The organism is Gilvimarinus sp. 2_MG-2023 (assembly GCF_030547685.1).
Taxonomy (GTDB): Bacteria; Pseudomonadota; Gammaproteobacteria; order Pseudomonadales; family Cellvibrionaceae; genus Gilvimarinus.
Genome location: NZ_JAUOQM010000049.1, coordinates 1 through 57,671, shown reverse-complemented (window position 1 = coordinate 57,671; position 57,671 = coordinate 1). Strand labels below are relative to the sequence as shown.

General features: G+C 48.5%; 37 protein-coding genes and 1 other RNA gene. 25 read left to right on the top strand and 13 right to left on the bottom strand.

Annotated elements, in window-relative coordinates:
* Positions 1-123 precede the first annotated feature (123 nt).
* Positions 124-3,342 carry a CBM35 domain-containing protein gene (locus tag Q4526_RS14550; protein WP_215977826.1) on the top strand — a complete coding sequence of 1,073 codons (3,219 nt, stop codon included), beginning with the start codon at positions 124-126 and terminating at the stop codon, positions 3,340-3,342.
* On the opposite strand, the gene Q4526_RS14545 is transcribed toward Q4526_RS14550, so the two are convergent.
* Positions 3,319-3,588 (bottom strand): hypothetical protein, encoded by a 270-nt coding sequence (locus Q4526_RS14545; RefSeq protein WP_215977825.1) that lies wholly within the window; start codon positions 3,586-3,588, stop codon positions 3,319-3,321. The genes Q4526_RS14550 and Q4526_RS14545 overlap by 24 nt on opposite strands.
* A 391-nt stretch (positions 3,589-3,979) precedes the next feature.
* Between Q4526_RS14545 and Q4526_RS14540 the strand changes: the two genes are divergently transcribed.
* The 3 genes from Q4526_RS14540 to Q4526_RS14530 all read left to right on the top strand — a co-directional run bounded on the left by Q4526_RS14540 (position 3,980) and on the right by Q4526_RS14530 (position 8,444).
* Positions 3,980-5,461, top strand: a complete 1,482-nt coding sequence (locus Q4526_RS14540; RefSeq protein ID WP_215977824.1) for a xylulokinase — start codon at positions 3,980-3,982, stop codon at positions 5,459-5,461.
* A 128-nt stretch (positions 5,462-5,589) separates the two neighbouring features.
* The gene (gene xylA, locus Q4526_RS14535; RefSeq protein WP_215977823.1) at positions 5,590-6,921 is read left to right on the top strand and encodes a xylose isomerase; all 1,332 of its coding nucleotides are present in this window, start codon (positions 5,590-5,592) and stop codon (positions 6,919-6,921) included.
* Positions 6,922-7,295: 374 nt separating this feature from the next.
* Positions 7,296-8,444, top strand: coding sequence for a polysaccharide lyase family 7 protein (locus tag Q4526_RS14530; protein ID WP_303609677.1), 1,149 nt, complete (start codon positions 7,296-7,298; stop codon positions 8,442-8,444).
* A 135-nt stretch (positions 8,445-8,579) separates the two neighbouring features.
* Here Q4526_RS14530 and Q4526_RS14525 read toward each other — a convergent pair whose 3' ends face one another.
* The 4 genes from Q4526_RS14525 to Q4526_RS14510 all read right to left on the bottom strand — a co-directional run bounded on the left by Q4526_RS14525 (position 8,580) and on the right by Q4526_RS14510 (position 16,338).
* Complete coding sequence (locus Q4526_RS14525; protein WP_215977822.1) at positions 8,580-10,112, bottom strand: tryptophan halogenase family protein; 1,533 nt, start codon at positions 10,110-10,112, stop codon at positions 8,580-8,582.
* Positions 10,109-11,575 carry a tryptophan 7-halogenase gene (locus Q4526_RS14520; protein ID WP_215977821.1) on the bottom strand — a complete coding sequence of 489 codons (1,467 nt, stop codon included), beginning with the start codon at positions 11,573-11,575 and terminating at the stop codon, positions 10,109-10,111. The genes Q4526_RS14525 and Q4526_RS14520 overlap by 4 nt, the downstream gene beginning before the upstream one ends.
* Positions 11,576-11,613: 38 nt before the next feature.
* Positions 11,614-13,170: a tryptophan halogenase family protein gene (locus tag Q4526_RS14515; RefSeq protein WP_215977820.1), complete on the bottom strand. Its 1,557-nt coding sequence runs from the start codon at positions 13,168-13,170 to the stop codon at positions 11,614-11,616.
* A 108-nt stretch (positions 13,171-13,278) separates the two neighbouring features.
* A complete protein-coding gene (locus tag Q4526_RS14510; protein WP_215977819.1) occupies positions 13,279-16,338 on the bottom strand; it encodes a TonB-dependent receptor in 3,060 nt (1,019 codons plus the stop codon).
* A 687-nt stretch (positions 16,339-17,025) separates the two neighbouring features.
* On the opposite strand from Q4526_RS14510, the gene Q4526_RS14505 reads away from it, so the two are divergent.
* Complete coding sequence (locus Q4526_RS14505) at positions 17,026-17,694, top strand: peroxiredoxin-like family protein (protein ID WP_215977960.1); 669 nt, start codon at positions 17,026-17,028, stop codon at positions 17,692-17,694.
* A gap of 263 nt (positions 17,695-17,957) precedes the next feature.
* Here Q4526_RS14505 and Q4526_RS14500 read toward each other — a convergent pair whose 3' ends face one another.
* Positions 17,958-19,568 (bottom strand): RNA polymerase sigma factor, encoded by a 1,611-nt coding sequence (locus tag Q4526_RS14500; protein WP_215977818.1) that lies wholly within the window; start codon positions 19,566-19,568, stop codon positions 17,958-17,960.
* 184 nt (positions 19,569-19,752) lie between these two features.
* Between Q4526_RS14500 and Q4526_RS14495 the strand changes: the two genes are divergently transcribed.
* The 4 genes from Q4526_RS14495 (at position 19,753) to Q4526_RS16505 (ending at position 23,197) form a co-directional block, all read left to right on the top strand.
* Positions 19,753-20,352, top strand: coding sequence for a CIA30 family protein (locus Q4526_RS14495; protein WP_215977817.1), 600 nt, complete (start codon positions 19,753-19,755; stop codon positions 20,350-20,352).
* A 22-nt stretch (positions 20,353-20,374) separates the two neighbouring features.
* Positions 20,375-21,583 (top strand): acyltransferase family protein, encoded by a 1,209-nt coding sequence (locus tag Q4526_RS14490; protein WP_215977816.1) that lies wholly within the window; start codon positions 20,375-20,377, stop codon positions 21,581-21,583.
* Between the two features lie 329 nt (positions 21,584-21,912).
* Positions 21,913-22,599, top strand: a complete 687-nt coding sequence (locus Q4526_RS14485) for a DUF3581 family protein (protein ID WP_215977815.1) — start codon at positions 21,913-21,915, stop codon at positions 22,597-22,599.
* Positions 22,600-22,975: 376 nt separating this feature from the next.
* A complete protein-coding gene (locus tag Q4526_RS16505) occupies positions 22,976-23,197 on the top strand; it encodes a DUF4172 domain-containing protein (protein WP_215977959.1) in 222 nt (73 codons plus the stop codon).
* 77 nt (positions 23,198-23,274) lie between these two features.
* Here the strand turns inward: Q4526_RS16505 and Q4526_RS14480 are convergent, their stop codons facing one another.
* Positions 23,275-25,077 carry an ABC transporter ATP-binding protein/permease gene (locus Q4526_RS14480; protein ID WP_215977814.1) on the bottom strand — a complete coding sequence of 601 codons (1,803 nt, stop codon included), beginning with the start codon at positions 25,075-25,077 and terminating at the stop codon, positions 23,275-23,277.
* 295 nt (positions 25,078-25,372) lie between these two features.
* On the opposite strand from Q4526_RS14480, the gene Q4526_RS14475 reads away from it, so the two are divergent.
* The 6 genes from Q4526_RS14475 (at position 25,373) to Q4526_RS14450 (ending at position 34,103) form a co-directional block, all read left to right on the top strand.
* Positions 25,373-25,936 carry a hypothetical protein gene (locus Q4526_RS14475; protein ID WP_215977813.1) on the top strand — a complete coding sequence of 188 codons (564 nt, stop codon included), beginning with the start codon at positions 25,373-25,375 and terminating at the stop codon, positions 25,934-25,936.
* A 224-nt stretch (positions 25,937-26,160) separates the two neighbouring features.
* Positions 26,161-29,655 (top strand): DNA methyltransferase, encoded by a 3,495-nt coding sequence (locus Q4526_RS14470; protein WP_215977812.1) that lies wholly within the window; start codon positions 26,161-26,163, stop codon positions 29,653-29,655.
* A gap of 77 nt (positions 29,656-29,732) precedes the next feature.
* On the top strand, positions 29,733-30,935 hold the full coding sequence (locus Q4526_RS14465; RefSeq protein ID WP_215977811.1) for a hypothetical protein: 1,203 nt from the start codon (positions 29,733-29,735) through the stop codon (positions 30,933-30,935).
* Positions 30,936-31,457: 522 nt separating this feature from the next.
* The gene (locus tag Q4526_RS14460) at positions 31,458-32,492 is read left to right on the top strand and encodes a virulence RhuM family protein (RefSeq protein ID WP_215977810.1); all 1,035 of its coding nucleotides are present in this window, start codon (positions 31,458-31,460) and stop codon (positions 32,490-32,492) included.
* 767 nt (positions 32,493-33,259) lie between these two features.
* Positions 33,260-33,649 carry a hypothetical protein gene (locus tag Q4526_RS14455; RefSeq protein ID WP_303609676.1) on the top strand — a complete coding sequence of 130 codons (390 nt, stop codon included), beginning with the start codon at positions 33,260-33,262 and terminating at the stop codon, positions 33,647-33,649.
* A 115-nt stretch (positions 33,650-33,764) separates the two neighbouring features.
* Positions 33,765-34,103, top strand: coding sequence for a tRNA-binding protein (locus Q4526_RS14450; protein ID WP_215977809.1), 339 nt, complete (start codon positions 33,765-33,767; stop codon positions 34,101-34,103).
* 847 nt (positions 34,104-34,950) lie between these two features.
* Here the strand turns inward: Q4526_RS14450 and Q4526_RS14445 are convergent.
* Positions 34,951-36,273, bottom strand: a complete 1,323-nt coding sequence (locus tag Q4526_RS14445; protein ID WP_215977808.1) for a hypothetical protein — start codon at positions 36,271-36,273, stop codon at positions 34,951-34,953.
* A gap of 138 nt (positions 36,274-36,411) precedes the next feature.
* On the opposite strand from Q4526_RS14445, the gene Q4526_RS14440 reads away from it, so the two are divergent.
* The 10 genes from Q4526_RS14440 (at position 36,412) to Q4526_RS14395 (ending at position 53,477) form a co-directional block, all read left to right on the top strand.
* Positions 36,412-37,227 (top strand): Sir2 family NAD-dependent protein deacetylase, encoded by an 816-nt coding sequence (locus Q4526_RS14440; RefSeq protein WP_215977807.1) that lies wholly within the window; start codon positions 36,412-36,414, stop codon positions 37,225-37,227.
* The gene (locus tag Q4526_RS14435; protein WP_215977806.1) at positions 37,214-37,600 is read left to right on the top strand and encodes a hypothetical protein; all 387 of its coding nucleotides are present in this window, start codon (positions 37,214-37,216) and stop codon (positions 37,598-37,600) included. Before Q4526_RS14440 ends, Q4526_RS14435 begins: the two co-directional genes overlap by 14 nt.
* A gap of 570 nt (positions 37,601-38,170) precedes the next feature.
* Positions 38,171-40,570 carry a class I SAM-dependent DNA methyltransferase gene (locus Q4526_RS14430; RefSeq protein WP_215977805.1) on the top strand — a complete coding sequence of 800 codons (2,400 nt, stop codon included), beginning with the start codon at positions 38,171-38,173 and terminating at the stop codon, positions 40,568-40,570.
* Between the two features lie 131 nt (positions 40,571-40,701).
* On the top strand, positions 40,702-41,913 hold the full coding sequence (locus Q4526_RS14425; protein ID WP_303609675.1) for a restriction endonuclease subunit S: 1,212 nt from the start codon (positions 40,702-40,704) through the stop codon (positions 41,911-41,913).
* Positions 41,910-42,821, top strand: coding sequence for a hypothetical protein (locus tag Q4526_RS14420; RefSeq protein ID WP_215977803.1), 912 nt, complete (start codon positions 41,910-41,912; stop codon positions 42,819-42,821). The genes Q4526_RS14425 and Q4526_RS14420 overlap by 4 nt, the downstream gene beginning before the upstream one ends.
* Positions 42,822-44,058: 1,237 nt before the next feature.
* Entirely contained in the window at positions 44,059-44,778 is a 720-nt protein-coding gene (locus Q4526_RS14415; protein WP_303609674.1) for a zeta toxin family protein, read from the top strand.
* Between the two features lie 751 nt (positions 44,779-45,529).
* Positions 45,530-48,787 (top strand): type I restriction endonuclease subunit R, encoded by a 3,258-nt coding sequence (locus Q4526_RS14410; protein WP_215977802.1) that lies wholly within the window; start codon positions 45,530-45,532, stop codon positions 48,785-48,787.
* Positions 48,788-49,053: 266 nt separating this feature from the next.
* A complete protein-coding gene (locus tag Q4526_RS14405; RefSeq protein ID WP_215977801.1) occupies positions 49,054-50,211 on the top strand; it encodes a hypothetical protein in 1,158 nt (385 codons plus the stop codon).
* Positions 50,211-52,421, top strand: a complete 2,211-nt coding sequence (locus tag Q4526_RS14400; RefSeq protein ID WP_303609673.1) for a hypothetical protein — start codon at positions 50,211-50,213, stop codon at positions 52,419-52,421. Before Q4526_RS14405 ends, Q4526_RS14400 begins: the two co-directional genes overlap by 1 nt.
* 54 nt (positions 52,422-52,475) lie before the next feature.
* Entirely contained in the window at positions 52,476-53,477 is a 1,002-nt protein-coding gene (locus Q4526_RS14395) for a restriction endonuclease (RefSeq protein WP_303609672.1), read from the top strand.
* A gap of 738 nt (positions 53,478-54,215) precedes the next feature.
* On the opposite strand, the gene Q4526_RS14390 is transcribed toward Q4526_RS14395, so the two are convergent.
* From Q4526_RS14390 to ssrA, 5 genes are all read right to left on the bottom strand, one after another.
* Positions 54,216-54,410 carry a hypothetical protein gene (locus Q4526_RS14390; protein ID WP_215977798.1) on the bottom strand — a complete coding sequence of 65 codons (195 nt, stop codon included), beginning with the start codon at positions 54,408-54,410 and terminating at the stop codon, positions 54,216-54,218.
* Positions 54,411-54,461: 51 nt separating this feature from the next.
* Entirely contained in the window at positions 54,462-54,692 is a 231-nt protein-coding gene (locus Q4526_RS14385; RefSeq protein ID WP_215977797.1) for a helix-turn-helix domain-containing protein, read from the bottom strand.
* A 97-nt stretch (positions 54,693-54,789) separates the two neighbouring features.
* A complete protein-coding gene (locus Q4526_RS14380) occupies positions 54,790-55,575 on the bottom strand; it encodes a hypothetical protein (RefSeq protein ID WP_215977796.1) in 786 nt (261 codons plus the stop codon).
* Between the two features lie 94 nt (positions 55,576-55,669).
* Positions 55,670-56,905, bottom strand: coding sequence for an integrase arm-type DNA-binding domain-containing protein (locus Q4526_RS14375; protein ID WP_215977795.1), 1,236 nt, complete (start codon positions 56,903-56,905; stop codon positions 55,670-55,672).
* Positions 56,906-57,091: 186 nt separating this feature from the next.
* Positions 57,092-57,482, bottom strand: a transfer-messenger RNA (tmRNA) gene (gene ssrA / locus Q4526_RS14370).
* Positions 57,483-57,671: the final 189 nt, after the last annotated feature.

Here is a 57,671-nt window from a genome sequence, read left to right as displayed (position 1 = left end):
CCCTTGACTCATAGATTTTATAAGATATTATCGGTTGCATATTGAAATATCAGTTTCGGTATATAAAATCTTACTCGCGGTAAGGGTGAGAAAAACTATAAATATAATGATTCGGAGTGCCATATGATAAAAATTTTTGATTGCCATTTGTTTCATGTCAGGTTTACAGGGTTGGCTGCAAGCTTTTTTGCGGCAGCCTTAATGACTGCGTGTGGCTCGGATTCTGACTCTAGTCAAAGTTCAGTCCCTGATCCTGATCCAGCAACCCCCGTGGTGATGAATGAGTTCTATGTGTCTCCCACGGGTGACGATACAAATGCCGGTACATTAGAGCAACCGTTACAAACCTTACAAGCCGCCCGCGATGCGGTACGTGCGGTTAACGCCGACATGGAAGAAGATATCTATGTTTATCTACGCGGTGGTCACTATCCGCTAACACAGCCACTCGAACTGCAGTCAGTTGATTCTGGGCGCAATGGTTACCGAGTAATTTATCAAGCCTACGAAGGTGAAAAGCCCGTACTCAATGGAGCCACCCAAGTCACTGGGTGGAGTCAGCACGATGGAAATATTTATAAAGCCACATTAGAGCACTCTTCTAAGTTGCGTACATTGATCGTAAATGGTGAGCGGGCGTATATGGCGAGCCAAAGTGCAACCAGCACGGGGAGTTGGGGTACTTATACCATTACTGAGGGGCAAGCTGACTGGGCGCGTATTAGTGGTTCTCACCCAGATGGTGTGACGTATAGCGTGTCTGATGTTCCAGAGATTAGCCGTCCTGCTGATCTTGAAATTATGAATCAAACCAAGTGGAACACTAATTTTGTCACAGTGCGTGAAACGCTGGTTGAAGATTCTAATCGCGTAATGAAATTATCACAGCCTTACGCATCAATCGCTATGAATCAAAACTGGGGGGCTTTTAATACAAATGGTAGGCATGTATTACTGAATGCCTATGAATTTTTAGATGAACCCAATGAATTTTATTTTGATCAGTCTGATAATACGCTTTACTACTATAGCGAAAATATTGATATGGCCAGCGCCGAGGTGTGGGCACCGCTGGCGAGTGAGCTGCTTAATATAAAGGGGGAGTCGAAAGAAAGCCGAGCTGAAAATATAATCTTTAGTGGAATCACTTTTGCTTATACTGAAGCGGTTTTACCTGAAGTGGCTGGGTCGTCCGGAAAATCGACAGTGCAGGCCGCCACCTGGAAAACGGCATACAGTGATGGTAACTGGCACAATGATAAATACACCGCTTACGATGTTATGCGCGGCGCTATTAACGTTAATCACGCGGGTTCTATCAGTATCGAAAATGGCACTATTAAGCATATTGGTAACGAGGGTATTAACTTTACCAATGATGTAATTGACAGCCAGATAATAGGTAATGCCATTATCGACGTGGGTGGATCGGGTATTAATATCGCCCACCCTCAGCATGTTTACATTGGTGACGGTGGTGAACACGAAAAGTATTCCAGTGATAACGAAGGTGTTGTTCAGAATATATTGGTGCGCAATAATTTACTATACGATACCACTAGAATCTACTGGGGGCACGCCGCAATTACTGCCTTTTTTACCGATGGTTTGCATATCGAGCACAATCAAATTCAAAATACCAAATATTCGGGTGTTAGCTTAGGGTGGGGTTGGAATAATTTCGCACCAGAAACGACTCCTGATAACCCAACTACAGTTGCGCAAAATAACAAGTTTAACAACAATCGTGTTTACAATGTTATGACTGTATTGGAGGACGGTGGCGCCTTTTACACGTTGGGTAATCAGCCTAACTCAGAGGCGAGTGGTAACTATGTTAAAGCCCCTACGACACACTTCCAGGGTGTTTATCACCCAGATGAAGGCACCGCGTGGTACACCGGCACTGATTTGGTATTTGAAATTGTACCAGGGCAAGATAACTTCGAGCTAAATGCTTGGCGCGACAAGCACTCCAATCACTACAGTAATATTTACACCACATCTGGCTCCAACCGAACCGGTGCTCCTGATTCATCAATTACTGATATGTATGTTTATCCCAGTGCAGATTGGCCAGAAGAGGCGTTAAATATTATCGCCAATGCAGGGCTTGAATCAGATTATCTATATTTGTTGGACGGTATCCCCGAACCACCTGAAGTGCCGGGTTTGACAGCGTCGGCCTCAGGCAATGTTTTGGAGGCTGAGTCAGCTACACTGTTAGGCGGAGCGTCTATTTTTAATGATGAAGAGGCCTCTGGGGGACAAGCCATCGAAAACATTCATGCCGATGGTTCTGGAATTGAGTTTTCCGACGTACCTCACGCTACGGCATTACAGTTAAAGTATGCCGCAACTGAATCGGGAACCTACAGTGTTTATGTCAATGATGAGCGCAAAGGTGAGATTACGTTCGAAGCCACGGGCTCCCTTTCTGGCTCCTATGAAGATTCGGATTCAATCTATATCGATCTGCCTAAAGGCGCCACGTTAACACTGAAAAAAGACGCGGGTGATGGCGCTCTCAACATAGATTATCTGTTACTTGTCAATCAGAGTTTTCATCAAGAAGCAGAAGACGCTCTGTTGTTGGGCGGGGCAAAAGTTGACACTGGACATGAGGGTTACTCGGGTTCCGGCTTTGTCGGTGATATTTTAAATATTGGCGACGCCGTTCAGTTTACGGTTAATGTGGCATCCACTGGACAGTACATCCTTGATACGCGTTATGCGATGGGACTATATGGCCCAGAAGGAGATCGCTCAATGAGTATCTATGTTGGTGATACAGAGCAAGCGCATACCTACTTTGTAAGTACGGGGGAGTGGAATATCTGGAGCAATCAACAAGCGGATGCAGCAATTCCCTTAATAGCTGGGGCTAATACCTTAAAGCTTCAATATGATGAAGACGACGCTGGCCATATTAATATCGATTACATTCAGTTAGCGCCAAAAATCGAAGTAGAAGATGGTACCTTAAATCAGGCTGTAGCCAATAATAATCACGAAGGTTTTAGTGGCTTTGGTTTTGTCGGTGATATGGTTAATGTTGGCGATTCAGTTGAGATCGTACTTAATGTTCCCACGGCCGGTGAGTACCTTTTGGATATTCAGTACGCGATGGGCCCCGATGGTCCCTCTGGTGATCGCACGCTTAGCCTTTATGTTAATGAGGTCGACCAAGCTCAAGCGACGTTCCAGGGAACGGAGCAGTGGAGCAGTTGGGCTGCGGTTCAGCAGGCGCTCATATTAAATGCCGGTCGCAACGTACTTCGCTTCCAGGTGGATGCAGAAGATACGGGGTGGGTGAACTTAGACTATATCGTTGTAAAATAAGACTTCCTTTTTCGTAACATGGGCTTTGGGCTTCACGTTTGTGAGGCCCTTTTTTATGTCAGCTCCGGTCGCTAACAGCGCAATTCGCTCTTGTTCTCCCGAGTTCAGTTTTAGTGCCAGGCAAGCCATGCCGATTTTTACCTCTTTGCAACTATCACCCGTCTCAAGTTTGTTGCCAGTGCTGTAAGTTCGTTCGTGGCTCGTGCGCAGCATATGATGATAGGCGAGGTGGATTTGAATAAACATTCCTATGCTTGACTTTTCTATCTATAAAATATTAATATTGCTATATTGAAATATCAGATTAGTATGTAGAGATTTTATAAGGTTGGTGTGTATCGCCAGCTTGTTCTGAATTGTCGTTCGCTAGCAACCTCTGTGTACGCTAGACTTTGGGCTTGTGACTCTCCTGTCGAAGCCTCTTTTTATTCAGTACTTGGCGGGCCCCGCAGGGGCTTCGTTAGGCAATAGTAGTGTTGTCATCTGCGGTGTGTCGTTGGCAGGTATCAGTGCCTCCAACAGCCGAGCATTGGGCTTATTTGTCTGGCGGCTATAGGGCAGATGAGGGCGTTCGCGCGGTAGATTTACCACCTGATCACCGCTAGATGTACAGCACGATAATAACGGGTAGGCCACTATGTTTCTCGGACTCGATATAGGCAGTTCATCCACCAAACTTGCGGTACTTGATGGCGAGTCGGGGCGAACCCTCGCCGCTGTTGCATATCCCGATACCGAACTTGAGATCAGCAGCCCCCAAGCGGGCTTTGCCGAGCAGGACCCCGACACCTGGTGGCACTGTGTGGAACAGGGTTTGGCAAAAATAGCCGCCACTACCGACATTGATTTAAAACACATTGAGGCGATTGGTATTTCCTACCAAATGCACGGTCTGGTGCTGGTGGATGATCAGCAACAGGTATTGCGCCCCTCAATTATTTGGTGTGACAGCCGAGCCGTGCCATACGGCGATGCCGCATTAACGGAACTTGGTGACGATTATTGTTTTGGCCACTTGCTCAATTCACCGGGCAATTTTACGGCGGCCAAATTGCGCTGGGTACAAGAAAATCAGCCCAAATTGTTTACCCGAATAGATAAGGTGATGCTGCCCGGCGATTATATCGCCATGCGTTTATCGGGTCAGGTGACGACTACCGCCTCCGGTTTATCGGAAGGCACCTTTTGGGATTACCGCGAGCGAGCGCCCGCACAAACCTTACTGGATCACTGGCAAATACCCGCCGCGTTACTGCCCGCACGGGTCCCCAATATTGGCGAGCAAGGAGTGGTTAGCGATGCGGTGGCAGCGCAGCTGGGGCTTAAATCTGGGGTAAAAATCAGTTACCGCGCCGGCGACCAACCCAATAATGCATTTAGCTTGAATGTGCGCGAGCCTGGTGAAGTGGCGGCTACCGCCGGCACCTCCGGTGTTATTTATGGGGTGACGGAGCACAACGTTGCCGATCGGCAATCGCGGGTGAATACGTTTGTCCATGTCACCGATAGCGAAGCGCAGCGGCGTAACGGCGTGCTGGTGTGTGTCAATGGCACCGGCCGGTTGTACAGCTGGTTACGGAAAATGCTCGCTACCGGCGGCGAGGTTAGCTACCCACTGCTTAATGAGCTGGCCGCTAAGGTGCCTATTGGCAGTGAAGGTTTGGTGTTTCATCCCTTTGGCAATGGCGCCGAGCGTATTTTTCAAAATCAGAATTTGGGCGCCCATATTCGCCATATCGATTTTAACCGTCACGGCTTAGGCCATATGGTGCGCGCGGCGCAAGAGGGCATTGTGTTTGCCCTAAACCAAGGCTTCGATGTGTTGAAGAGCATTGGTGGCAGCTGCGAGGTGATTAAAGTTGCCAAGGGCAATATGTTTTTAAGCGGTGTGTTTGCTCACACCTTTGCCAGCACCACCCAAGCGGCGATAGAGATTTACGATACCGATGGCGCGGCCGGTGCGGCGCGCGGCGCGGCCTTGGGTAGCGCTTACTACGCCAGTGCCAATGAGGCGTTTGCAGGCCTTAAGTGTATTGATGTAATCGAGCCCGATGCCGCACAGGCCGAGCAATACCAAGCGGCATACCAGCACTGGCAGGAACAACTACCCGTGGCGTAATGGCAAAAAAAGCAAATGAGGTGCTGCGCGTTTAGTGCGTAGCGCTTAAACCTAATGTAATGATTTTGACTATACACAGACCGAGCGGCTGCGCGAGTTGGCTGCGGATTTTACCAAGGTGATTTGATATGAGTGTACTCATCGGCGACAAAGAATATTTTAAAGGTGTAGGTAAAATTACCTACGAAGGCCCCGAGTCGGATAACCCACTAGCGTTTAAGTGGTACGACGAAAATCGTGTGGTGGCCGGTAAAACCTTAAAAGAGCATTTGCGTTTTGCTACCTGTTACTGGCATACCTTTTGTGGCGCGGGTCACGATCCGTTTGGTCCGGGGCCGCTGCAGTTTCCTTGGAACGAGGGCAAAGATGCCGATGCTCGCGCACGCATGAAGCTGGATGCCGCGTTTGAATTTTTCACCAAAATTGGCACCCCGTTTTACTGCTTTCACGATGTGGATGTGATTGAAGAGGGCGACAGCCGCGCGCAAACTCAGCAGCGTTTACAACAGTGGACCGAGTGGGCCAAAGAAAAACAAGCAGCCTCGGGCATGAAGTTGCTGTGGGGTACGGCCAACTTGTTTAGCAACCCGCGCTTTATGAACGGCGCCTCCACCAATCCTGATTTTAATGTTGTCGCTTTTGCCGGTGCGCAATTAAAAGATGCCATCGATGCCACCATTGCGCTCGGCGGTGAAAACTATGTGTTCTGGGGGGGGCGTGAAGGTTATATGAGTCTGCTTAACTCCGACATCGGTCGCGAGCAAGAACACATGGCCCGTTTTTTAACCATGGCCCGCGATTACGGCCGAGCCAATGGTTTTACCGGCAACTTTTTAATTGAACCCAAACCGATGGAGCCCTCCAAGCATCAATACGATTTCGACAGCGAAACCGTTATTGGTTTTTTGCGTCACCACGATTTAGACAAAGACTTTAAATTAAACATCGAAACCAACCACGCCACGTTGGCCAGTCACACCATGGACCACGAAATGCAAGTGGCGGCTAACGCCGGCATGCTGGGCTCCATTGATGCTAACCGCGGCGACTACCAAAACCAGTGGGATACCGACCAGTTCCCCTACAACATTACTGAAACCGTAGAAATGATGCTGGTGGTATTACGTGCCGGTGGCTGGGCCGGTGGCGGTGTTAACTTCGATGCCAAGCGCCGTCGTAACTCGACCGATTTGACCGATACTTTTCACGGCCATATTGGCGGTATGGATGTGTTTGCCCGCGCGTTGATTATTGCCGATGATTTATTGCAAAAATCTAACTTAGAGACCATGCGCAAAGCCCGTTACGCTAGCTTCGATGCCGGTGAAGGCGCCAAATTCGAAGCTGGTGATCTGAGCCTCGAAGCGTTGGCAGCGCTTGGTAACAGCAATGGCGAGCCTGCGCAAATCAGCGGTCAGCAAGAGTTGTACGAAAACATTATCAATCGTTATATTCGTTAAGCACTAAGCACTAAGCACTAAGCCCTAGCTCGCGCGCATTGCCGCGAGGGTTGGGGTGGCTTTCCCGAATTGAATTTCCCCTCGTGTCAATCCCCCTGGTTTCCCTTAGCCTCACATTACTGACTATCCCACGCTTTGCGAGCTCATCGGCGTTTATTGCTCTGTTTACGGGCGCAGCATCTATGGTTTGTATTGAAGGTGGCTTTGCCATCTCGTATCGGCTAATGTCGGGGCTAGCCTGATGGCGTGTATAGGGTTTTGGGATCGCTTAGCGTTACTCTGTTGAAGGGAAGGGCTCAGAGCTTTATATTACCGGGGCTACATTTGCTGCTGAAAACGCGCAGTGACATATTAATAATCGAAATGGTGTGTTTATGACCTGTCTAGCCAAAAAATCATTGCTTGTCGTTGCGATCGCGGCAGCTGCTGGTTGTCAGCCCGACAACGAGCCCAATACAAGTGCGCCCGAGGCTGCGACCGACACCGCAGCGGTGATGGCCTCACCCAGCTCAGTAGCTGCGAGTTCCAGTGTTACCAGCCCAGAGGCCGCTAAAGAGGCGCCTTCGTCAGTGATCGACCTATCCCACTGGAAAATCACCCTACCTCTGGATGAAGACGGCGATGGCAAGGTCGATGGCTTTAGCCCCGCCCAGTTGCAGGGTTTTGTGCACCCTGAGTTCTTTTACGCCCAAGACGGCCTGGTGACGTTCGCGGCGCCAAATCGCGCCACCACAACGCCTAACTCGTCTAACACTCGCAGTGAGTTGCATCAAGTGGTAAACCCCTCGTTGTCAAAAAGCAAGGCGCCCGGCAATAACTTTGCGCTAGCCAGTAACCCTAAGGCAAGCGAGTTTGGCTCGATTGGTGGAACGTTATCGGCACACTTGAAAGTCAACCATGTAGCAGTAGAAGCAAAACTGCCGCAAAAGCCGCCAGCTTACTCGGTGGTGGTAGGGCAAATTCATGCCGGTAAAGACAGCGCGCTAATGGAACAAGGTGAAGGCTACGGTGGTGGCAATGAGCCGCTCAAAATTTACTATAAAAAGTGGCCTAAACACGACACAGGTTCCGTTTTTTGGACCTACGAGCGAAATCTTGCCAAAGAAGATCCAAACCGCACCGATATTGCCTATCCGGTATGGGGCAACACTTGGGAGAACGACGCCAACCCAATGGAGGAAGGTATCGCACTCGGTGAAGACTTTAGCTATAAAGTCGATGTGCAAGAAAATATCATGCACCTGACCTTTAGCGCCGAAGGCCGCGATACGGTTGAGTATAAAATTGATTTGTCCAATAACGTCGATGCCAATGGCAAGGTCGATGAAAAAGACCACCCCAACGGTTACACCGGCGACTGGTTCTTTTTTAAGGCTGGCGCTTACAATCAATGCAGCGTTAAAGAGGCCAAAGGCATGTGGTACGCCGGTTGTGCCGGTAGTGGTGACTGGGAGCAAGACAAAAAAGATGGTCACTACGCCAGTGTCAGCTTCTACGATATCCAGCTCGACTCAAACGAGTAAAATCTTTTAGCGTATCTCAAGTGTACAGGCACAGTCGCTTTAGCGGTTGTGCCTGTATTATGGTTGCCCTTGGCATGGGGAGATATGCAAGTGTTATCGCCACCGCAGTGTTGAATTTAATGCAAACACCAACGATTAGTCTTTAACGGATTTACAGATTTCTTCTACATAGTCTGCGTGAGAGCCCATGGCGGTTAGACATTTGTCGATCACTCTTTTTATGCCGTTGACTTTGTTTTCAAGCTCTTGTTCTGATAAGGCATCAACGATTGGATTGTAACCATAAGCGCTTATACCTTGTCCTTCCATTACACCCACCCAGCTTGTGTCGCCGAATAATTCGTTATTTTCACGATAAACTCTGCAACCACTTTTGTAGAGTGCTATTTTTTCTTTTAGGTTGTCTGAAATAGGCATGTTTTGACAATAGCGCCAAAACTCGGAATCGTTGCGTTCAGTGGCGTTGTAGTGGAGCACTAGAAAATCTTTTACGCCTAAGAAATCTTCTTCTAATTGTTGGTTGAATTTATTGATAACAATCGGATCGAAGTCTTTGGTGGGGAATAAACCTAAGAGCTTGGAAATGGCCGATTGTACAAAGTGAATACTTGTCGATTCCAAGGGTTCTAAAAACCCCGATGATAGGCCGATAGCCAGACAATTTTTCACCCAAAATTTCTTTCGTTTTCCTGTGGTGAATTTCAGTAGTCGGGGCTCATTTAACGGCTTTCCGTTAATGTTTTGTAGCAAGGTGTCAGCGGCTTTGTCGTCATCAATAAATTTATCACAGTAAACGTAACCATTTCCGGTACGATGCTGTAAAGGTATTCTCCAGCGCCAGCCCGCCTCGTGAGCCGTAGATTGAGTGTAAGAAGGCAAAGGGTCTAACCTTTCGCTGGCAACAGTTACGGCGCTATTGCAGGGTAGATCGGAAGACCAATCGTCGAATCCGGTTTTAAGTACTTTCTCGATAAGCAAGCCCTTAAACCCGCTGCAGTCAATAAAGAAATCACCTGACACAACGCCACCATCCTTGAGATGTAGTTCTGTGATAAAGCCGTTGTCTGGGTCTTGTTTGACATCTTTAACCAATCCTTCCGTGCGTTTTACATTTCTTTGTTCGGCGTATTCACGTAGCGTTTTTGCATAAAGCCCTGCATCAAAATGAAAAGCGTAAGCAATTTTAGATAAAGGTGAGTTTTTTAATGTCGTGGGCCGCATAAATAAGTTGTTGTAAGCAGCTTGCACATTTAAAGAGTAATCACCAAGGTCGGAGCCTTTGCCTAAAAGCTGTAATCTCTTCCAGTAGTGATAGAAAGGTAAGTTGTCTATTTGCGTGCCATACTCAGCAAAAGGATGAATATAAGAGTCGCCGATTTTCCCCCAGTCTGCAAACTCGATACCAAGCTTGAAGGTCGCTTTGGTGTCTTTAATAAACTTATTTTCATCTAGGCCTAAGACGGCATTAAACAAATTGATTTGAGGGATGGTGGCCTCGCCGACGCCAACGGTACCAATTGAATCGGACTCTACCAATTCGATCTCACAAAATCCTGCCCCAAATACCTTGCTTAAGGCCGCAGCGGTCATCCAGCCGGCAGTGCCTCCGCCAAGAATGACAATCTTTTTTATCGGTTGGCCGGTTGATTCTTGTTTTGATGCGCTCATAATGATTGTTCCGTCGACTTCGATTTTAATTGTTGTTTGTAGGTCTTGATTGTGGGTGCTTTTAGGGCCGCTGTTTTGAATGATTCTGATATTGTAAAAAGCTCTTTTATTAAAGCATTTTTATCGATGTTAAATTTGTAATGCGATGTTTTTTTATTATTGATCGCTAGAGCCTGAAGCAAGCTAAAAATTTTGTCGCCATCCATGCTGCGCAATGCAACTTGTGGGAGTCGACCTTCTTCTTGGTAGAGCTCGATCAAGGCTCCTCCCCTTGAGTGGGTAGCAATGAGTGTCTTTAGTTGAGTGTTTTCAGAGCTATTGTTATGAAAATGTAAGTGATCAATGAAGTCAAGCTCTTCGGCATATTCAGACATAATAGCATTATAGTGATCTGCTATCGATGGGGTTCGGGCATTGTTAGGCCAATGCTTTTTGAGCTCAATTAGAGCCAGCCTTAATAGCCAGAATCGATCATAATACAGTCCTGTAGATAAACCGTTTAAACGTTTTAAATTGATGATGTTGTCGTTCCATACATCTAATGAGGTTTCGTTCGAGGTGATTTTTTGGGTTTGTTCGGAATTAAGGATTTTGTTGAAAATTGCACCCTCTAATTCTAATTCTGGAGCTTCTGCGGCAAGCAAGTGGAGGTCGTTTTTCGATAGCGTTGCTTTTTTGTTATACAAAGCAATACCTGTTTCAGTGTCAGTGCTTACCAGTTTAATCAAATTGCCATCGGATCGAATTATTTTACTTGATGCCATGTTTAAATCAATATCAACACAAAGATTGTGACGGTATAGTTGGCCGTCATTTTGATCTTTCTGTACATCGACACATTCCGTTCGTACGTCTATAACTAAATCTCGGTCTTTGGATAGTGTGTCAAAGTCGTCAGTTGATGTTTGATACGTTAAATGGGAGGAGGTTGTATTGATGTGCAGTAGTTTTTCCTTTAAATAGTCAAGGTAACGATCTTCGCTGACACTGTATCCATAATTAATGACGTGAAAAAGTGAATTTTTATGAGCCGATGGTGGCGTAAAGCGCGAGAGTTGACTTAAATGCCCGCCGATACACAGCTGGTCGAAGGTTAAGTCTTGCTTGTTGTTGGTTAAGTGCTGAAATACCGTATGAATCTCTTGCCCTAGTAGCTGAAATGATTTGTTTGAAAAGCTTAAATGGTAAGGTTTTTTTGTCCAGCCGAAATACGTTTGCCCTAAAGAAAAGCCTGGCTTTACCTTAGAGAAGAAATCATTTTCCGAGAATTCTAAATATTTGTGGAAGTTTCTAACATCGGGTGACAGGGAGAATTTCTGTGCCGAATAATGATTGTTTGAGCTTGCACCTGTCGTTTCATAGATATTAATGTTATAGGCTAATCCCCGTGTGGTTCTCTCAATATACAATGCGGTTAAAAATAACGGTATTCCGCTTCCTATGATGGCGATATTTTTTGTCATATTGATATCTGGAGTCATTGGGATTTAAATCTATACCATTAAGAAGAAGTAGAATAAAAACTCATGCTAGAGGGTGGAGTATCCCTCAGGTTAGTGTTTTTTACCGTTTGATTTAATGTGTCGATGTGGTAGGGCTTGGTGCTGGCCTCTTTTGCAATATAGGCTTTCATTTCTTCTAAATAACCATTGAGCTTATCCGTCTGTAAAGATTCGGCCTCTATGCCAGAATACTTCGGCATAAGCCCTTGCCCAACCATAACTGATAGCCAACTTGCGGTTAAAAAAAGGCCTCGTCTATCATCATTGATATAGGCATTTTCCTTAAATAAATCAATTCTGTTCTGCAGTGACCCAGGAATGGTCATATTTTTGCAGTATTGCCAAAACTCGGTATCTTCTCTTTGTGTTAACTTGTAGTGCAGTATAATAAAGTCACGAATTTTTTCATATTCAAATGAGATGGCATGGTTAAATTCATGTTTTAAATGTTCGTAGTGTTGATCAACTGGCATGAGTTCGAGTAGTTTCATGATGGCCACTTGAATTAAATATAAACTGGTTGATTCTAAAGGCTCCAAGAACCCGGATGATAAGCCAATAGCCACGCAATTTTTCACCCAGCTTTTTTTCCTTCGGCCCGGGGTAAACCGAATTACACGTCCGTCACCTAGAATGTCGCCTTCTATATATTGAATCAGTGAGTCGTGCGCTTTTTCGTCGCTAGTAAAGCTTGCTGAATAGACATTGCCATTTCCCACTCTGCTTTTTAATGGGATAGACCAGTACCAGCCGGCATCATTGGCTCTAGAGATGGTGTAGGGTCTTGGGTTGGTTTTTTCATTTTTGCTTGGCATCGCAATTGCGCTATCAGTCAGTAGCCATTGACTCCAGCTGTCAAATTTTTCACCGAGGCTTTCTCCTATCAATAGTGATTTAAATCCACTGCAGTCAATAAAAAAATCTGCGCTAACGGATGCCTCGTTTGCTAATGTTAGACTAGAAATCTCACCACTTTTTTCGTTTTTATGGATGTGATTAACCTTGCCTTCGATACGTTTAACCCCGTTATCTTCTGAAAACTTTCTAAGCAGTTGGGCATAGAGGCTGGCATCAAAATGAAAAGCGTAGGAGTAGCGTGAATCCAACGTGTTTGATTTTATGTTTGGAAAGGCAAAGCGTCTTTCTTTTGCCATAGCGATTGAGGATGAGAAATCAAATAAAGAACTTGTGCCGCCGTTTAATCTCGAAAAAGCCCATGCTTTGTGGAATTCCACAGGGCCAATGTCTTGTCCATAAACACCAAACGGATGCATGTAGCAATGGTGTAACGAACCCCAATTTTGAAATTCTATACCTAATTTATAAGTCGCTTGGGTTTGTTTTATGAACTCGTTTTCGGGAATGCCCAACATGGCATTAAAATGTCGAATGTGTGGGATGGTCGCTTCGCCAACACCGATGGTGCCTATTTGCTCGGACTCAATCAGTAAAATGGAAATGTTGGAATTTTTGTAGTGATGGGATAATGCGGCCGCTGTCATCCAGCCGGCTGTTCCGCCGCCGAGTATGCAGATTGATTTTAATTGTCGATCCATGGCTACCTCATTGCTGCCAGGAAGATTTTAATTTATTAAAGATGAAGTGACCAACGCAACAAACCTAAGCATGACTTAGGCTTGTTGCGTGGTTGTTAATCAAACAGCTTAGAACTTAGCTTTTAAGAAAAGGCCGATGCGCTGATCACTCACAAAGTAAGAGCGAGGCGTTAGAACCCCTTCTTCATTGTATTGAATGGACGTTTGTGTCACCTCGTCCAGAAGGTTGTTAGCCTCTAAGCCAAGAGTGAAGTTGTCATTGATATCCCAACTAATAGAGGCATCAAGATGGTCTGTTGCTTCACCATACACCGGAGAGAAGGCAATTTCATCACGTGTATGCATCAAGAATTCGCTTCTGTATGTATACGCCAAACGCGCTTCAATAGGACCATTATCGAAGAACAGTGTGAAGTTATAGTTAGATTCCGAAAGACCCTCTAGGTCGGTGAGGCCGACAAAATTACGGAAAGTAAATTCCTCTCTACCGGTTAAGTCTTCGGGCTGCTGATCATCTCGAGCTGTTGCATCAATATAGGTGTAACTGGCTTGAATGCCAATGTTATCAAGCGGTTCTGCGATCCAGCCAAAGGTAGTTTGCAGTGCTAACTCAAGCCCTTCAATGGTGGCATCACCGGCATTTACAAACTGCGTTACCGCCACTTGTTGAGTAATACCGTTACTTGGATTTGTAACATCTAGGGGGGTAGAGCGCTGACGATGGAAACCTTCAATCTGTTGATTGAAATAGGTGGCGGTTAAAGATCCGAGATCACTGAAATACCACTCTAGCGACACATCAATGTTATCCGACATTTCAGGTTCTAGAAGAGGGTTGCCAGCGCTATTAGCGGTAAAGCCCGCTAGAGAAACAGATTTTGGTCCGATACCATCGGGCAAATTATCTGGATCAGTAAAGCCGTAGCCTGCCAGTTCTTCTGCCGTGAAATCTACAGTGCTTGCATTTCCCTCAATAACAAAATTTCGGCGCACCTTGTCCATTGTGGGTAAAAACATAGCTCGAGAATAAGCGAGTCGCATGAGCAAGTTATCGGTAAGCTCTAGCTTTAAGTTTGCGCTCGGCAATAGCTCGTTCACGGTGTCCATTTGCTGTACTTCAGAAATGCCTGACTCTTGGTTGGCAAAGGCTGCAACGTCAGCAGGCAATCCTGGGTCAAGATCGGGCAAGTCTGGATGACGGCCAATGCCTAAGTCAGTGTTCGAAAACGGCGACGGAAAATTATTGGCACCGGTAGATTCGCGGTCATAACTCACATAACGTAAACCCACATTACCGCTGAAGGGCAGTGCAGATTCATCACTGCCGAAATCGAGCCTTGCATAAATAGCTGTGCGCTCTTCATCTACAAGGTAATACTCTGAAGGTAAGAAGGTAGTACCGTCAACCACACCTGAGCGTTCAGAGAGCGGACTCCACGAAGTGGGGGTCGCAACGCCAGCTGCCGCCATAGCTTCAGACCATTCATCGCTACCTTGACTTAATGAATCGACAGCCGGGAACCACCAAGTATTGTACTCGGTTAAAGAGTCACCTTGATGGAAATCATTAAAAGTTACTTGCTCGACAATGTCAGGTGTTGCGTCAAAATAGGTCGCATTACCCCAAACCTCGCCAACTTCCCCCCAGTTATAGTCCGATTCACGGATATCTTGTTCTCGCTCGGAGCGTCTGAAACCAAATTTAACGCCTCTGAATAGATCGTCGTCAAAGGTGTATTCAGCATCAACGGCAAGGGCTAGAGACTCTGCACTATTCTCAGAGACGTGATCCATGCTGGAACGGAAAAGGTAGTTTGCAGAGTCAGCAAAATAGGCTTCACTATTTGCCCCTTGGCTGGTGTTAATAAAGTCAAGTTGAGCGGTGTCGCTCTCCATATTAATGCTCATATCACCGGCGATTTTGCCATGAGCGGTTGTATCAACAATATTGTTCAGTGCATCAACGTATTGTAGATCGGCCTCGATGGAGAAGTTATCGGTTATCTGAAATTTACCGTTCAGGCTGTAATCGCTTACCTCAGCCTCATCATGGCGCACACGGGTTGCGGCTGTGTGAGTTAACGTTGGCACGTTGTCAGCCCAAGTGGGAGTGCTGCCTACCAGTGTGCCACTGGTAAATAAGCAAGGATTTGCCTCACTGCTAGTCGCTGGGCAGTCAAACTGTTGGTCATCGCCTAGGGATACAGCTCTGGGCGTACCAGAGAAGGGCTGCTCAGGATGCTCAACAAAATTTTCATGCCAGGTCAGGTCGGAGTTGGAGTGAATAAACTCAGCGGTAATTAACACATCTTCATTGGTGCTTTCCCACTGAAAAGACGCTCCAACACCTAAGCGGTCACGGCTGTTTTGCTGCATACGGAATGAGGCCGATGTTGGCACAGCAACATCTTGCCCTTGATATTCACTCGCTAAACCGCCGACACCGTTATTATCGTAATAGTTGTATACGCCAATACCATCACTGCGCGTATTCAGCTCTGATTGAGTAACACTCAAAAGAGCACCAAAACGGCCTGCCTCAGAATCCCAGGTGTTACTAATAAGGCCGGATGCCGAGATATCAGCTTCTTCTGCAAGATGGCCTTCACTGGCTTTAATGGTGCCGCCGAGTACAAGCCCGTCAGTATCGAAAGGTTTACGGGTCACCAAGTTGATGGTACCGCTCACGCCACCTTCAATAAGGTCAGCGGTTTGGTTCTTGTTCACCTCTACGCGCCCGACCATTTCGGGGGGGATGTCAGAGAAGCTAAGGCCACCATCGCCCCGAGCACTTAGTGCATCGCGGCCGTTAAATTCAGCACGTACGCGGTTTAAACCACGCACCACAACCTTGCCACCTTCTACACCGAAGTGATCGGGATCATTAGAAGCATTAAATCGCTCAATAGCAACGCCCGGTATACGCTGCAATGCTTCGACAATAGACTTGTCTGGCAAAGAGCCGATATCCGTTGCAGTGATCACGTCCTTGACGGTATCCGCATTGCGTTTGATGTCTTGAGCTCGCTCTAGGCTAGCCTTAGTGCCTATTACAATAACCTCTTCCAGGGCGTCTTGCGCATAGGCACCTGTCGATACTGCCATCACGCAGGCAGCAAGGGCTGATCGTTTAAAGTGTTTTTTGAGTCGTATATTTGAATAGTGCATGGCAATCCTTTTATTTTATTATCAATTTATTAAGATAAGCCCAAAAAGCGTGGTGCGACGTATCAGGATCTTTGCGCATCACGTTAACGATAACGTAGGCTACAGACGCTTAAGATCTTTTATTATGACGTTAACGATAACGCAGGTTATCCACGTTTACGTTATACCGTCGAGCATTGTCATATTACTCCTCGGGCTAAAATACAATAACTATTTCGTGTCATAAATACAATAGTTCGCACATTTATATCTAGAGGTATAACCTTGGCTGAAGCAGTCTTATCGGGATGGTTTTTAACGCCAGATAAAGCCGGTTGGTCGAGAGTCTTACGTTAATCGCTATAAATTTTTCATCTTGAATATTTATATAATTTAGTCTACATGTTTTGCTCGAAGCTCTGCCTTAACAATAATCTTAAGCGCTCGGTGAATGCCCGCAATTCATTGCTATACAAAATTGCTCACGCTTATCACTGTGATGCCAGACTCTAAGCTCGCTTTTTGCGTAAACATTTAAAATGCGCCAAATAGTAGGTGAATCACACACTGCTTAGAGCAGTCGCGGGTTTATAGTTTGCCGTCGAGTCGATTAGATGAGCTAACCCACTCCCTAGTGACTTAAAAAACTGTTAGGGTTTGAATTGAGGATAGCGAATGATTAAACGAATTAATAACAATGGAGCGTGTATGAATACGGTGAAGCGTTTATTAACAGGTGTGGCAGGTTTGTTGGTGTGTTTGTCGGCGCTAGCTGAAGATGTACAGTTGCCAAATAAAAGCCCTGAATTAGCCGCTACCGCGCAAGAGCAGCTAGGAACCTTGGCGGACGATGTGGGTTTGGCAAAGGGAAGCGTGGTGAGCGATTTTTCCGTTAAAAACATCGAGGGTGAAAAGGTCGATTGGACAACCTTAAAAAACGATGCGCCCTTATTGGTCGTTTTTTACCGTGGCGGTTGGTGTCCTTACTGCAACGTGCAAATTCGCCAGCTTACTGAAGCCTGGCCCGAGTTTGAAAAACGCGGCGTAACGCCGATACTCATTAGTGCGGACAAACCTGATGCCGCAGCTCTGGCCGCGCGCACCTATGAGATTCCCTTTCCCGTTCTGTCCGACCCAGACTTAAATGCGCACGATGCGTTTAACGTCACTATGGAGCTGCCCGAACATTTAGTACCAGTGTATAAAGATTACGGCATAGTGGTGGAAGACTGGAATGGCGCAGGCCATCGTAAATTTGCCGTATCGTCCGCGTTTATTGTCGATGGCAAAGGTGCGGTTTTATGGGCCAACAGCTCGCTGGATTACAAAACCCGCCCCAGTCCACAGCAGTTGTTACAGGTCATTGATCAGTTATAAAAACCCAGTAAAGCAGGCCGCTTAATCTGCGCAGAGCGTTTGGCTGATGCCTGATATGGCTGTCTGCTTGGTTTGGTCTGTTTTTGGTCTGTTGTTGGTGTGGGGCAATTGGTCCGTAAAATGAAACCTCTACGATAAGCCATTCTTTTTTATTGCCCCTCATTATATTGGCACTCATTTTATTGGCCCTCAGCTGTCGATAAAAAATCACTCAATGGGGCCTGAAGTCTCTCAGGCCCATTGGCTTTGAGAAAGCAGGGGCGCTACTTTTGTCCCATACGCTGGCGCACCACCTTCGAATGCCATACCGCCGGCACAATCACCAGTACTGACATCACCGCGAGCACCCATAAATAGTGGTGGTTAAAAGCGGTTAAATTTGTCAGCTGGGCGGCTTGTTCGCTGTTGCTGGTTGTGGCAAAAGCCACCGGGCCAAGAGCGGCGTCTTGCGCGATTGAAAATCCTCCGCTTAATGCACTTTGCCAGCCCAGCGCCGACAGCGAGGCATAGGCCTTGTAAGCCACGGCCGCCGCGCCCAAACCCAGTACACCAATAGCCACTGCCCCCAAACTTAAAACGCCGATACCTAGCGCGCCAATACTGATAAACCCGAGCGATACTATCCCTACACTAACGGGCGCTACCGCCCAGCCGCCCCAGGCAAACACCAATCCGTAAGCTCGGTCGCCTCCGGCAACCCAGCCAACGGCGGGTTTGTCGCCGGGCTCGGGCATGCCCAGTTTAAAGTGCAAGACAGGCACGCCCAACAGTGTTGCACGGGTTTTGAATTCGCGCCGCTTGGCATCGGGCCGGTCACCTTCGGCAAGAAACGCTTGCGGAAAAGCGAGCCGCTGCTGAGCCCGCAACTGAGGTACGCGCGTGAGCATAAAGCTCAGCAAATACAAATAGCTGATGACAAAAGCAAACACCACGAGCTGTGATGCGATGGCGTAACCCTGAGCGTTAACACTATTGCCCAGCGCCAGAGTTTTTAATAGGTATAAAGCCAGAGTGAATGCCAGAGCAATACCTAAATACAGGGCGACGATTTTTATGGTCAGGCGCCGTTCGCTGCGAGTGCGCGATTGTGCCAGGCTTGCCCGCACACTAAAGAACGAACCAATCAGCCCCGAAAAGGCGGCAAACACCGTTAACAAGCTGGCCCACTTAAAGGCCGAGCCCGTATGGGCTGCCCCAATCCCCAGGGCTGTTGCCTTAGCTTTGGGCGCTGAGATAGTACTAATGGCGAGCAGCACTGCCGTGGTAAATGACGCCCCGGGCTTACTTTTGCTGAGCGTGTCTTCCACAAAGCTGACCATCGCCGTTTGCAGTGCTTTGCGTCCGCGCGATAAGCGCTGCTTAACCGTCGCCTCGGTTAAATCCAGTTCGGCGGCCACATTTTCCACCGAGCGCTGCTCGCGGTAAAAAAGAATTAATGGCTCGCGGTAGGTTTCGGGGAGCTGTTGTAAGGTTTGCCACAGCAGAGTTTGTTCCTGCTCGCGTATCAGGGTTTCATCCACCTGCGGCTGAGGTGACTCCTGTTCATCCAGTTCGGCCGAGTCGCTGTTGTTATGGCGCGACTCCTTGCGGCGATAGCGGCTGACTTTAAAACGCAAAATACCGCATAGCCAGGCCTTGAGCTTTTCGGGCTCCGCCAGGGTATCCAGCTTGCGCCAGGCGTCGACAAAAGTCTCTTGGGCAATATCCTCACTGTGTTTTAAATCCCCCACCGAAGAGTACGCCAGCGAGCACAGCAGGCTTTGATAGCGGCTGACAATCTCGCCAAAGGCGTCGCGGTCACCGCCAATGGAGGCCAGTACCAGTGAGGTATCGGCCGACTCCTTATACTGCACTCGTCTTTTAAATAGGCTCATCTGTTTGATCCGTTTTATTCGCTTCGGCCTATGAGTGCCAGCTTTTATACAAAAGGTGACAGAAAAATTATTTTTTTGGGCTTATTCAGAGATTCCTTAGAAATATTGTCACCTTTTGCGCAGCAATAGGTACTTAGAGAGCGACACTTATGTCGTTAACCTCTATTTATGCGGAGAAAGTACCATGCTCAAACATTCACTGACAAAAATCGCATCTCTTAAGTCTATCGCTCTGGCGGCCACACTCTCCTTGTCCGGGGTAGCCTGGGGTGGCACTTTGCCACCGGTGGTGGATACCTTTGATAAGCCTGAGAATAACAGCTTAGGGCTACCGCGTCAGCTCATAACCGACAGTCTGGCGGGCGGAGGCTCCACCGCTCAGCACACGATTGGCGTGGGCGTTATTACAGTAGATGGGGAGATTACACCGGCGCGAGGGCAGTTAGGTTGGGTGAGCCTGGTGCTTCCACTCGACGTTCAGGGCGGCTCGCAAAACGCCCAGCCTTATACCGGTATTTTACTGAGCGTTAAGCTCAACAAAGGAGTCTTGTCGGTCACGGTAAACGGTAGTGAAATTCAAAACCATGATTACCACGCCGCGCCTGTAACGGTCACCAACGATGGTGAGTTTCATCAGGTAAAAGTACCGTTTGAATCGCTTAAGCGCGCATGGTCAGAGCAAACGCCATTGAACGCCGGAGCCATTAACGGGATTAGCATCGTCGCTTACGCCATGCAGCCCGAACGCTTTAGCTTTGCATTGGATCAGGTCAGCTTTTACTAATGGCTTTGTTAAGGATAAGACCATGGACACATATACCCCACACAATACCCGGCAGGATTATCTAGACGCTGTGCGTGCTTTTGCGCTCTTGCTGGGCATTGTTTTTCACGCCTGTTTGTCTTTTTTACCCGTGTATATTGGCTGGGCGGTTATGGATATTTCCACCAGCACAGTGGTGGGCGTGTTCGCGTTAGTTAGTCACTCTTTTAGAATGGCGTTGTTCTTTTTACTGGCGGGTTTTTTCAGCCATATGAGCTATCACCGCAAGGGGGGAGCCGTGTTTTTGAAGTCGCGACTCTTACGTATTGCGCTGCCCTTTGTATTGGGCTGGATACTACTGCGACCTCTATTGGTATTTGCCTGGGTCATGGGTGCGCAGAGTATGCGCGGCGATGTCAGTCTTTGGCCGGCGTTGCAAGAGGGGGCCAGTTCAATGCTGGCGGCTTCTCAAACGTTATTAACGGGCACCCACCTATGGTTTTTGTATTACCTGTTGTTAGTGACTCTTAGTGTGTTGTGTGTTCGCGCGCTCACTGTTCGTTTTCAGCCTGCCTACCGCTTACTGAGTAAATCATTGGATGCAGCACTTGCGTGGCTGTGTCACTCGTCGCTGGTTGTTTTAGCTTTGGCCGTTCCCACTGCCGGGTGTATGTGGTTGATGGGGCAGTGGGGTTTGGATACCCCCGACAAGTCTCTCGTGCCGCACTGGCCAGTGTATTGTATTTATGGGGGTTGTTTTACACTGGGGTGGTTAATGCATCGCCAGAGTGACCTAATACCGGCTTTTAGCCGGTTAAGCTGGCAAAAATTGTTAGTGGCGCTAACGGCTATTGTTGTGACGATTCTTACCTCCCCTTATGAGCGTCAACCCGGTCATCCACACATTGTTTATATAGCGCTGGCGTTTAAATTTAGCTACTCGGTCATGATGTGGTCATTGATCGCGCTCATGATCGGATTATTTCGCCATTACCTCGACCGCCCCAATAAGGTTATTCGCTATCTCGCCGACGCCTCTTACTGGCTGTATTTAATTCACTTACCGATCGTGATTTGGCTGCAAATTGCCTTTGCCGAGGTGAGCTGGCACTGGGGAATTAAGTGGGCATTGGTTTTTGGTATTGCCATTGGCTTATCTCTCGTGCTGTACGACTTGTGCGTAAGGTCTACGTTTATAGGCGCGACACTTAATGGGCAGCGTAAGAATAGGTCCCTGTTCGCAGTGGGCTGACCGTAAGCAAGCGCGCAGTGCGTATACGGGGCGCTTTGGGTTTGCATGGGTACTATAAGGCAGTGAACCGTGGCGGCATTCAATGCAATCAAAACCCAGCACCACCTGGCGGAGGTTGAATTGCGGTGGGGGGCCGGTGAAAGGATTGGGCGCGGCTATGGCGCCCAGCCATTGCACGACGAAGGGTGTTCAGCGAGTTTATACGATGCCGAGTAGGTAACAGCGTGTGCCGCAGCCTGCCACTGCATGGCTTTTATTGGCAGGTTTGTAAAACTACCCTTAAAAGCTTACTATTCCCAGCCTTTTACGACTCACCAGACCCTTCGAATATGCTTAATCACTTTTTCCAAGAGAACAATAACACTCTATCTTTTACCCGCGAGCAAGCGAGTCAGTTTGCAAAGGAAGTGGCCGGGGATTACAACCCTCTACACAACACGGATGCGAAACGGTTTTGTGTGCCGGGCGACTTATTGTTTGCTGTGGTGCTGTTAAAGTACGGCATATCGCAGACTATGCAGTTCTCGTTCGATGCGATGATCACAGAAAAGTCGATAATCACCTTGCCGCAGCCCTCTGACACCTTGGTATTTTCGGATGACAAAAAAGCCTATGTCACCGTGAACCGCTCGGGCGACAACAATACCGATCCGGCCTGTGTCGAAAGTATCATCAAGCAGTATGTGGCTTTTTCGGGCGAGGCCTTCCCGCATATTTTAGTGCCGGCTATGTCGGCCCAAAAGGTGATGATTAACCCCAAGCGTCCCATGGTAATGTACCAGAGCATGGCGGTAGATTTTGACCGCACTGATATCCAAAACCCCGTACTGGAGCCTCTGGCCCCCATCTTCAGCGCCGAGGGCAAACGCGGCAGCCTTACCTTACCGTTTCACTGGAAAGACGGCGATGAGCTAGTCGGTAAAGGCGAAAAAATCATGCTCGTCTCCGGTATTGTCGACTACGACAAACCCGCCATGGACGAGCTCATTGAGCACTACAATCAAAGCATGGGGTAGGTTGGTGTAGGGACCTTTTACTGAATGGCTAAACACACACTGCCGCTAAGGGTAAGAGATGCCCATGATTCAACTCCATGCCACAAAAAAGTGAATAGCCTAGTTGCCGCTCGATAGCCGCGGCGAGTTTGCCGTCACCCCGCCCAAGCAATGCTGACTTTACTGGATAGCCAGGCCCCAAAAACGGGCGTGGCGGCTAACGATGAATAATGACTTACGGGTTAGTTATTTTTTTATGAGCGGAGTATTGGCCCTAATCGGCTCATAACTTGATTCGATTAGGGCGCGTATTCGGCTCACGTTCATCTGGCAGCGGGGCAATCGGCCTCACTTCGAGTGGGATGAAGAGCTACTAAAGCCATAACCGGACGCCCTTATCCATAATGCTATCCGTACCAGTGAAATAGAGGGCGAACATCTGGATGTTGACTCTGTAGGTTTATCGGTCGCTCGCCAGCTGGAGTTGGAACAGGCGGCTTTGGTTAACGTGAGTAAACCCACCGTCACCCGCGATTTAGCGGATTTATTGGATAAGGGCTGTTTGCGGAAGCTACCGAGCGGGGGCAGGAGTACGCGCTATGTGGTGGGGTATCTTTAACTCCCACAGAGTCGAGCGTGTCGCGGCCTACCAGCGCGTTTTTAGGCATCTTCTTGAGGCTACCGCTGGACGTCGGGTTAACCGTGCTCTGGCTGCTGCACAGCCCACAGTTGCGCGTAGCGACCACCGCGCTGCAACAGCTCTTGGTGGCTGCCCTGTTCCACCAGTTGGCCGTCGTGCAGCACCAGTATCTGATCCGCGTCCACCACCGTGGATAAGCGATGGGCAATCACCAGGCTGGTGTGGCCGCTGGACACCTCCCGCATGGCGGTCAATATTGCCGCCTCGGCATTCGAATCCAGCGCCGAGGTGGCCTCGTCAAACAGCAAAATGGGCGCATTTTTAAGCAGCACCCGGGCAATGGCAATGCGCTGTTTCTCGCCGCCCGACACTTTCAAACCCCGCTCGCCCACCAGCGTACTGTCACCGTCGGGTAGGGCGGCGATAAACCCATCCAAATGGGCCATGCTAATGGCCCGGTCGATGGCCTCGTCCGGCGCCTCGGGGTTGCCGTAGGCAATGTTGGCGCGAATGCTGGTATTAAACAGCACCGTGTCTTGCGGCACCACGGCGATGGCCTGGCGCAGCGAATCCAGCGTCACCTCGCGAATGTCTTGCCCATCAATGGCGATGGAGCCGCCGTCCACATCGTAAAAGCGATACAGCAAGCGGGCGATGGTGCTCTTGCCCGCACCCGAGGCGCCGACAATGGCCAGCCTTTGCCCCGGTGCCACGCGAAACGACAAGTTCGTAAAGGTGGTTCGCTCGGGCCGATAGCCAAACGCGACATTCTTAAACTCAACTTCACCGGCGGTTACCTGCAGGGGCTTGGCGTCAGGCGTATCCACAATGCGCGGCGCACGTTTCAAAAGCCCCAGCATATTTTCTAAATCGGTCAGCGCCCGGCGCATCTCCCGGTAAACAAACCCGAGAAAATTCAGCGGAATAAACAGCTGAATCATATAGGCGTTCACCATAGCCAAGTCACCCAGCGTCATCTCCTCGGTAATCACCGACTGGGCCGCCATAACCATCATGCCGGTAATGGCGGCGGCGATAATCAGCGCCTGGCCCGAGTTCAGCGCCAGCAGCGACATGCGGTTTTTTAGCTTGGCCTGCTCCCACTCGGCCAAAAACTGGTCGTACGTCTGCGCTTCAAAATCTTCGTTGTTAAAGTATTTAACCGTCTCGTAATTCAGCAGACTATCCACGGCCCGGGTATTGGTGGAGGAATCCGCCCGGTTGGCCTCGCGCACAAACCGGGTACGCCACTCGGTGGTAAACACCGTAAAGCCAATATAAACCGCCACCGCCGCCAGAATAATCAGCGCATACCAGGCAGAAAAGGCAAAGGTAAAAATCGCCGCCACCATAAAAATTTCAAACAGCGTGGGCACAATATTAAACATCAAAAAGCGCATCAAAAAACTGATGGCACTGGTGCCGCGCTCGATATCCCGGCTAATGCCCCCGGTCTGGCGGCTGAGGTGAAAATCCAGCTCCAGCCGATGCAAGTGCCGAAACACCCGCAGCCCAATCCGGCGCATCGCCCGTTCGGTCACCCGGCTGAAAATGGCATCGCGCAGCTCACCAAAAAACACCCCGCCAAAGCGCAAAAAACCGTAAAACAGCAAAAAGGCCAGGGGCAGTGCCAGCTCCGGCTGCAGAGACCGGTCCACCCCATCCACAATATGTTTTAGCGCCCAGGGCATCGCCAGCGTCGCCCCTTTGGCCGCCAGCAACGCCGCAATGGCAAGCCCAACCCGCCATTTGTAATCCCACAAATAAGGCCAGATATAACCCCACACCTGCCGCAGGTTAAGCCGGGGCACTGAAGGGTCGGGCGCCGCAGGGGGCAATTTACGGGACTTGCTGCGCATTGTTGTTTCCGAGTTGGGGGTTTGGGGGCACAGTTTACGCAACTGTGAAGGGATAGTGTTGGGGTTTAGCTACACCGGCGCCGAGGCCGGTGAATGAGTAAGCCCGAACACTGCGATATGCAAGGCCGGGTTTGTCGCAACGGGCAATAGTGTAGTTGTCGGAGGCTCGAGGGCCGTGCAACCATAACTCATTTGTGGTAGATTCCCGCGCCAATTCGCAGTCCGCCAGATTGCTGAATTGACGATCAGGCTTTATGGAAAGCCTTACGATGACTATCACGGAGTATGACTGATAATGAATTTCAAAACCTTCCTTGCTACATCCATTTTTCTTGCCCCTTCGTTAGCTTTCGCTCAGCAAAACGTTGAGCCGCAAAAGCACTTTTCCGTTGGCGTTGCCTCTTACGCAACGGCAATTGGTTATAGCGACAATCGCGGCGATGATACCGATGGCTTTGGTGGGCTCTCTTTAATTGCCACTGGCGCGATTAACGATCATGTTGCCTTTCGCGTAATTTACGGCTCGCAAGAAGATACCGACGATTCTGACTACAGCATTGATGTACGAGAAGGCGCGGTGCTGTTGGGTACCGGCCTTTCTACCCAAGGCTTTCGGGCCTATGGTGCCATTGGTTTGTTCAGCGAAACCCACGAGTATCACGCCTATCGCAGTCACTATGAGGAAGACTTTAGCTGTTCTACCATAGGTGGTGGCCTGGGTTATAACTGGGGATTTGTGACCCTAGAGTTTTGGATGAGTGTGCGTGATGCCGGAGATTACGAAGAAAAATACTACACCCGCAACGTCGACGACGTGATTGCCATGAGTGGTGGGCTTGGAGTTTCGGCCCGATTTTAAGGTTTATAGCAGGGTTGCCGCTGTGCAGCCCTGCCCGCAGGGCGCAATATGCCATTCTTGTTGTAGGCCGCCGTCCTTTAAATTCAGACAAAAATCCCGTGTTAAATCTTGTGGGCTCGCCAGCTCGTTTGCTACGTGCAAGTGTCTTAATCTCACGTTCTAGCGCAAAAAACCACATCTTGTTATGATCCATCACTACAAATGCGCTAACAAAACGGACTGCCATGTACCCCGAGCCGGAACGCCTATCACTCGCCACGCCCGAGGCCGTAGAAACCTTTATTAGCCGCTGGCACAACGCCGGTGGCACCGAGCGGGCCAACTACCAGTTATTCCTTACCGAGCTTTGCGCCCTGCTGGGCCTGCCCCAGCCGGAACCCGCCTGCGAAACCAACGCCGACAACGCCTATGTGTTCGAGCGCCGGGTAGACATCCACAAGCCCGACGGCAGCGTGAATCGCGGCTTTATTGACTTATACAAACGCGGCAGTTTTGTTTTAGAGGCTAAGCAAACCGGCAAAACCCTGGGCACCAGCGGGTGGGATAAAGCCATGCTGGCCGCGCAAAATCAGGCCGACCAGTACGTGCGCGCCCTGCCTACCGACGAAGGCCGCCCGCCGTTTATTGTGGTCACCGACGTAGGCCGCTCGCTCGAGCTGTACGCCGAGTTCAGCCGCTCGGGCGGCACCTATGTGCCGTTCCCCGACCCCGGCCACCACCGCATTAAGCTTGAGGACTTACGCAAGCCGGACATTCAGCACCGCCTGTACAACCTATGGCAAGACCCAGACGCGCTGGACTTATCCAAGCAGGCCGCCCGCGTTACCCGCGAGGTTTCCGCCAAGCTGGCCGAGCTTGCCAAGTCGCTGGAGCAATCCGGCCATCCGGTAGAGCAGGTAGCCCACTTTCTTAAGCGCTGTCTGTTTACCATGTTCAGCGAAGACGTAGAGCTGCTGCCCTACAACAGCTTTACCCACTTGCTAGAAAAACTGCACGCCACTCCCGAGCTGTTTGTAGACTCCATGACCAGCCTCTGGAACACTATGAATACGGGTGGTTTTGAAGGGCAAATCATGACCAAGGTGCGCCGCTTTAACGGCGGCCTGTTTAAAGACATTAACCCCATTGCCCTAAACGCCGAGCAAATCGGCCTGTTGTTAGAGGCCGCCCGCGCCGACTGGCGCTATGTTGAGCCCGCCATATTTGGCACATTGCTAGAGCGAGCGCTAGACCCGCGCGAACGCCACAAACTGGGCGCGCACTACACCCCGCGCGCCTACGTCGAGCGCTTAGTCATGCCCACGCTGATCGAGCCACTACGCGCCGAATGGCAAACCGTACAGGTTGCCACCCAGGCTTGGCTGCAACAGAACAAAGAAGACAAAGCCTTAAGCGAGCTACGCAACTTTCACCAAAAACTCTGCAACACCCGCGTGCTGGACCCAGCCTGTGGCAGCGGCAACTTTTTGTATGTGGCGCTAGAGCATTTAAAACGGCTAGAGGGCGAAGTGCTGAATCTAATTCGCGATCTATCCGCCGGCCAGCAAAGCTTCGATGCCGAAGGCCTGACGGTAGACCCGCACCAGTTTTTGGGGCTAGAGATCAACCCCCGCGCCGCCGCCATTGCCGAAATCGTGTTGTGGATTGGCTATTTGCAATGGCACTACCGCATTAACGGCAAACTGGATCTACCCGAGCCAATACTGCGCGACTTTCACAATATTGAATGCCGCGATGCACTCATTGAGTACGACAGCCGCGAGCCAATGCTCGGTGAAGATGGCAACCCCAAAACCATCTGGGACGGCATTAGCTACAAAAAAAGCCCAGTGACTGGCGAGCTGATACCGGATGATACTCAGCGTATTCCCGTTTACCACTTTAATAACCCGCGCAAAACAGAATGGCCCGAGGCGGATTATATTGTGGGGAATCCGCCGTTTATTGGTGCGGCCACCATGCGCCGCGCATTGGGCGATGGCTATGTGGATGCTGTGCGCGCTACCTACAAAGGCCAGGTGCCCGAGTCTGCCGATTTCGTCATGTACTGGTGGCATATCGCTGCCGAAACCGTGCGCAACGGCAATGCCCATCGATTTGGTTTTATTACCACTAACAGCCTGCGGCAAACCTTTAACCGTCGGGTGATGGAGCCGCACCTAAACCACAACAAAAAACCGCTGTCGCTCGCCTTCGCCATTCCCGACCACCCGTGGGTGGATGGCAACGATGGCGCCGCTGTGCGTATCGCTATGAGTGTGGGTGTGGCTGGTGAGCAGTCGGGGGTATTGCGGCATGTGATTTCGGAGACCGCAGCGAATGATGAGGTGCGTTCGGTTAAGGTCGATCGGCGGGAAGGAAAGATATTTGCGGATGTGACGATTGGTGCTGATGTGAGTAGCGCTAATCAACTTGTTTCAAACCAAAAACTGAGCTTCCGAGGTGTTTCACTTATTGGAAATTTTTATCTTTCAGGTGAGAGCGCTGAGGTTTTTTTTTCAAAAGATATAAACCATAAAAAAGTAATTAAACCATTTATTAATGGTAAAGATGTCACGCAGAAACCAACAAATAGGTTTGTAATTGATTTCTATGGGTATTCATTAGATTCAGTAAAACAGTTATATCCTGATCTTTATCAGTGGGTTCTTGAGAGAGTAAAGCCGGCGAGAGACGCTAAAGCCCATACAAAGGATGGTGCGGTATACGCTAAAAAATGGTGGTGCTTTGGCAAGCCTCGCCAAGAAATGCGTAGCTCATTTGAGGGTTTAAGTTTCTATATGGCAACCTCCATGACAGCTAAGCATAGAGTTTTTATAAAGAAGGATATTTTTACACTGCCGGATCAAGGGATAATTGCTTTAGCGTTAAATGAACTGCAACATTTAGGTGTTGTCGGTAGCCGACTGCATATACTTTGGGTGTTTTCTAGCGGTGGGACATTAGAAGACCGGCCAAGGTACAATAATTCTCGTTGTTTTGAAACCTTCCCTTTCCCGGATCTAAGTGAAGTCCAGGCTGAGGCCATCAGTACGTTATCTGAAAAAATCGACGCCCACCGCAAACGCCAGCAAGCCGAGTACGATAAGCTGACCCTAACCGGCATGTACAACGTGCTGGAAAAGTTGCGGGCTGAAGAACCGCTCACCGCCAAAGACAAAACCATCCACGAACAGGGGTTAGTCTCCATCTTGCGCGAGCTACACGACGAGCTAGACGCCGCCGTGTTCGATGCCTACGGCTGGAGCGATTTGGGCGAAATACTGGTAGGCCGCCCCGGCGCCACCACGCCATTGCCGGACAAACCCGCCGACCAAGCTGAGGCGGAAGAAGAACTGCTGTGCCGTTTAGTCGCCCTAAACCACGAGCGCGCCGCCGAGGAGGCCCAAGGCCACATCCGATGGCTGCGCCCGGACTACCAAGCGCCCGAGCTTTTTTCAGCAGGCAGCCAAACCAGCGCCGATCTGGCAACGGGCAGCAGCGGCAAAGACAAAGCACAAGTCGACAAACCCCAAACCACCGCCAAACAAACCTGGCCCAAAACCATGCCCGAGCAAGTCAAAGCCGTACAACAACTGCTCGCCATCGGCCCCCAAACCCAACAAGCCCTGGCCGAACAATTTAAACGCAAACCGGAAAAATCCGTGGTTCAGGTTCTGGGTGCACTGGAGGTGTTAGGGCAGGCGAGCCAAAACGGCGAGTTGTGGCAGTTGGGTTAAAAGTTAAATAAGGCTGCTTGGGTAAGTGGCGTGTTTATGTGGAATGTTTCATATTGTATTTTTGATAAGGAGTGAAAATGTCGATAGTCAAATGCTTTAACGGAATGTTGGTTTTTTTATCAATTCTGGTTTTATGCTCGTGTGGTGGTTCAGGTGGTTCAGGTGGTTCAGGTGGTTCGAATGAGTCGCCGGTAACCGATAATATCGTAGACGATACAGGTGTTGAAGCCGCTCTAGAACCAGATGAAATCTTAGAGGCTTTATTGGTTTATCATCAGGGGGTCGAAGGAGAGCTGGTACTGGATGCGCTTCCATATTCCCAAGTTAATGAATTTCCGAAGGTGGTGAGTAGCCCGGAAAATATCAGAACGAAAGTTTTGGCGGAAGAAAAAATAAATATTATATTTGACGTCGAATCTAGTATTGAAGAAATATACATGGGTGTTTCGAACGCTTCGGGATACTATCGTTTCTATAGAGAGGTTGACGGCGGTAGTGGTAATACATCAGAAGCCGTAAGCTTAACTGTTAGTATTCCTTCGGATCTTGATGATAATAACTTCTGTACTTTAATTAGTGTAAAAGATGAAAATAGCACTCTTTCAAAAAGAGTAGAAGTTTGCTTCACAATCGCCAGTGAAAACAAAGAAAATAGAGAAATTTATTTTGCTGATGTGGGTGATTCAACACTATCTACACTAAATTTTGATACTGGTGAAGTAGTTAATTTAGGTGGCGTTGGTTATTCTCTAACAGATATTGCATTCTTGGGGGATGATCTTTATGGCGTAACATTTTCACAGTTGATTAAAATAGATGCTGATACAGGCGAAGGTGTAGGGTTAGGCTATATTGGTTTTTCCACGGTTAATGCGTTAGAAGGAGGGGAAGGCGTCTTGTACGCAGGGACAACTTATGGAGAGTTTTTAACGATAAACCCAGAAACAGGAGAAGGGACTGTTATAGGATCATTTGGTTCGGGTGCCACTTCATCTGGTGATTTGGTGTTTGATAAAGAGAGTGAGCAGTTGTTTGGGTCAATGATTGTTCCTGGTTCATCAACAGATGTTGTTGTCAAAATTAATCCCTTAAACGGCAATACTGTATTTTTGGGTGAGTCCGGATTTGATGAAGTGCATGGATTAGCTATTTTTCGTAATCAGTTGCTTGGGTTAACAGATGATGGTGAGTTCATTATTATTAATGAGCAAACAGGAAAGGGGACCCTCGTGGAAAACACTGAGGCTTTTAGTGCAGGTGGTGCAGCAGCTAAAGAGTGAATGTTAAATTGATTTTTAAAGATTAATGGGGTCAGATGAGAATGGCACTCACTTAAGCTTTTTGGGGTGGCCATTCTTCCTGACTTCGTTGCGCGCTTGATCCCTTTGTTTTAACAATAGCGGGAATGGCTTTGGTCGTCTTTTTACGGCTCTAGGTTCAATCCGTCCCGGTCGGTTACCCACCTGCTTCTCGCTCATTAGCAAAAGGATTAATGGTGTCAGATGAAACTTTTGGCGCATTTCCCTTTCAAGAAATAATGAGAGTGAGAGGGTCAGGTCTTTAAATTTTAATGCGGCTGGTGGTATCAGGCTGTAAAAAATCAAAGACTTGACTCTAAGTCCTGTTGAAATTATGAAGAAAGGATTAATGGGGTCAGATGAATTTTTTGGCACATTTACCTTTTAAGTGCCAAACGATAAACTCTTGTAATCTTTATCGCTGTTTGTTCTCAACCGCTGGGCTGGCGAAATACTTTTCGGCATTACTGGACAATTTCAACAGGGGGTAGATAGGAGAAATACATGGAAAGCCGTGCAGAATTCAACCAACCCATGGCACTGTTCACCTCAATTGATGGTCAGGTGCGCTTGCAGCTTAAACTCAGCGAGCAAAGCCTGTGGCTTACCCAGCGCCAGATCGCGGAGTTGTTTGAAAAGTCGCCAAAAACGATTAGTGAGCATATCACTAATATCTACGAGGACGGTGAATTAGACCCAGCCGCAACTATCCGGAAATTCCGGACAGTTGCCCGGGAGGGCACGCGGGACGTGGAACGGCTTCTAGACCATTACAATCTGGAGGCGGTACTGGCGGTGGGATATCGGGTGCGCTCCAGTCGTGGCACCCAGTTTCGCCAGTGGGCGACGCAGGTGCTTAAAGAGTACCTGGTGAAAGGCTTCGCCATGGACGACGAGCGCCTGAAAAACCCGGATAAGGCCGTCAGTGACGACTATTTTGACGAGTTGCTGGAGCGGATTCGTGATATTCGCGCCTCCGAGCGCCGTTTTTACCAGAAGATTACCGATATTTACGCCACCGCCAGCGACTATAACGCCCGCGCGCCCCTCAGCCAGCAGTTCTTTGCTAGCGTGCAAAACAAGTTGCATTGGGCGATTCACGGCTACACGGCGGCGGAACTGATTGTTGAGCGCGCCGATATCACTAAACCCAATATGGGGTTGACCAGTTGGCAGGGCACGCGCGTCGGTAAAACCGATGTGTCCATTGCTAAAAATTACCTTACTCAAGAAGAGCTAAGCAGTCTGAATCGCATAGTCACCATGTATCTGGACTACGCCGAAAACCAGGCCAGCAAACGCCGCCCCATGACGATGCAAGATTGGGCGGACAAGCTAGATGCCTTCTTGGCTTTTAACGAACATCAAGTGCTGCAAGACGCTGGTAAAGTCACGGCCGAGGTGGCCAAACAATTGGCCGAACAGACCTATGAAGCTTTCGCCGAGCACCGCCGTATTGAACAGGCAAATGCCCCCAGCGACTTTGATGCCTTTCTGGCACAGAGCAAGGACATGATAAAACCCACTAAACCCGACTAGAGCTGGTGCAAGCGAATTCCGGGGACAGTTCACTTAATTCCCATGATGGCTTAAAGCGCTTTTGCCGCATATTCCTGATTTACCATTGCTTGCCGGCCGATTATTGACTATTGATTTTTGGTCAAATTCTGTTCAGTTTTCAGCTGGTGGGGCAAGTCGATCAATCGTCGCTCTGTGCATCTAGTCTATTTAAGTTTGCCGGAGTCAAGTCATTCGAAGTTTGGGGCAGTTAGTTTGCGCTGTATGGAGTTGTCATAGCCCCAATTGATTTTTCCTATTTAACGCTATTAACCTCGCTTTATCATCTGTGGCGTTAAACGTATATTCAACGGTCCTAAACAGACACTGTTTTTTGTTTCGGCGTAGGTTTTCGGAAAACTTTGGCGAATCGTTCGGCAAGTTCGTGTTGGACCATACCCAACAGTAAGCGGATTTCCAATAAGGTGGTGGGGTTGAAGGTGTGCAGGTTTCTGCTTTTTAGTGGCGAAGTGGGCGGAAAATTTAGCTTGCGGTAGTTTTCCAGTTTAACGTTGGGCATAAGAGTTTTGTTCGCGTTAGCCCGTTTAATTACTGCGGATGGTTGTTGGCGCTTAGAACGCAGTGCTTGATGACGTCTTACTCATAGCCACTTTGTTGCATAATGGTCTCTCGCTATAATAGGCCTTTGCCGAGCTATTGGTTAATGAGCATGGGGCTTATTCTCATCCTATCAATGTTTAAGCCAATCATAAATTTCCCCTTACGGGGCACTATGCACAAGAGAGATTATGAACAACACAATTAGGTATTTTAAAAACATCGCCAATGGGAAAATAGTTTTATGGTGTTATCTGATTTGGTACGGCGTAACACTTTATTATTATTTTGATGGCTCATTAAGGATTTGGCTTAATTCTATTGGTATAAGCATAATTATTGGTATTGCGCTTATGCTTAGTGTATCGAATGCGCAACAAAAAGATCATTGGCAAACGTTCAGATTATTTATGATGCCATTTTGTGTTTCAAGCTTTTCATCATTAATAAAGGGCCAGGGTTTTATGCTGATAGTGCCACCAAATACCATTGAACAGGTAACTTCAGTTGGGGCATGTGTGGTTTTTTTAACTTTCGTATTTTGTATTAAAAAGCTTTCAAGGAAGGGTTCGTATCAGTAAGGCGTTCAATAAGGCTCCGTAATAATGACGTCTTTTCGTGTTACGCGATAAAAAGTCGCCAGTGTTGTTGTTCTCATTAGCGCAACGCTATACACAGAAATACTTAAGGTAAATTATGGAATATATTGATTGGGGTGATTTTCAAAAAGTCGATATCCGCGTTGGAACCATTGTCGAGGTCGAAGACTTTCCAGAGGCTCGTCAGCCTGCCTACAAATTAAAGGTGGATTTTGGGCAGGAAATCGGTGTTAAAAAGTCTAGTGCTCAGGTTACGGCTCTATATACAAAAGAAGAGCTTCTCGGTAAGCAGGTGTTAGCCGTAGTAAATTTCCCACCCAAACAAATTGGCCCCATTATGTCGGAGTGTTTGGTCACTGGGCTGCATAGGCCTGATGGTTCTGTAGTTCTATCAGCCGTTGATATGGCGTTACCCAATGGCGCGCGGCTGGCATAACAAGCCCAGGCTGCCTTCTCTGCCGCTGCGCGGCATTCACCTTGTCCCTGGCCCCAACCCTTCGGGCGCATTCGCGGTACAAAATGCTTGACCACTAGGGATGGTGGAAATGCAGATATTGCAGGAGCAATTATCTGCCCGGCATTTTGTGATCGCTCCTGCGCTTCCTGCGCCCGCGACATTAGTGCGTCCATGCACGTCAACCACCCTACGGGGGACACTCTCTACTTGCCCCACAAACAAGGCCACCCAGTTGGGTGACCTTGTTTGTTTGGTGGAGGCGGGGGGAGCTCATAACGCACGTCCTGTGCGTTACCCTTCGGGCAGCCGGACCGGCTGTGCAAAATGGCTATCCTGCCATTTTGTGACCGAAAATTGCTCCATGCATTTTCGGCATTTCCGCCATCCCTGGCGGTCAACCCCCTACGGGGGACACTCTTTACTCGCCCCACAAACAAAAAAGGCCACCCAGTTGGGTGACCTTGTTTTGGCGGGGTAAATTGAATAGTTGATGTAACTATAAGAAAAATATATATAAATAGTATTCAACTTTACTAAATACCCCCAAATATACCCCCAGGTATTTGATGTTGAGCTCTCTGCACTAAAAATTTGGAAAGTTTCCGGAAAGCTATTTTTGGGCCGAAAAGGCAAGATTCTAAGCATGCCGTAGGGGAGGCCTATGGCATGCTAATTAATTAGGAGATACAGATATGAGTAAGAACAAACCAATGACCTCTGACGCAGCCGTAAGAATTGCAAAAAGCGTAGCTAAGGGTGGAACTAAGTCAACCAACAGTGGCTTCGCCGACCGTGCAGTGCGAGCGGCTAATAGGAATGCTGGCTCCTAGATCCCGCTTGGGCGGCGTTCGGCCGCCCGTATATTCTTTCGATATAGGTGGCTGTAAACTCGGGGGTATAGGCTCAAAATTTTGGATATATGTGTCCAGAGCTGTTTTTCTTCTTTGGCTGTTTGGCTATAAATACCAATTAGATCCTTTGCTATTAAAGCATCAAGTCCGCGACAGAAGGCGCCTATCAAATATAGAACCTGCTTATCGGGGGCTCCTCCGAATTGCGCTTTCTCAAACAGGTTGTCTAGGAATTCTCTGAAAGTCTCTAAACTTGGCTGTTTATCTGGGCCTTGGCGGTGCCAATCGCTGAATCGCTTACTCTGCTGTACTTTGATGTCGCTATCGCTCGGGGCCTCGTCATCCTTATAAGTGATGGGGCAGCAAGCAATAAGGGTGCTCCACTCTGGAGCTAGTCCGAGTGTTGATAGTTCAGCCTTGAGACAGCTTAAAAAAGCGGAAAAAATGGTTTGACGCTCGGAATCTTGGTCAAGGTATTCAGTTAAGATCCTGCTAATAAACCCAGGGTCGCTTGCTTCGCGAGCATTCTCTACGGCTACAAACCTGTATCCAAGCTCAAATGATGCTACTGCTTGAAGATAGAAATCCAAATGTAATTTAAGGGCAACATGCAAAGCATCCAGTGTGTTGGCTTCGTTGGCCAATTTTTCACTGTCACGTAACTCTATCTGCTGGGCTAAAAGCTCGATGTCGTCTTCCGTAATTATTGGGGATGTCGACCAGTATGGTTTGCAAAGTCGCATGTGGTTCGCCCCATCATCAGCAGAAAGTGACCGGTTGCGAAGTGCTTCGCGGGCGGTGCCCATTAGCTGAGTATCAAGTTCGGACCTCTGTCGAATAAACGCACTAAGAACATCGAATATGTTGGGCCCGAGCTTGTCGGCCTTTTCGGGACCAGAGGAAAAGCCATCGATAAGAGGCAACCAAAATGCTGCATTTGATTTAGTTATACCAGCATCGACATACCTTTCAAACGATTTCTCGTCGACTTTTAGGTTCAGCTGGGTACCAATGTTAATTAACCACGAATCCAAAATGTTGGTGCTGTTCTTTGAAGCACCCTTGGAAAAAACGGCATAGAGGGATGATTTGCTCATCAGGATAGGAATCTTGGTTTTTCTCTCCAGGAGTTTGAGTTGACTTCTTCCTGAGAGTTCAAAGCCCAAAAGGTTTCCCACTTTAGCGGGCGAAGGTAGGAATATGGATGCGAAATCACCTTTTGGAAAAACTCGTTTTCTCTTAGATGCGTCGTCTTCATATCGGCTTAGCACCTCAGCGGCGGTTAGCTTGCTGCTCATTTCTTAGTCGGCTCGAATCTAGAGGTTAAAGGCTTGCTACAGTTGCACCAATAGCCTTAAAAGGCAACAAATCGTAACATTTACACGGTTATGGAGTTTCTATGTTTAAATCAGCCTTTTGAATCAGGAGCCTTCACCTTGTCTGAGTCTCTCTACAAAGCTGCCGAGCTAATCCGCAACGCCGACAGTCTAGTCATCTGCGCAGGTGCCGGCATGGGGGTGGACTCAGGTCTACCGGACTTTCGAGGCAATAGCGGCTTCTGGAAGGCTTACCCGAGACTCGCCGCCCAGGGTGTGCGCTTTGAGGAGATCGCCAACCCCTCGGCCTTTCTCGAATATCCAGAGCTTGCGTGGGAGTTTTACGCTCATCGTATTCAACTGTATCGCACCACCAAGCCTCATGCCGGCTTTGATATTCTCAAGCGTTGGTGTGATGAAAAACCAAGTGGTGGATTTATTTACACCAGCAATGTTGACGGACACTTTCAAAAGGCAGGGTTTGCAGATTCACGTGTAAACGAATGTCACGGTTCTTTGGCCTTTTTGCAGTGCTCAGAACCTTGCGGTAATCACTTGTGGCCTATGCCTGATGTTATTGACCCGAAGCAGCCACCGGATTGCCCCAAGTGTGACGAGCTCTCCCGTCCCAATGTGCTGATGTTTAATGATTGGGGCGCAATACACGACCGTGCAGAGGATAAGTACGAATTGTTTGAGCGCTGGTCAGCGAAAGTAAGTAATCCAGTCGTTATTGAGATTGGCGCAGGGGTAACCATACCCAGCGTAAGGCGCTATGCATCTTCACTGGAGGTGCCTATCGTCCGTATCAACCCGAAGGATCACCGCATTGAGCCGCCACATATTGGTTTGCCAATGGGGGCGCTCCAGGGGTTGCTCGCCCTTGAAAGAGCGGTAAACGCCTTAAAGGAAAAAGTAAGTTATGCCACAACTTAGCACTGGTCGTCATTTTTGCATCGCTGGCAGCAACTTCATTGAAGTGCTGGAAAGCGGCTCGGACACGCAAAAGCATGCTTTGACACTGACGTTGCGCTTAGAAGTTACAAAGCCGGATGATCTACTGCCGTATATTCGTATTGCATACTTTGATACCAGCAACAGAGAGGAGCCACCTCAGGCGCCTATGTATGACTCTGGCTTAACCCTCGGTATGATCCAGAGAGGTGAGTCGGACTGGAGTACCGTGGAGGTTGAAGAGCTGAACCGTTGGCTGCATACAAACCCCCAAGTTGAAGCTTGGTTACAACGGGAATACTCGGAAATTGACCAAGCGGTACGTCGCTGTAGTATTTGGCAGTGTGACGAATAAAGAGTTTTACCCTTAGTCAAACCTTAGCCAGTCGGCGCTTGTCACAAGCGCTTCGGGTGCTTATCGTTATTGGGTAAACCTTGGGCAAAAGCATATGCAGGTGTCCAAACTATCCTTACATAACCCTTTTGAGATCACTTCCTTCTTGGCAAAACTTACCCGCCGGCCAGTATCACTTAGGCCTTCAAACCCAAGAATCCGAACAAAACCGAACATTTCAAGCAGGCCAAAAACAGGATAAATTCGGACATATCCGAAACTTTTCCCGAACACCCAAAACCAAACAAAACCAGACATATTTGGACATTTTGCAGCCTCAATCTCGCACTCCCTGTACTTCACAGGCCTTAACCAGACGTCACTGGCCATAACTGGTATATTATGTGCCATACGGCTAAACACAGCGCCCTGGGCGCAGTACAAAAACAACCATGGTTGAGTAACGGAAGCGGGCCGCGTTTGGGTATGGATGCCATTACCCGTCAAAACCCCCGCTCGGCCCTTACTCAAGCAATACACAGTTCCCCGCGCCTGCCTGCACAGGGTAGGGCGGTCATGCTTGGATAAAAAATGAACGATACAAATTTCTCTGCCACCGCCGCCTTTATCTGGTCTGTTGCCGACCTGCTGCGTGGCGATTTTAGGCAGTCCCAGTACGGGCGGGTCATCTTGCCTTTTACTTTGCTGCGTCGACTAGAGTGTGTGCTAGAGCCTAGCAAAGAGGCGGTACTGGCCGAGGCCGAGCGCATTAAACCCATGAACTTGCCCGAGGAGGCGCAAGAGAAGTTCCTGCTGCGCGCCACCTTCCACCCGGCTAGCCAAAGCGAAAACCTCGCCTTTTATAACACCTCGCCCATGGACTTGGGCAAAATGGGCCAAAGCGATATTAAGGCCAACCTGGAAACCTACGTGCAGTCGCTCTCAAGCGATGCCCGCGAGATTTTCGAGCACTTTAAATTCAGCGAGTTCGTCGGCCTGCTGGACGAGGCCAACCTGCTGTACAAAGTGGTTAAAAAGTTTGCCACTACCGACCTAAGCCCGCAAAAAATCGCCAACCACGAAATGGGCCTGGTGTTTGAAGAGCTGATTCGCCGCTTTGCGGAAAGCTCCAACGACACCGCCGGTGAACACTTTACCCCGCGTGACATCGTGCGCTTAACCACTTCGCTGGTGTTTATGGAAGACGACGACGCCCTCACCAAGCCCGGCATTATTCGCACCATTTACGACCCTACAGCGGGTACGGGGGGCTTCTTATCCTCGGGTATGGATTACGTCACCGAGCTCAACCCCCAGGCCGTGATGCGCGCCTTTGGGCAAGAGCTTAACCCCGAGTCCTACGCCATCTGTAAAGCCGATATGCTCATCAAGGGGCAGGATGTTAGCCGCGTTAAGCTCGGCAACACCCTGTCGAACGACCAGCTGCCCAGCGAGCAGTTTGACTATATGCTCTCTAACCCTCCCTTTGGCGTGGACTGGAAAAAGATTGAAGGCGACATTAAAGACGAGCACACTCTAAAAGGCTTCGACGGCCGCTTTGGCCCCGGCCTGCCGAGGGTATCCGACGGCTCACTGCTGTTTTTGCTGCACCTGCTGAGCAAACTTCGCGACGCTAGGCGTGACGCGCATGGACGCACTAATGTCGCGGGAGGCAGGACGCCGGGAGCGACCAATGGTGGCCGTATCGGTATTATTCTCAATGGCTCACCGCTGTTTACCGGCGGCGCGGGCAGTGGTGAGAGCGAAATCCGCCGCTATATCCTCGAGGCGGACTTGTTAGAGGCCATTGTCGCCCTGCCCAACGATATGTTCTACAACACCGGCATTGCCACCTATGTGTGGGTGCTCAGCAATAAAAAAACCGCCGAACGCAAAGGTAAGGTACAGCTGATTAACGCCGCCGACCTTAGCAGTAAAATGCGCAAATCGTTAGGCTCCAAGCGTAACTACCTAACCGACGACGATATTAAAACCATTACCCAGTGCTTTGGTGATTTTGAGGCCGTCGAGCCTATCGCGCTAGATAAACCCGCCGAGCAAAAATCCAACCGTGGCCGCCAAGCGGCGAACCCCAAGGCCGAGGTTCCCAAAACCTTTGCCAGCAAAATCTTCCTCAGCCACCAGTTCGGCTACCGCCGCCTTACCATCGAGCGGCCCTTGCGCCTGTCGGCGTGCTTTACGGACGAGGCAATAGAATCTCTACGTTTCGCGCCCAAACCCTACAACGCCGCTATGCAGGCCGTTTACCAGCGTTTTGCTAACGAGTGGACGGGTGACGGCTCTGATGAGGATAAGTACGGCGATTTGTCCGGCGTAGAAGTAGAAGTTCGCGCCCTGGTTAAAGCCGAATTCCCCGAGCTAAAAGAAAAGCAAATTAAAGAGCTACTGGGCCGCAAACTTTGGCTGGTGCAACAGCAACTGCTGCAAAAAGCCCAAGCCCTGCAAAGTATTATCGGCACGGCGCAAAGCGACGACTTTAATACCTTTGATAACAGCCTAAAAACCGCCCTCAAACAGGCAGATGTAAAGCTGGACACCAAAGAGAAAAAACAACTGCTGGACGCCATTACCTGGAAAAACCCAGACGCCGAACCGGTCATTAAAAAAGTGCATAAAACACCTGCCTCGCCCCTGTACGGCCTATTTGAATACCAAGGCAAGGTCGTAGAGTTTCAGCCCGACGGCGACCTGCGCGATAACGAAAACGTACCGCTCGATCCATCGGTGGCAACCTGCGACTTAATCGAAAGCTACTTTACCCGCGAGGTACAACCCCACGTACCCGATGCCTGGATCAATGCCGACAAACGCGATGATAAAGACGGCGAGATCGGCATTGTCGGTTACGAAATTCCGTTTAACCGGCATTTTTATGTCTACCAGCCGCCGAGACCGCTTGAGGAGATTGATGCGGATTTGGATAAGGTTAGTGCGGAGATTATGGCGCTGTTAAGCGAGGTTCATTCGTGATGGGGATGTATCAGGCTTACCCTGAATATAAGGATTCTGGGGTTGAGTGGATCGGTGCTTACCCTATGGGGTGGACGCTCACTAGAGTAAAGTTTGAGTCTTATGTAAAGGCGAGAGTAGGTTGGCACGGCTTGAAGTCTGATGATTTCACAGAAGAGGGGCCGTACCTCGTCACAGGGTCAGATTTTAAAGGCCCAGAGATTGACTGGAAAGAGTGTTATCACTGTGATTTGAGTCGCTATGAACAAGATCCATACATACAATTAAAAGAAGGTGACTTGTTAATTACCAAAGATGGCACTATTGGAAAGGTTGCTTTAGTTAGGCGATTAGATGGAAAGGCAACTCTAAACAGTGGCGTCTTCGTAGTTCGGCCGATAAAGGATAGCTATACCAGTAGATTTTATTTTTGGCTTTTGCAGTCCAGCGTTTTTACGGGTTTTGTGGATTTCAACAAAACTGGCAGTACTATTGTGCACCTGTATCAAGATACCTTTGTTAATTTTCGATATGCGTTGCCGAGAGTGAATGAGCAAACCCAAATCGCCAATTTCCTCGACCGCGAAACCGCCAAAATCGATGCGCTGATTGAAAAGCAGCAGCGGTTAATCGCGCTGCTAAAAGAAAAGCGCCAAGCCGTTATCAGCCACGCCGTCACCAAAGGCCTCGCCCCAAACGCCCCCATGAAAGACTCAGGCGTAGAGTGGCTGGGCGAAGTGCCGGCGCATTGGGAGGTGAAGAAATTCAGCCACTGTGCCTCTATTAGGAATGGGCAAGTCGATCCGACAAAAGAGCCTTATTGTAATTTTACCTTAGTTGCCCCAAATCATATCGAAAGTGGTACGGGTAGGTTGATTAAATGCGAGACGGCTGCAGAGCAAGGGGCGGATAGCGGAAAATATTTGTGTAAAAAGGGTGAGGTGATTTACTCAAAAATACGGCCAGCTTTGGCTAAGGTATGCATTGCTCCTAGTGATGACACAATTTGTAGTGCTGATATGTACCCCATTAAAGGCTGCTCTGGTCTTACCAATAAGTTCTTATTTTGGACGTTATTGTCTAACTGGTTTACGAGTTTAGTTGTGTTGGAATCAGATCGAGTGGCAATGCCAAAAATTAATAGAGAAAAGCTTGCTGAAGTGTCGATTCCTGTTCCCCCTGCTCTTGAGCAGAGGGAAATAGTCGATGAAATAGCGGACAAAACCGAAACAATGGACCGACTTATTGTAAGGGCTAAAATGGCTATAGAGTTGGCTAGAGAACGCCGAACCGCCCTAATCTCAGCCGCCGTAACCGGAAAAATCGACGTTCGGGATTTTCAGCAGGGTGGCGAAGCGGCATGAAGTACATTCTCCACCTTTCCTATTCCTCATCCACCAGCCAGACCGAAATTTCAGAAGAGCGGTTTGAGGAGCTTTCACAAGCCAAAAGGTTGCTGGTAGAGATGCTGGAGGTGGAGCAAAAATACGACTTGTTGCTGCGAAACCATATTCGCTTTGAGAAAGTGCTTTATGAATCCGCTATGCATAGCATGTTTTGTATGGAGCGCGATTGGTCGGATTTCATGGAGTACAGTCAGGCAGCGAACCTAGAGCTGATGAATCTGCTGTCGATGTGTCTCACTTATGTTGATCATGTGCCTCAGCATTTGAAACGTGCGACCCCCGAAGGCGAATCGTTAAAAGAGAAATTCAAGACCAAAACCAGCAAGGTATATGACGATAACTTAGCCTATCGAGTCCTAAGTAAATTGCGAAATCACGCTCAGCATTTCGGGCAACCAGTAAATTCGTATACAGTAAATGCTCGATGGCATGACGATAGAGAATCAAGCTTTCGAGCTGCGATTCCATTTTTAACCGTAGATGAGTTGGCCAAGAATCCTAAATTTAGTAAGAAGTTATTGAAAGAACTAAGGGCGTTGGGTCAGCAGATTGATCTTCGTGAGCTAGTCAGGCAAAACATGTCTGGTTTTGGGGTTTTGCATAAGTGGGTAAGGCAAACCACCAAAGAGATGGCGACAGAAGCCCGTCAGCTCATCGAGAATACAATCGATGATTACTTGAAAGAGCACGGTGAAAAAGGCCCTGCAATGCTACTTACTAAGCTAGATGCTGAAGGGAATAAAGTAGAGGAGCATCAGTTGTTCAAGGATATAGGCAAGCGATACGAGTATTTAAAAGCCAAGAATAAGACGCTGATTAACGTTGAAAAACACTATGTCACCAACGCGCTAGAGCCGAAAAGGTAAGCTCAGACGGAATTGCCTCTTTGAATTAATAAACGAGCCAGATTATGCAAGACGCGACAAGAGAACGAATTTTTCAGGATGAAATAAGTGGGGTCAGATGAAACTTTTGGCACATATATGCTCAATTTCCAAACGCTAAAATCTCAGAATCTTTATAACTGTGTGCCCTCAATCGCCGGGCGGGCGAAGCACTTTTCTGCTTGTCCAGAAAAGTACTCAAAAGAGGACACCCCGGCGTCTGGCCCTTCGGGTGCCTTCACTCCAATTGATTTTAGCGGGCCGTATCGACGCGCCGTCCGTGGCGCGGCGATACTTGCGCAAACGTCCTGTTTGCTTACCCACTAAAATCAATCTCCGTTCAGCTCAGTCGCAGGGGCTCGTTTGGCACTTCGTAGGAATAAGTGGGGTCAGATGAAACTTTTGGCACATATATGCTCAATTTCCAAACGCTAAAATCTCAGAATCTTTATAACTGTGTGCCCTCAATCGCCGGGCGGGCGAAGCACTTTTCTGCTTGTCCAGAAAAGTACTCAAAAGAGGACACCCCCGGCGTCTGGCCCTTCGGGTGCCTTCACTCCAATTGATTTTAGCGGGCCGTATCGACGCGCCGTCCGTGGCGCGGCGATACTTGCGCAAACGTCCTGTTTGCTTACCCACTAAAATCAATCTCCGTTCAGCTCAATCGCAGGGGCTCGTTTGGCACTTCGTAGTAAGCGTGATTGTAATCAACGGAGATAGCGTCATAGATATTCATTTTGTGGTTTTTTCACACAGTGCTACCGTGTACCGTTTGCTCGGTGTCAAAAATAAGTGGGGTCAGATGAAACTTTTGGCACATATATGCTCAATTTCCAAACGCTAAAATCTCAGAATCTTTATAACTGTGTGCCCTCAATCGCCGGGCGGGCGAAGCACTTTTCTGCTTGTCCAGAAAAGTACTCAAAAGAGGACACCCCGGCGTCTGGCCCTTCGGGTGCCTTCACTCCAACTGATTTTAGCGGGCCGTATCGACGCGCCGTCCGTGGCGCGGCGATACTTGCGCAAACGTCCTGTTTGCTTACCCACTAAAATCAATCTCCGTTCAGCTCAGTCGCAGGGGCTCGTTTGGCACTTCGTAGTAAGCGTGATTGTAATCAACGGAGATAGCGTCATAGATATTCATTTTGTGGTTTTTTCACACAGTGCTACCGTGTACCGTTTGCTCGGTGTCAATATGTATAACAACTAAGGTCGCTATATGAGGTTGTCTAAGGAAGAGGTGGCAATAGAAGCTGCGGCGCTTGCGTTTGCAAAAGCCCACAAAAAGCCGATTGCCAAGCGTTTAACAGACAAGGCGGTTTATCCTTCGGAGGAGGAGCCGGTATCGGTGTTTATGGCGGGCTCACCAGGGGCGGGTAAAACCGAGGTGTCGTTAGAGCTCTTAGACGATTTGGCGCAGGGTGAAAATCAAGTAATACGCATCGACCCGGATGAGCTGCGGAACGAGTTTACACAGTACGATGGCAATAATAGCTATTTGTTTCAAAAGGGCGTGTCGGTTTTAGTAGAAAAAATTCATGACTTGGCGCTCAAGCAAAAGCAAAGTTTCCTTCTCGATGGCACCTTGTCGAATTTGGACAAGGCCCGGACGAATATCAAGCGTTCGCTCGGTAAGGGGCGGGCAGTGCATATTCTTTATGTCTACCAAGACCCTTGTTTGGCGTGGGAGTTTGTAAAGGCCCGGGAGCAAGCCGAAGGCCGCCGCATCTTATTGGCGCATTTTATCGAGCAGTATTTTGCCGCGCGGGAGAATGTGAATTGCCTGAAACGTGAGTTTGGAAAAGAAATTGCCGTGGATTTGGTGTTGAAGGACGTTAACAACGGCCGTCGAGCCTATGAGGCAAATATCGATGTTGTTGACAACCATGTGCCTGAAAAATATACTCCGGCCGACTTAGAGAAACTGCTTACAATATGAGCTACAATCAGTCTTATGATTACTTTTGGCCAAAACAAACCGCTTAAATCGACGTCATTTTCGGACTTTTTCCGAAATGCGTCTTCGCGTGAGAAGAATAAGGTCTATAGCCGTGTGCTAAAGCGCGCCACAGCTCGACAACAGGCGATTTTGGATCAGGCTAAGGCCAAGATTGAGCAGCATCAAAACAGCTCTGAATAGGCTTTTCAGGCGCAACCATCACCGCAAAACTGGCCGAATCTTTTAATAAACCCCAGCCCTCTAGCTGGGGTTTATTGGTTTTAGGGTATCAAAAAAATCTGTCAGTACCGTATAGGGCCAAGTTTGCCGTAAAAACTACGGTCATGGGCGGATAATAGGGCTCGCTTGCTAAAAACTCCTGCACGAATCGACAATGCCCGATTTATTTCATTGCTTAGCCTTAGGTTGGCTGTGTGGTTTAATAAGATGCTGATATTATTGAGTTTTCTTATTTCATCACTAATCGAAGTCGCGGCCAATATCCATGGTGCTCCCTAGCGGGGACTAGAGTGACGCCCTTATTTTTTAACCATCAGGGATTTCCTCATGGCTCGTTCAATCATTGGCGAGCAAAGCTTGGCACAATTCTCATCTGCTGGTAGGTTGCCCCTATATCTGCCTACTACCACCAAAAGAGGGTGGACCTCAGTAGATTAGCGGTGCTTGTCGTGTATTATTGGGCGCGATGGTAAGTAACAAATGAACATTACAAATAAAAGGACGTTAAGCCATGGCGGTCACCAACGAAGTAGTCTTCCAAAACGATATGATTCGCCAGATGGTGGCCGGTGGCTGGGTGGAGGGCACAGGTAGCGGCTACAACGCCGAGCGCGCCTTGTACGAGCAAGATGCTCTGACCTTTGTAAAAAATAGCCAGCCCAAGGAGTGGGAGAAGTTTTGCAAGGTCTTCCCGCAGGACAGCGAACGCCACTTTCTCGACCACTTGGTGGCGCAGCTGGCCAAGGCCGATATTAATGCCACCGACCGCGCCTCGCGCACCTTTGGCACCTTGGGTGTGCTGCGCCACGGTTTAAAAATCCGCAATGCCCGCTTTAAGTTGTGCCAGTTTAAGCCCGAGCACGACTTAAACCCCGAGACCCTAGCCCGCTACCAGCAGAATATCTGCCGAGTGGTGCCCGAGCTGGTGTATAGCCCCTATGCCACTGATGAGTATTTCGCTAAAACCGGCACACAAGCGAAGAAGTGGCGTATTGATTTAGTGCTGTTTATTAACGGCCTACCCATAGCCACGTTGGAGTTAAAGTCCGAGTTTAAGCAGGCGGTAGAGCGGGCGATAAACCAATACAAAGCCACTCGCCTACCCAAAGACCCCGCCACCAAAAAGCCCGAGCCCTTGCTGAGCTTTAAACGCGGCGCGCTGGTGCACTTTGCCGTGAGCCAGTACGAAGTGTATATGGCCACCAAGCTGGAAGGCGCAGACACCTTCTTTTTGCCCTTTAACAAAGGCACCCAAGACGGTGGCGCCGGTAACGAGGTACCCGATAACCCCGAACAGTACGCCACCGACTATTTGTGGAACGAGGTATTAACACCCGATAACCTGCTCAACATTATCGGTCGTTTTATTCACCTGCAAATTGAAGAAAAAGAGGACTGGGAAGGGCGCAAATACAAAAAAGAAACACTGATATTTCCCCGCTACCACCAGTGGGATGTGGTGAACAAGCTGATTAACGCTGCGGCGACTGAAGGCGCGGGGCAAAAGTATCTGATCCAGCACAGTGCGGGCTCGGGTAAATCCAACTCCATCGCCTGGACAGCGCATCAGCTGTCTACCCTGTACGACAATGCCGGCCATAAGCAGTTTGATTCGGTGATTGTGGTTACCGACCGCACAGTGCTGGACGATCAGCTGCAAGACACCATCTATCAGTTTGAGCACGCCGATGGTGTGGTGGGGCGTATTAACCGCAAAGAAGGCGACGGCAGCAAATCCGAGAAGTTGGCGGGCGCCCTGGAAACCTCGCAGCCGATTATTATTGTCACCATCCAGACCTTCCCCCATGTACTGGATGCTATTGAGAAGTCTGCCTCGCTCAAAGAGCGCCGCTACGCGATCATTGCCGACGAGGCCCACTCCTCGCAAAGTGGCTCCACCGCCCGCAAGCTGAAAGAGGTGCTCATGACTGAGCAGGTGGACGATGATGTGGAATTGTCATCTGAGGATATTCTGGATGCCTCCATCGCCGCGCGCCGCGCCAGTGAGAATTTAAGCTACTACGCTTTTACCGCCACGCCCAAGTCCAAAACCCTGGAGCTGTTTGGTCGGGTGCCCAACCCAGAGCTGCCCGCCTCTAAAACCAATAAGCCCGAGGCCTACCATGTGTACTCCATGCGCCAGGCCATTGAAGAAGGGTTTATTCTGGATGTGCTGAAAAACTACACCAATTACCAGGTGGTGTATCAGCTAAAGCAAAAGCTGGAGGCCGAAGACAAAGAGGTAGACGCCGGCAAAGCCAAGGTAAAGCTTAACCATTGGGTACGCATGCACGACCACAACATCTCGCAAAAGGTGAAGGTGATTGTCGAGCACTTTAAAAAGAACGTAATGGGCTTGCTGGGCGGCCAAGCTAAGGCCATGGTGGTCACCAGCTCGCGCAAAGAAGCGGTGCGCTACAAAATGGCTTTTGACAAATACATCGCCGATTGCTTAATAGAGGATCAAAGCTACGCCAACATACAGGCTATGGTGGCCTTCTCGGGTGAGGTGCAGTTCTACCCCAACGACCCGGATAGCACCGCGCTACTGGGCGAAAAGTTCACCGAAACCAATATGAACCCAGGCCTAAAGGGCCGGGAGATGCGAAAAGCCTTTGACAGCGACGACTATCAGGTGATGATTGTCGCCAATAAGTTCCAAACCGGCTTTGACCAACCCAAGTTGTGCGCCATGTACGTGGACAAAAAGCTGGGCGGGGTAGAGTGCGTGCAAACCCTATCGCGCCTTAACCGGGTACACCCGGGTAAGAAAGAGTGCGGCACCTTCGTACTGGACTTTTTTAACGACCCGCAAGACATTCTGGATGCGTTCCAGCCCTACTACCAAACCGCCGAGCTGGAAGACGTTAGCAACCCCGACCATATCTTTGATCTGCAAGAAAAGCTCAACAGCGCCGGCATTTACCAGCGCTATGAGGTAGACCAGTACGCCGAGTTCTTCTTTACCAAAAGCAAGTCCAACGCGGCCATCAGTAATATCTGCAAACCCGCTGTAGAGCGCTGGCAAAAGCGCTATAGCTCGGCGGTAGAGGCCTATACGCAAGCCAAAGAGATGTTCGAGCGCACCAAGAAAACCGGCGACGCCGTGCTGATAGCCAACGCCGAGAACAGCTTTAAAGAGTGCAAGGTAGAAAAAGACAACCTGGAAATCTTTAAAAAAGACCTAGGCAGCTTTGTACGCTTTTACGAATTTATCAGCCAAATCGTCGACTACGACGATAAAGACCTTGAAAAGCTCAGCCTATTCGCCCGCGCCCTGCGCCCCATGCTGCGCGAGACAGTAATCAAAGAAGACGAGCTGGACCTAAGCGGCGTGGTTATGAGCCACTACCGCCTCGCCAAAATCCGCCAGCAAGACATCAAACTACGAGAAGAGCAGGGCGAATACACCCTGGAGCCCGGCAACGAAACTGGTACCGGCAAGGGCAAAGACAAAAAAGAAGAGTTTTTGTCGTTGATTATCGAAAAACTCAACGAAGTCTTCGCCTCGGAAAACCTCACCGACAAAGACATGATCAACTACGCCTACACCGTGCGCGACAAACTCTCCGAGAACCAGTCCGTCATGCACCAAATCGCCAACAACACCCGCGAACAAGCAATGCTAGGCGACTTCCCCAAAGCCATAGACGACGCCATCCTAGGCAGCAGTGAAGCCCACCAAGAACAAATGATGCAACTACTGGCCAGCCCGGAGAAGACCCAGCAGTTTGCCCGGGTGATATTTGAGTTGTTGGCGGGGAGATAGAATGGTTGTTTTGGGATCGGTCGGCAAGAGAGGCGTAGAGTATGCAGTTCTGTGCGACCGAGTATAACAGCGTCTAGAAGTTTCTTATGCTACAGAGGAAGGAATCTCTGGCTTATTTCTGACATATAATGTTTTTTACTTTAGATAGATGTTTATAAGGAAGAGGAATAAGTGAATTACGTTAGTTGTGATAAAAATTGTTAATCTTAAAATATTTCCTATTTTGAGGTCCGTTTGATTTTTAGAGTTTTTAGCCGGAGAAGGAAATGAGTCAAGAATATACTAACTACCGTGTTAGTGCGAAGGAATCATTGTCCAGCATTGAAAGAAAACTGTCTGACCTGATAAAAGATAAGCCTTACAAGATTCGACTCCCTGCAAAGTTGAATAACGATGGAGCTTTGGGTGTAGAAGCTTCAGTTCTACAGTTACTTGGAACCTGGATTAGAAAAAATAGACACAAGAAAATATTCCATACCTATCAAAAAGGAGAGGCTCAAGAGTTTTCTAAGCTTTGTACATCAATGTATGGCATATGTGCTCTTTCTCTTACAGATGAAGTTTGGGATGTGAGTGGAGAGAGGCTGAAAAGGGGGATGGTTCTAAATTATGCAAAAGACAGTGTTGATGCACTTAAAAGAGGAGATTTTGCAAATAGTTTTAAGAGTAAGTATATGGGAATCCCATTTATAAAAACTCCAAGTTATGATCGGGAGTTGGAGATGCCATTGTACAATAATTCCGATGTGATTGAGTCCAGCGCGTTCTATCGAATTTTTGAGAATATTCTTAGGGAGAAAATTGCAGGGTATTCGAGGTTCGAGACTCTAAAAAAATCTATTGATTTGCATGATTTATCTGATCTTCTGTGGGAAGTTTTTAAGAATACCCATGATCATGGTAGAAGTCACGTGAATGGAGATTCGATAGCTACAAATTTCAGGACTGTTATTATTCGTCAGCCTGATATTGACAAGAGTTATTTTGATGGGTGGCTTGGCGATAATCCGACGCCTGCTCAGAAGAAATTTGTTGAATATTGGAAAGATAAAAACTTTGAGAAGTACCCTTTTATAGATTTGTCTGTAGTTGACTTTGGTGAGGGATTTGTGGAAATGGCGAGAGGTAAAGCTGGCTCTTTAGATGGCAAGATGGTTTTCTTTCAATGCTTGGAGTCAGGGTGGTCTCGTCTTTCTGGAAAAAGTAGAGGGGAAGGGTTGTCGAAAGTTTTGAGTGCTGTTAGAAAGCATAATGGTTGGTTAAGGATTAGATCTGGGAAGTTTTTAATTGAGAAAACATTTGAGGCTGAGATGGGTGAGTCTCTTAGTTTTGGTGATATTCAAGAGATGGATGAAGAGGTTTCGGGGGTAAGTTTTCACGTCTCTTTCTTTCTGAAAGGGTACGGCGATGGGGGGCTGTCATAGTGTTTGTATATGAATGCCTAACCCATGGTAAGCATTGTTTGGTTATGTTTCTTGGGCAGTATACTAAAGACTCAAAAAGAAGGGTTGTTAGCGGAATTCAGCGAGCTTATCGTGATAATTTGACCCCGGAGATGGTTTTATTTGTTTATCCTAATTATCTAAAATCTGAAGTCGAAAGTTTGATGGAGGATGATAGCGTTAGAATCGACGTTACGCGCCACACGTGTTCGGCCATCTATGGTGTGTCATTTGATGAAAATGCTCGTTTAAGAGTTAGGAAGGCATACAAAGATGGTCCGCCAGGTGTGAAACTAAATGGTGATACTCTTTTTGAGGACTTGGCTAGTTCTGGACTCGATGCTTTAATGGCTAAGAGAGTAAACGATGTGATCGTAAAGTCTCCAGCAGGAACTACCTTTGTCAAGCCGTCGGGGCAGGCACTGGAGGAGTTTATTTATGCTTCTCAGTTGGCGCGGTGCAACTTTGAGAACCAGTTTATCGCTATGTGTCTTTTGCGGCATGCCCCAGATGCTCAATCAATAGATACTATATATATCGACACCTTTAGTATTTCCTCAATTGCTGAAGCTGTTGTCTACTATTTGAAGCAGTTTTTGAATATTCCCTGTAAGCATATTGATTATAGAAGTTTCAGTTCATATTCGGGGTTAGAGGAAAGCTTTAGACCAGATAATGTAAAAGGGACGTGGGTTATAATTTCCGCTTCCGCCTCGACGTCAATGGGGAGGCGGTTGGTGAAAGAGTGGGGTATAATTCCTTCGCAAGTGGTTACCATCTTGTCATATAAGGATTGCTTGAAGGATGATGATCGTAATGATGGGAATGCGGTAGTTTTCTGTGTGGAGAAGTATTCATCTAGGGAAGGTAAGAACTTTTCTCCCACCAAGGTTCAAGTGCAAGGAGAAAGCTTTTCTGCTGAGGTTTCCACGCCGGATAAGGTGGCTTTATTGAAAAAGCATAAGCCATTGTATATAGATGATTCCGTTTTTAGGTTCTACAGTGGCGATGTTTTTTCTGTTAATCGGCATGACCGAACGCTCTATGTCGATTATGTTGAGCTTCGAAAGTCGTATGAAGGGGGGGGAGGAGAGCTGGACCGCGAGGCTGATTTATATAAGTGGATTCGCCAGGTTGTAGAGTGGACGGTGCCTAGGAGCCTATCCACAATTATTTATTGTTCTGATCCGGCGAGTGTCCAGCTTGTAGATGATTTTAAGTCTGTGCTAAAACAGTGCGGATTTGATGTGGATAATCTACGGGTGATTAATGAAAGTTCTCAGTCTGCTATGGATGATATTAAGGATAGTGCGGTTCTTGTTCTTTCACCTGCTATCACTACGGCACACGTATTTGTAGATGTTAACCGATCCCTTCGGCTTGCGAAACATACCGGAATGCGTACTTTTGCCACTCCATTTGTTGTTTCTCCGTCTAAAAGTCAATTTGAAAGTGTAAACAAAAGTCTTACCCAGGGGGTTGGTGGGTTCAAGTATCATTTCGTAAAGTTTAAAAAATTATACCTGAATGGAAAGTATGTATCCCCCTGGGAGCGAGAGCTGGATGTTATTAAGGATCTTCTTAATGGGGAGGCTGACGACTCTGAGCTTTTTTGGGTTGAGAGAAAGTCTCAGCTAGAGAGAAGAAGTGTCGGATTGAAAAGTAAAGTCGGTATTCATTGCACATCCCCTAGAAAAGATTTAGAGATTGCAAATGATTTCGTATTTTGGCCTGATGGATATAGCGTGGGTGATATTAATTATTCATCGGTTTTTGCGACAATAGGGTGCATATTACAGAATTTGCGTGATAACTGTATCGATGGGGTTCAGCTTAGCGGGAATATTTACAAGCACTCTGTGTTAGACCCTGAAAATTTTATTAGGTTTAATGATCCTATTATCCAATCGTGCTTATGGCGTTGCGCCTTACCTGGTGAGCTGGATTATAGGCGTTCCGATGTTCTAAGTGGCGAGATGACTAGAATCTTAATAAAAATATTTAAGGCTTCGGGGTCCGAGCGAGGAGTTACCAGCCTAGATTTGTTAATGGGTATTGCCACACGATGGATAAAAATATCTTCCAGTGAGATGACTAAAATCATTGACTCAGCAGAAAGTTATCTTATTAAGCCGCATGAAAAGCTGCTTATTAATTATCTCAAGGGCGAGCTATCGGAGATGCAAAGGTGACGATTCTTTAGGATATTAAACTTTGAAGAACTATGTTTGTGATAGGAGAGAATTGTGCCTTGCAACTGGATGATACGCGCCGGCCGCGGTGGTACCTATATCGAAGATTTCGAGGCTAAAGGCTACGCCGCCATTGGCTGGTCAAAGCTGGGTGATCTAACGCAATACAAAACTAATGACGCCCTTAAGGAAGCTTATCTACGAGAGTTTTCCCAAGCCAAGCCCCAAGCTATGGCGAATGCGGTCGCTATAATTGTAAAGTTCCGCGATCAAATTCAGAAAGACGATACGATCATTAGCTATGACACTGAAACCCGGCAATACCTTGTCGGCGAAGATCAGGGGCAATACCTATTTAAACCTGACGAAGTTGGAGACTATCCGCAGCTTCGGGTGGTGAATTGGCAAGGCAGGGTAGATCGAGATGCCCTTAGCCAGTCTGCTAAAAACTTATTAGGCTCTGTGTTAACACTGTTTTCGGTGAGTGACGACGTAATCGCCGAAATGCGATCTGCGCTGGCGGGGAAACCTCGTAAGGTAGAGGTACCTGAAGAGGCTCTGGAAGAGTCTGGCAGTTTTGAAATACTTAAAGACGAAGTGGTCGGAAAAAGCCACGAGCTGATCAAAGACAAGCTTGCCTCTCTACTACCGGAAGAGATGGAAGAAATGGTCGCAGCCATATTGCGCGCTATGGGCTATAAAGCCAAAGTTTCTCCCAAAGGCCCAGACCGGGGTGTGGATGTCATTGCGTCACCAGACGGCTTAGGGCTCACTCAGCCACGGATTAAGGCCGAGGTAAAGCACCGGGACGGCTCCATGGGTGCACCGGCGATACGCGGCTTTATCGGCACTCTACGTGAAGGCGATTCTGGGCTATTTATCAGCTCGGGCGGTTTCACCCGCGAGGCCCGCTACGAAGCCGACCGCTGTACCTTTCCGTTGACCTTGGTCGATATGGATGATCTTTCAGACCTGATCGTGGCTCACTATGAGAAATTTGATTTAGAGGGTAGGGCGCTGCTGCCGTTGATTCGGGTGTTTTGGCCGGCGGAGTAACGCATAGGTTTTAAGGCCCGAATGAGATTATCAGCCATATTTAGGGCCTTATCAGTAAGTAAACCCTTGGTAATATATAAAGGGCTTTAGAAACTAAAGCATTTATTTCACTCCTTGGTGGCCTACAGCTTTAGTTTCTAAAGCAATGGATGTTCGATATTTGATCAGTTGCTTTAGTGTTTAAAGCCCAATGCTTTAGAAATTGATACAGAAAAAACGTTTGAAATCGATGGGTACCTAGCCGTCGCACTTGCGTAGTAACTACGTAGCTATGGTTTCCCCCACAAAGTTCGAGTTTGCGCCTGTTAACTATTGTTTACCTTCCAGGCTGAATTTCCGTATCGGTATTCTGGTCGGTTTGCAGTCATGTTTACCCTTGCATTCGTCAATGTTTTGCCAAGTAAGGGCGTATAGCGCGCATTGGCCATATGGACTGCTCCGGTCTCTAGTGGGGTCGCGCGTTTTAATTATTAAACGGGCATCTATGAGTTCCTTGAGGGTACGGGCCAGGGTTGCTGAGCTTTTAATACCCCAGTTTTCCGTGAAGCTGAGTGGGGCGCTTAAATCTCCGTTATTACTGCCGCGGTACTGATACGCAAACAATACGAGCAAGCGCACGGCATTGCCAGACAGCTGTCTAAAACTGTCTGACTCGATTACTGGGTCTGGAATACCCGCATAATGCCCAGAGCCTGATTTGCGCTTAAAGTTATCGCGCCTAGATGCTTGTGGCATTGCTCAGGCACCTAGTTCGGTGCACCGAACCAGCTCAGGCTCGCTGATTAAGCTTTGGCCCGGCTCAACTTCTTTATTTAAAACTTTCTCTCGCGCCTCGGCTTCACTGCGTGCTGTTATAACAAACGGCGTGGTTTCGGTTGTACGTACCTCCACGAGGTACCGTATTTGTGCTGGGTGTTTGGCTTTTGTGGGCATAAATCCTCCGCTATTCGATAAAAGGTCTGCGTATGGCTACTTGGTGGTGCTTTACGCAATATCTTCGCTGGTGCTGGTTTGCTCTTTAAATTGTTCTTTCCATGCGTCTAGAGCGCCTTTTTCATAGCGGACGGCTTTGCCCATCTTCCGGTACGGGGGTGCCTTTACGCCGGCCAGAAGGCCGGTATAGCGGGAGTTGTTGAGCGTGCGGGTTGAGAAGCCCAGATATTCAGCGGCTTCGGTGGTTAAGAATAGAGTACGTACAAGTTCGTTGTTGGTCATTGGGGTCACCTCGTTGTCATTGAGGTTTCCCACTATAGGGCGAATAAATCGTGGAACAACAAGAGCTGTAGAATATTCTAAAGTTTTGAAGAATATTCTAATGTCTTTTTTCGCGATCTCGCTTTTGCTTTTCTTTGGTAAGTGCTTCTCCCTCTTGTAAATAGTTGCTAAGCGCTTTAGATGTAACTGGTTGGTCTAAGTTTTTTGCTTTTATAGCTGCTAAAAGCGAGTTCGCGTTCTTCGTGATATTTTCGGAGGGGCTATCGTCTGCCACTATGGACAACGCGTATATAGTCCTCAAAAGTGCATTTTTAGTCTTAGTTGCCAATGGTTTATCAAGCCCGGCAGCGCCGTCTTCTATTTGCGCTCCGGATTCGCTTCCAGTCTGGCAGGCCCCCAGACTAGCGACTTCATTTCTTTTTTCATACCAAGGTAACAAGCCCTTTGACAGTGCCCAGTCAAGCCATTTGGGGGTGAAACGTTTTTGTAATGCCCACTTGATAATGTACTTGCTTTCGTAAAGATAAATAGGGCCACGATCATCCGAATCTCTGGAAATTTTTACCGAATCCGGATGTTTAGAGTTGCGCCAGACTTCCTTGATTCGAGCTACTAAGCGGTTGAGGTTTAAGAATTCACTATCTTCTGCTAATAGATAGTGAATTTCTCCAGACCATTCGATCACATATTTTTCGTCAGCCTCAAGATCTTTAACTCTGTTTATTAAATATTCACGACGAAACATACCCATGAAAAATGGACTGGTTTGAATATCGATATTTGCCAAGATGAAAGGGAAATCATTCTCTTCCCAGTAGTCCATTAGCAAAAGCGTTTCGAGGTTTGCAATACGGTTATAAACTTGGTTTTCGGGGTTGATCACAATTTGCCCTCGACGGTTAGAGTTGAATCAAGTAGTCTTTTATGACGCTGAAAACACGATATTCAGTGCCATATTGATGCTTTCCACTCTTGTTTTAGAGTGTGGAAGTGCTACCAAAATCTGCGGTAATTACGTTTCCAGTTTCTGTTTCCGCTTTTAGCTGGTCGAGATAATCCGACCAGTGTTGCATCATCTTTCGGCGTTGCTCCAGGTGCTTGGTGCGGTTATAGGCCCGACCGTGAACGTCTTTAACAGCGTGCCCTAGCTGTTGTTCTATCCATTCCACCCGATAGTTCAGCTCTTCATCTAAAAGAGTGCGTGCCATGGCCCGAAAGCCATGAGGTGTCATTGTTTCGTTGTCATAGCCCATGGAGCGTAATGCGGTACGTACGCCGTTTTCACTTAAGGGGCGGCTGGCGCCTCGGGCGCTTGGGAACACGTATTTGCCGCGCTTATGGTGGTCTCGTAAATCTTCCAGTATGGCCAGTGCTTGATCACTTAAGGGGATAATATGCGGCTCTTTGGTTTTCATCTTTTCGGCTGGCAACTCTATTTGACGCTTAGCCCAGTTGATTTCTTCCCATTCAAGCCGGCGCAGTTCGCCCGGGCGACAAAAGAGCAGAGGGGCCAGTTTTAACGCTGCCTGAACGGTTGGAGTGCCTTGGTAGGTTTGGATGTTTGCGTACAACAAGCCTGCCTCACGCGGCGTGGTAATGGCCGCTAGGTGTTTCTTTTGGGGGGTGGCCAGGGCTCCAGTGAGGTCTGCGGTAATATCCCGCTCTGCTCTGCCAGTAGCTACCGCATAGCGAAATATCTGGCCGGCGTATTGTTTGGCTCTGTGCGCGGTTTCTACGGCACCACGGCTTTCTATGCGCCGTAATACTGCTAGCAGCTGAGGGGGTTTAATTTCACTGATGGCCGTTTTGCCTAGCTTGGGGAACAAGTCCCGCTCTAGCAGGGCTTTAAGGCGCTTGTCACCACTTTCTGACTTTTTGCCACGTTTCTCCAGCCACTCTAATGCAATGACCTCGAAAGCATTTTGGGCGGCGTCTTTGCCTGCTTGGCGTTTGGCTTGTCGTTGTTCACCTGGGTCTATATCGTTTTGTAGGTTGTGGCGGGCGTGGTCGCGCAGCTTGCGCGCGTGTGCCAAGGTGACCTCGGGGAATACGCCCAGGGCCAGCATTTTCTCTTTTCCTGCCAGCCGGTATTTAAAACGCCAGTATTTGGCACCGCTTTTTTTGACCAATAGCAGCAACCCTTTTTCGTCGTATAGCTTGTAGTCCTTTTCGCGGGGTTCTGCGCTTTTGACTTGGCAGGCGGTGAGTGGCACGGCTTTACCCTCCTGGGGCTAATCTGGGGGTATCAGCTTTGGGGGTGTTTGAAATACCCCCGCAGATACCCCCACAGAAGAACGAATCTGGGGGTACAGTGTAGAACGTCAGTGTAGTGGGGGCAATAAAAAAGCCCCGTGGTTAGGGGCTTCTGGGATGGTACAGGTATTTCAAAGTACTTTAATTGGTGGAGGCGGGGGGAGTTGAACCCCCGTCCGCCGGCACTCCGCTCGCGGATCTACATGCTTAGTTTCCGTTAATTGGTTTAATTCATCTGCGACCCAACGGGCAGGGTGCAGGGAACGAGTCTGCTAAAAGTTTCGCAATGTTGCCACAGTCATAACAACACAGCTATCCAGTTCTGTATGACAGTCTGCAACGCGGTACTGGCACCTTGTTACGGACCGCTAACGGCGTACCGTTAGAAGTGCTTCATCAACCGCTTACGCGGCTAATTGGGCACCGTAGTTGTCGTCATTGGCAACTAATAAAATGCAGCTTTGGATTTACGTGATTCGCTACCATCACGACATGCACCTTGAGTTTTGCCACCGGCGTCGAATCCAAATCGCCCCCAAAACTGGGTGCGGCAGGGCCGCGTAAACTCACCCTCTGTGACAATATGATGACGGTTAAGTTCACAGGGGGCGGCTATTGTAGGGCCGAGGGGCCTTGGATACAAGGGATTAAAGTGTCTGACGTCAGAAGTCTGATGTTTGATGCAAAACGCGGGGGGTAGAATGCGAAACGCAGAACGCAGAACGC

Bases quoted from the DNA above. Each gene is read 5' to 3' on its own strand.
- Q4526_RS14390 (WP_215977798.1), bottom strand. From the start codon at position 54,410: ATGCCCACAAAAGCCAAACACCCAGCACAAATACGGTACCTCGTGGAG.
- Q4526_RS14465 (WP_215977811.1), top strand. From the start codon at position 29,733: ATGTCGATAGTCAAATGCTTTAACGGAATGTTGGTTTTTTTATCAATT.
- Q4526_RS14420 (WP_215977803.1), top strand. From the start codon at position 41,910: ATGAAGTACATTCTCCACCTTTCCTATTCCTCATCCACCAGCCAGACC.
- Q4526_RS14475 (WP_215977813.1), top strand. From the start codon at position 25,373: ATGAATTTCAAAACCTTCCTTGCTACATCCATTTTTCTTGCCCCTTCG.
- Q4526_RS14540 (WP_215977824.1), top strand. From the start codon at position 3,980: ATGTTTCTCGGACTCGATATAGGCAGTTCATCCACCAAACTTGCGGTA.
- Q4526_RS14490 (WP_215977816.1), top strand. From the start codon at position 20,375: ATGGACACATATACCCCACACAATACCCGGCAGGATTATCTAGACGCT.
- Q4526_RS14455 (WP_303609676.1), top strand. From the start codon at position 33,260: ATGAACAACACAATTAGGTATTTTAAAAACATCGCCAATGGGAAAATA.
- Q4526_RS14450 (WP_215977809.1), top strand. From the start codon at position 33,765: ATGGAATATATTGATTGGGGTGATTTTCAAAAAGTCGATATCCGCGTT.
- Q4526_RS14435 (WP_215977806.1), top strand. From the start codon at position 37,214: ATGCCACAACTTAGCACTGGTCGTCATTTTTGCATCGCTGGCAGCAAC.
- Q4526_RS14495 (WP_215977817.1), top strand. From the start codon at position 19,753: ATGCTCAAACATTCACTGACAAAAATCGCATCTCTTAAGTCTATCGCT.
- Q4526_RS14415 (WP_303609674.1), top strand. From the start codon at position 44,059: ATGAGGTTGTCTAAGGAAGAGGTGGCAATAGAAGCTGCGGCGCTTGCG.
- Q4526_RS14385 (WP_215977797.1), bottom strand. From the start codon at position 54,692: ATGACCAACAACGAACTTGTACGTACTCTATTCTTAACCACCGAAGCC.
- Q4526_RS14545 (WP_215977825.1), bottom strand. From the start codon at position 3,588: ATGTTTATTCAAATCCACCTCGCCTATCATCATATGCTGCGCACGAGC.
- Q4526_RS14460 (WP_215977810.1), top strand. From the start codon at position 31,458: ATGGAAAGCCGTGCAGAATTCAACCAACCCATGGCACTGTTCACCTCA.
- Q4526_RS14510 (WP_215977819.1), bottom strand. From the start codon at position 16,338: ATGCACTATTCAAATATACGACTCAAAAAACACTTTAAACGATCAGCC.
- Q4526_RS14550 (WP_215977826.1), top strand. From the start codon at position 124: ATGATAAAAATTTTTGATTGCCATTTGTTTCATGTCAGGTTTACAGGG.
- Q4526_RS14525 (WP_215977822.1), bottom strand. From the start codon at position 10,112: ATGAGCGCATCAAAACAAGAATCAACCGGCCAACCGATAAAAAAGATT.
- Q4526_RS14445 (WP_215977808.1), bottom strand. From the start codon at position 36,273: ATGAGCAGCAAGCTAACCGCCGCTGAGGTGCTAAGCCGATATGAAGAC.
- Q4526_RS14405 (WP_215977801.1), top strand. From the start codon at position 49,054: ATGAGTCAAGAATATACTAACTACCGTGTTAGTGCGAAGGAATCATTG.
- Q4526_RS14430 (WP_215977805.1), top strand. From the start codon at position 38,171: ATGAACGATACAAATTTCTCTGCCACCGCCGCCTTTATCTGGTCTGTT.
- Q4526_RS14480 (WP_215977814.1), bottom strand. From the start codon at position 25,077: ATGCGCAGCAAGTCCCGTAAATTGCCCCCTGCGGCGCCCGACCCTTCA.
- Q4526_RS14470 (WP_215977812.1), top strand. From the start codon at position 26,161: ATGTACCCCGAGCCGGAACGCCTATCACTCGCCACGCCCGAGGCCGTA.
- Q4526_RS14485 (WP_215977815.1), top strand. From the start codon at position 21,913: ATGCTTAATCACTTTTTCCAAGAGAACAATAACACTCTATCTTTTACC.
- Q4526_RS14410 (WP_215977802.1), top strand. From the start codon at position 45,530: ATGGCGGTCACCAACGAAGTAGTCTTCCAAAACGATATGATTCGCCAG.
- Q4526_RS14520 (WP_215977821.1), bottom strand. From the start codon at position 11,575: ATGACAAAAAATATCGCCATCATAGGAAGCGGAATACCGTTATTTTTA.
- Q4526_RS14505 (WP_215977960.1), top strand. From the start codon at position 17,026: ATGAATACGGTGAAGCGTTTATTAACAGGTGTGGCAGGTTTGTTGGTG.
- Q4526_RS14530 (WP_303609677.1), top strand. From the start codon at position 7,296: ATGACCTGTCTAGCCAAAAAATCATTGCTTGTCGTTGCGATCGCGGCA.
- Q4526_RS14515 (WP_215977820.1), bottom strand. From the start codon at position 13,170: ATGGATCGACAATTAAAATCAATCTGCATACTCGGCGGCGGAACAGCC.
- xylA (WP_215977823.1), top strand. From the start codon at position 5,590: ATGAGTGTACTCATCGGCGACAAAGAATATTTTAAAGGTGTAGGTAAA.
- Q4526_RS14500 (WP_215977818.1), bottom strand. From the start codon at position 19,568: ATGAGCCTATTTAAAAGACGAGTGCAGTATAAGGAGTCGGCCGATACC.